Source organism: Candidatus Baltobacteraceae bacterium (assembly GCA_035502855.1).
GTDB lineage: Bacteria > Vulcanimicrobiota > Vulcanimicrobiia > Vulcanimicrobiales > Vulcanimicrobiaceae > Aquilonibacter.
Genome location: DATJTX010000032.1, coordinates 1 through 57671 on the forward strand (window position 1 = coordinate 1; position 57671 = coordinate 57671).

Annotated in this window: 52 protein-coding genes, 7 tRNA genes and 1 other RNA gene (1 of these 60 running past the window's edge); 22 read left to right on the forward strand and 38 right to left on the reverse strand. The window is 64.0% G+C overall.

Annotated elements, in window-relative coordinates; all coding sequences use genetic code 11:
- Positions 1-28 precede the first annotated feature (28 nt).
- The 10 genes from VMF11_13940 to hppD form a co-directional block, all read right to left on the reverse strand.
- Positions 29-301, reverse strand: coding sequence for a hypothetical protein (locus VMF11_13940; GenBank protein HTU71407.1), 273 nt, complete (start codon positions 299-301; stop codon positions 29-31).
- Positions 302-317: 16 nt separating this feature from the next.
- Complete coding sequence (locus tag VMF11_13945; protein HTU71408.1) at positions 318-680, reverse strand: hypothetical protein; 363 nt, start codon at positions 678-680, stop codon at positions 318-320.
- 46 nt (positions 681-726) lie between these two features.
- A complete protein-coding gene (locus VMF11_13950) occupies positions 727-2184 on the reverse strand; it encodes an NADP-dependent isocitrate dehydrogenase (protein HTU71409.1) in 1458 nt (485 codons plus the stop codon).
- A gap of 21 nt (positions 2185-2205) precedes the next feature.
- Positions 2206-3666 (reverse strand): ABC transporter substrate-binding protein, encoded by a 1461-nt coding sequence (locus VMF11_13955; protein ID HTU71410.1) that lies wholly within the window; start codon positions 3664-3666, stop codon positions 2206-2208.
- Positions 3667-3797: 131 nt separating this feature from the next.
- A complete protein-coding gene (locus VMF11_13960; GenBank protein ID HTU71411.1) occupies positions 3798-5060 on the reverse strand; it encodes an SUMF1/EgtB/PvdO family nonheme iron enzyme in 1263 nt (420 codons plus the stop codon).
- Between the two features lie 11 nt (positions 5061-5071).
- Positions 5072-7585 carry an EAL domain-containing protein gene (locus VMF11_13965; protein ID HTU71412.1) on the reverse strand — a complete coding sequence of 838 codons (2514 nt, stop codon included), beginning with the start codon at positions 7583-7585 and terminating at the stop codon, positions 5072-5074.
- Positions 7586-7598: 13 nt separating this feature from the next.
- Positions 7599-9038, reverse strand: a complete 1440-nt coding sequence (locus VMF11_13970; protein ID HTU71413.1) for an aldehyde dehydrogenase family protein — start codon at positions 9036-9038, stop codon at positions 7599-7601.
- A gap of 15 nt (positions 9039-9053) precedes the next feature.
- Positions 9054-9950, reverse strand: a complete 897-nt coding sequence (gene deoC, locus VMF11_13975) for a deoxyribose-phosphate aldolase (GenBank protein ID HTU71414.1) — start codon at positions 9948-9950, stop codon at positions 9054-9056.
- A 50-nt stretch (positions 9951-10000) separates the two neighbouring features.
- Positions 10001-10774, reverse strand: a complete 774-nt coding sequence (locus VMF11_13980; GenBank protein HTU71415.1) for a hypothetical protein — start codon at positions 10772-10774, stop codon at positions 10001-10003.
- Positions 10775-10817: 43 nt separating this feature from the next.
- Positions 10818-11933, reverse strand: a complete 1116-nt coding sequence (gene hppD, locus VMF11_13985; protein HTU71416.1) for a 4-hydroxyphenylpyruvate dioxygenase — start codon at positions 11931-11933, stop codon at positions 10818-10820.
- A gap of 52 nt (positions 11934-11985) precedes the next feature.
- Here hppD and VMF11_13990 point away from each other — a divergent pair, with 52 nt between their 5' ends.
- Positions 11986-12858 (forward strand): hypothetical protein, encoded by an 873-nt coding sequence (locus VMF11_13990; protein HTU71417.1) that lies wholly within the window; start codon positions 11986-11988, stop codon positions 12856-12858.
- Positions 12859-12867: 9 nt separating this feature from the next.
- The gene (gene fahA / locus VMF11_13995) at positions 12868-14136 is read left to right on the forward strand and encodes a fumarylacetoacetase (protein ID HTU71418.1); all 1269 of its coding nucleotides are present in this window, start codon (positions 12868-12870) and stop codon (positions 14134-14136) included.
- Here fahA and VMF11_14000 read toward each other — a convergent pair.
- The 3 genes from VMF11_14000 to VMF11_14010 are packed head-to-tail and all read right to left on the reverse strand — an operon-like array spanning position 14133 to position 16001.
- Positions 14133-15302, reverse strand: coding sequence for a homogentisate 1,2-dioxygenase (locus VMF11_14000; GenBank protein ID HTU71419.1), 1170 nt, complete (start codon positions 15300-15302; stop codon positions 14133-14135). The genes fahA and VMF11_14000 overlap by 4 nt on opposite strands.
- Positions 15303-15311: 9 nt before the next feature.
- Positions 15312-15515: a CDGSH iron-sulfur domain-containing protein gene (locus VMF11_14005; GenBank protein ID HTU71420.1), complete on the reverse strand. Its 204-nt coding sequence runs from the start codon at positions 15513-15515 to the stop codon at positions 15312-15314.
- Between the two features lie 3 nt (positions 15516-15518).
- Complete coding sequence (locus VMF11_14010) at positions 15519-16001, reverse strand: YbhB/YbcL family Raf kinase inhibitor-like protein (protein HTU71421.1); 483 nt, start codon at positions 15999-16001, stop codon at positions 15519-15521.
- Between the two features lie 63 nt (positions 16002-16064).
- Here VMF11_14010 and ffs point away from each other — a divergent pair.
- The 15 genes from ffs to VMF11_14085 all read left to right on the forward strand — a co-directional run bounded on the left by ffs (position 16065) and on the right by VMF11_14085 (position 26087).
- Positions 16065-16163, forward strand: an RNA gene (ffs, locus tag VMF11_14015) — signal recognition particle sRNA small type.
- Between the two features lie 43 nt (positions 16164-16206).
- On the forward strand, positions 16207-16644 hold the full coding sequence (locus VMF11_14020) for a DUF4446 family protein (protein ID HTU71422.1): 438 nt from the start codon (positions 16207-16209) through the stop codon (positions 16642-16644).
- Entirely contained in the window at positions 16641-17552 is a 912-nt protein-coding gene (locus VMF11_14025; GenBank protein HTU71423.1) for a M23 family metallopeptidase, read from the forward strand. Before VMF11_14020 ends, VMF11_14025 begins: the two co-directional genes overlap by 4 nt.
- A gap of 19 nt (positions 17553-17571) precedes the next feature.
- Positions 17572-17841 carry a YggT family protein gene (locus VMF11_14030; GenBank protein HTU71424.1) on the forward strand — a complete coding sequence of 90 codons (270 nt, stop codon included), beginning with the start codon at positions 17572-17574 and terminating at the stop codon, positions 17839-17841.
- A gap of 1 nt (position 17842) precedes the next feature.
- Positions 17843-19672 carry a translation elongation factor 4 gene (gene lepA / locus VMF11_14035; GenBank protein HTU71425.1) on the forward strand — a complete coding sequence of 610 codons (1830 nt, stop codon included), beginning with the start codon at positions 17843-17845 and terminating at the stop codon, positions 19670-19672.
- Positions 19673-19683: 11 nt separating this feature from the next.
- On the forward strand, positions 19684-20277 hold the full coding sequence (locus tag VMF11_14040) for a non-canonical purine NTP pyrophosphatase (protein HTU71426.1): 594 nt from the start codon (positions 19684-19686) through the stop codon (positions 20275-20277).
- Positions 20274-21131 (forward strand): GNAT family N-acetyltransferase, encoded by an 858-nt coding sequence (locus VMF11_14045; protein HTU71427.1) that lies wholly within the window; start codon positions 20274-20276, stop codon positions 21129-21131. The genes VMF11_14040 and VMF11_14045 overlap by 4 nt, the downstream gene beginning before the upstream one ends.
- A gap of 58 nt (positions 21132-21189) precedes the next feature.
- Positions 21190-21266 (forward strand) — tRNA-Pro (locus tag VMF11_14050).
- A 51-nt stretch (positions 21267-21317) separates the two neighbouring features.
- A tRNA-Arg gene (locus VMF11_14055) sits at positions 21318-21391 on the forward strand.
- Between the two features lie 23 nt (positions 21392-21414).
- Positions 21415-21491: transfer RNA gene (locus VMF11_14060), tRNA-His, on the forward strand.
- Between the two features lie 69 nt (positions 21492-21560).
- Complete coding sequence (locus VMF11_14065) at positions 21561-24353, forward strand: EAL domain-containing protein (GenBank protein HTU71428.1); 2793 nt, start codon at positions 21561-21563, stop codon at positions 24351-24353.
- A gap of 134 nt (positions 24354-24487) precedes the next feature.
- Positions 24488-24560: transfer RNA gene (locus tag VMF11_14070), tRNA-Lys, on the forward strand.
- A 6-nt stretch (positions 24561-24566) separates the two neighbouring features.
- Positions 24567-24638: transfer RNA gene (locus VMF11_14075), tRNA-Lys, on the forward strand.
- A gap of 193 nt (positions 24639-24831) precedes the next feature.
- A complete protein-coding gene (locus VMF11_14080) occupies positions 24832-25152 on the forward strand; it encodes a hypothetical protein (protein ID HTU71429.1) in 321 nt (106 codons plus the stop codon).
- 14 nt (positions 25153-25166) lie between these two features.
- Positions 25167-26087 (forward strand): hypothetical protein, encoded by a 921-nt coding sequence (locus tag VMF11_14085; protein ID HTU71430.1) that lies wholly within the window; start codon positions 25167-25169, stop codon positions 26085-26087.
- 48 nt (positions 26088-26135) lie between these two features.
- Here VMF11_14085 and VMF11_14090 read toward each other — a convergent pair whose 3' ends face one another.
- Positions 26136-27953 carry a hypothetical protein gene (locus VMF11_14090; GenBank protein ID HTU71431.1) on the reverse strand — a complete coding sequence of 606 codons (1818 nt, stop codon included), beginning with the start codon at positions 27951-27953 and terminating at the stop codon, positions 26136-26138.
- Between the two features lie 307 nt (positions 27954-28260).
- Positions 28261-29463 carry a glycosyltransferase family 4 protein gene (locus VMF11_14095; GenBank protein ID HTU71432.1) on the reverse strand — a complete coding sequence of 401 codons (1203 nt, stop codon included), beginning with the start codon at positions 29461-29463 and terminating at the stop codon, positions 28261-28263.
- 38 nt (positions 29464-29501) lie between these two features.
- Here VMF11_14095 and VMF11_14100 point away from each other — a divergent pair, with 38 nt between their 5' ends.
- Entirely contained in the window at positions 29502-30887 is a 1386-nt protein-coding gene (locus tag VMF11_14100; protein ID HTU71433.1) for a polysaccharide deacetylase family protein, read from the forward strand.
- Here VMF11_14100 and VMF11_14105 read toward each other — a convergent pair.
- Genes VMF11_14105 through fabG form a run of 6 tightly spaced genes read right to left on the reverse strand, consistent with a single transcriptional unit; the run spans position 30868 to position 37154 of the window.
- Positions 30868-31623: a PHP domain-containing protein gene (locus VMF11_14105; protein ID HTU71434.1), complete on the reverse strand. Its 756-nt coding sequence runs from the start codon at positions 31621-31623 to the stop codon at positions 30868-30870. The genes VMF11_14100 and VMF11_14105 overlap by 20 nt on opposite strands.
- Entirely contained in the window at positions 31623-32720 is a 1098-nt protein-coding gene (locus VMF11_14110; GenBank protein HTU71435.1) for an ATP-grasp domain-containing protein, read from the reverse strand. The genes VMF11_14105 and VMF11_14110 overlap by 1 nt, the downstream gene beginning before the upstream one ends.
- Before the next feature lie 9 nt (positions 32721-32729).
- On the reverse strand, positions 32730-33941 hold the full coding sequence (locus tag VMF11_14115) for a glycosyltransferase (protein HTU71436.1): 1212 nt from the start codon (positions 33939-33941) through the stop codon (positions 32730-32732).
- Positions 33938-34948 carry an acyltransferase gene (locus VMF11_14120; GenBank protein HTU71437.1) on the reverse strand — a complete coding sequence of 337 codons (1011 nt, stop codon included), beginning with the start codon at positions 34946-34948 and terminating at the stop codon, positions 33938-33940. The genes VMF11_14115 and VMF11_14120 overlap by 4 nt, the downstream gene beginning before the upstream one ends.
- The gene (locus VMF11_14125; GenBank protein ID HTU71438.1) at positions 34939-36342 is read right to left on the reverse strand and encodes a hypothetical protein; all 1404 of its coding nucleotides are present in this window, start codon (positions 36340-36342) and stop codon (positions 34939-34941) included. The genes VMF11_14120 and VMF11_14125 overlap by 10 nt, the downstream gene beginning before the upstream one ends.
- A complete protein-coding gene (gene fabG, locus VMF11_14130) occupies positions 36342-37154 on the reverse strand; it encodes a 3-oxoacyl-[acyl-carrier-protein] reductase (protein HTU71439.1) in 813 nt (270 codons plus the stop codon). The genes VMF11_14125 and fabG overlap by 1 nt, the downstream gene beginning before the upstream one ends.
- Positions 37155-37312: 158 nt before the next feature.
- On the opposite strand from fabG, the gene VMF11_14135 reads away from it, so the two are divergent.
- The 3 genes from VMF11_14135 to tig all read left to right on the forward strand — a co-directional run bounded on the left by VMF11_14135 (position 37313) and on the right by tig (position 39062).
- Positions 37313-37394, forward strand: a tRNA-Leu gene (locus tag VMF11_14135).
- Positions 37395-37579: 185 nt separating this feature from the next.
- Positions 37580-37654 (forward strand) — tRNA-Gly (locus VMF11_14140).
- Positions 37655-37757: 103 nt separating this feature from the next.
- Positions 37758-39062: a trigger factor gene (gene tig / locus VMF11_14145; GenBank protein ID HTU71440.1), complete on the forward strand. Its 1305-nt coding sequence runs from the start codon at positions 37758-37760 to the stop codon at positions 39060-39062.
- A 277-nt stretch (positions 39063-39339) separates the two neighbouring features.
- Here the strand turns inward: tig and VMF11_14150 are convergent, their stop codons facing one another.
- The 10 genes from VMF11_14150 to VMF11_14195 all read right to left on the reverse strand — a co-directional run bounded on the left by VMF11_14150 (position 39340) and on the right by VMF11_14195 (position 49629).
- Entirely contained in the window at positions 39340-39825 is a 486-nt protein-coding gene (locus VMF11_14150; protein HTU71441.1) for a TlpA disulfide reductase family protein, read from the reverse strand.
- A 7-nt stretch (positions 39826-39832) separates the two neighbouring features.
- Positions 39833-40741 (reverse strand): riboflavin biosynthesis protein RibF, encoded by a 909-nt coding sequence (gene ribF, locus VMF11_14155; GenBank protein HTU71442.1) that lies wholly within the window; start codon positions 40739-40741, stop codon positions 39833-39835.
- Positions 40738-41640 carry a tRNA pseudouridine(55) synthase TruB gene (truB, locus tag VMF11_14160; GenBank protein ID HTU71443.1) on the reverse strand — a complete coding sequence of 301 codons (903 nt, stop codon included), beginning with the start codon at positions 41638-41640 and terminating at the stop codon, positions 40738-40740. The genes ribF and truB overlap by 4 nt, the downstream gene beginning before the upstream one ends.
- Complete coding sequence (locus tag VMF11_14165) at positions 41637-42617, reverse strand: bifunctional oligoribonuclease/PAP phosphatase NrnA (protein ID HTU71444.1); 981 nt, start codon at positions 42615-42617, stop codon at positions 41637-41639. The genes truB and VMF11_14165 overlap by 4 nt, the downstream gene beginning before the upstream one ends.
- Complete coding sequence (rbfA, locus tag VMF11_14170) at positions 42614-42982, reverse strand: 30S ribosome-binding factor RbfA (GenBank protein HTU71445.1); 369 nt, start codon at positions 42980-42982, stop codon at positions 42614-42616. Before rbfA ends, VMF11_14165 begins: the two co-directional genes overlap by 4 nt.
- A 55-nt stretch (positions 42983-43037) precedes the next feature.
- Positions 43038-45713 (reverse strand): translation initiation factor IF-2, encoded by a 2676-nt coding sequence (gene infB / locus VMF11_14175; protein ID HTU71446.1) that lies wholly within the window; start codon positions 45711-45713, stop codon positions 43038-43040.
- A 206-nt stretch (positions 45714-45919) separates the two neighbouring features.
- On the reverse strand, positions 45920-46159 hold the full coding sequence (locus VMF11_14180) for a YlxR family protein (GenBank protein ID HTU71447.1): 240 nt from the start codon (positions 46157-46159) through the stop codon (positions 45920-45922).
- Positions 46160-46179: 20 nt separating this feature from the next.
- The gene (gene nusA / locus VMF11_14185) at positions 46180-47397 is read right to left on the reverse strand and encodes a transcription termination factor NusA (GenBank protein ID HTU71448.1); all 1218 of its coding nucleotides are present in this window, start codon (positions 47395-47397) and stop codon (positions 46180-46182) included.
- A complete protein-coding gene (locus tag VMF11_14190) occupies positions 47378-47872 on the reverse strand; it encodes a hypothetical protein (GenBank protein HTU71449.1) in 495 nt (164 codons plus the stop codon). Before VMF11_14190 ends, nusA begins: the two co-directional genes overlap by 20 nt.
- A gap of 461 nt (positions 47873-48333) precedes the next feature.
- The gene (locus VMF11_14195) at positions 48334-49629 is read right to left on the reverse strand and encodes a hypothetical protein (protein HTU71450.1); all 1296 of its coding nucleotides are present in this window, start codon (positions 49627-49629) and stop codon (positions 48334-48336) included.
- Positions 49630-49711: 82 nt separating this feature from the next.
- Here VMF11_14195 and pyk point away from each other — a divergent pair, with 82 nt between their 5' ends.
- Entirely contained in the window at positions 49712-51214 is a 1503-nt protein-coding gene (gene pyk / locus VMF11_14200; protein HTU71451.1) for a pyruvate kinase, read from the forward strand.
- Positions 51215-51232: 18 nt separating this feature from the next.
- Here the strand turns inward: pyk and VMF11_14205 are convergent, their stop codons facing one another.
- The 7 genes from VMF11_14205 to VMF11_14235 all read right to left on the reverse strand — a co-directional run.
- Positions 51233-52777 carry a hypothetical protein gene (locus VMF11_14205; GenBank protein ID HTU71452.1) on the reverse strand — a complete coding sequence of 515 codons (1545 nt, stop codon included), beginning with the start codon at positions 52775-52777 and terminating at the stop codon, positions 51233-51235.
- 71 nt (positions 52778-52848) lie between these two features.
- Entirely contained in the window at positions 52849-53766 is a 918-nt protein-coding gene (gene ligD, locus VMF11_14210) for a non-homologous end-joining DNA ligase (GenBank protein ID HTU71453.1), read from the reverse strand.
- The gene (gene recN, locus VMF11_14215) at positions 53763-55394 is read right to left on the reverse strand and encodes a DNA repair protein RecN (protein ID HTU71454.1); all 1632 of its coding nucleotides are present in this window, start codon (positions 55392-55394) and stop codon (positions 53763-53765) included. Before recN ends, ligD begins: the two co-directional genes overlap by 4 nt.
- A gap of 12 nt (positions 55395-55406) precedes the next feature.
- On the reverse strand, positions 55407-56282 hold the full coding sequence (locus tag VMF11_14220) for an NAD(+)/NADH kinase (GenBank protein HTU71455.1): 876 nt from the start codon (positions 56280-56282) through the stop codon (positions 55407-55409).
- Positions 56282-57064: a TlyA family RNA methyltransferase gene (locus tag VMF11_14225; GenBank protein HTU71456.1), complete on the reverse strand. Its 783-nt coding sequence runs from the start codon at positions 57062-57064 to the stop codon at positions 56282-56284. The genes VMF11_14220 and VMF11_14225 overlap by 1 nt, the downstream gene beginning before the upstream one ends.
- On the reverse strand, positions 57051-57254 hold the full coding sequence (xseB, locus tag VMF11_14230) for an exodeoxyribonuclease VII small subunit (protein HTU71457.1): 204 nt from the start codon (positions 57252-57254) through the stop codon (positions 57051-57053). The genes VMF11_14225 and xseB overlap by 14 nt, the downstream gene beginning before the upstream one ends.
- On the reverse strand, positions 57247-57671 hold part of the coding region annotated (locus VMF11_14235; GenBank protein ID HTU71458.1) for an exodeoxyribonuclease VII large subunit (this coding region is incomplete at its 5' end). The annotated region continues 456 nt past the right edge of the window; 425 of 881 annotated nt are visible. The genes VMF11_14235 and xseB, both read right to left, overlap by 8 nt.

The following is a 57671-nucleotide window of genomic DNA, read 5'->3' on the forward strand; positions in this document are numbered from 1 at the left end:
CGCTGCGGGTTTTCGACCCATGCGGACGTCAACGCGGCGCTGGAGATCCGCCGGCGAGCGCAGTTGGCGCTCTCAAGACTCCCGGATACCGGTGCGGAGCCGGTTGCAGCGTAGGATGCGTTGCAAGGCAGTCACAACGAAAGAAGAGCGCCGGGATCAGGACGAGCGGTACTCCCGCCGGATTGCCGAACCGTTCGACCCGCAGGATGCCGGCGGTGAAGGTCTCGCGCGGCGCGACCTGGCGCTGCGCGACCGCGCCCAGCAGCGGCAGCGCGAGGAGGAAGAGAGGGGCGATCTTCATACCGCCCGGTTACTCGCTACCGGCGCGCCGACCTTGCGATGCGCCGTGCGCGCGTGCAGCGCAGATCGCGCTCGGCGTGCGCGCGCCGGTACACTCGGACCAGGCGGTCGACGAACCCATGAATCCACGGGTCGTCGGGATAGTGCCGGTACCAATCCTCGATCGTGACTTCGAGGGTATCGATGCCGCGCAGATTGCGCGCGAGGTCGCGGTTGGTATCCCGTTCGAAAGCGACCAAGCGATTGCGGATCTCCAGCACGCTCTCTTTGAACGGGCCGAAATACTCGTCGGCGGGCGCAGGACCGCCCGCCTGCGCGGCGAGCGGAGCGAGCGCACAGACGAATGCGAGAATAACGGCGAAGCTGCGAAGCGGCGGCACTGTACTCCGGTTATCGGAGCGCAATGCCATGGCTTACACTTGCTTGCTACTGACCTTGCGCCAGCGAGTACCCGCGCTCGCCGTTGAAGGTGAAGAGCCCCTCGGTCTTGATCACGTCCAGACCCACGCGATCGGCTGCTGCGAGCAGTTGGATCACGTGCTCCGCCGTGAACAGATCGTCGCCGTCGGCTTCGAAACGGCATTGCCAGTGATCGCTCCAGTACGTGTCGGGATTGCCGTTCGGCCACACCTTCGTACCGCGATTGCTGATCACCGTGAGTTTGGTGCCCGCGACGTTGAACTTTTCCATCAACGCGGCGATCTGGTCCGGATTTCCGTCGCGCCGGTCGATGAAGAGATCCACCCCGACCCGAATCTTCATCGGCGGTTTGCCGGCCGGCCGGATCGCGAGGTTCATATGAACGTCCTTCGCGTATTCCGCGCGTTTGAGTTGCTGCGGCGCTTGCCCGAGTCGCGCGATGACCGCGTCGCCGAACTCCTTGGTTCCAACCTTCTCTTTCGAGACACCCGCTTTGTAGATGTCGTAGGTGTGGATCCCGTCTTCGATGGTGCGCAGCCACGCATTGTGCACGCGCTCCGCGACGTCGGCCTGAGCGATGTGCACGAGCATGAGAATCGCGCCGTGCAGCAACCCGGAGGGATTGGCGAGGTTCTGGCCGGCGCGGCGCGGCGCCGAACCGTGAATCGCTTCGAACATCGAGCCGTGATCGCCGATGTTGGCCGAACCCGCCAGACCGACCGAGCCGGTGATCTGGGCGGCGACGTCGGAGAGCACGTCACCGTAGAGATTGGGCATCACGATCACGTCGAACGCTTCGGGCGTGTCCGCCAACTTGGCCGCGCCGATGTCGACGATCCAGTGCTCGTGTTCGATCTCCGGATATTCCTTGGCGATCTCTTCGAACGTCCGGTGGAACAGCCCGTCCGTGATCTTCATGATGTTGTCTTTGGTGAAGCACGTGACTTTTTGGCGCTTGTTTGCGCGCGCGTATTCGAAGGCGTAACGGATGATGCGCTTGCTGCCGGGCCGGGAGATCAGTTTGAGGCACTGCGCGACCTGATTGGTCTGGCGATGCTCGATGCCGCCGTACACGTCCTCCTCGTTCTCGCGCACGATCACGATGTCCATGTTCGGATGTTTCGTTGCCACGAATGGGTACAGTGAGGCGCATGGCCGCACGTTGGCGTACATGCCCAGCGTCTTGCGGACGGTCACGTTGAGGCTCTTGAAACCGCCGCCTTGCGGCGTCGTGATCGGGGCCTTGAGAAAGACCTTGGTCCGCCGGAGCGACTCCCATGCCGACGGCTCGATTCCGCTGTCCAAGCCCTTTTCGTAGATCGATTCACCGATCGTGATGCGCTCGACGTCGAGTGCGGCGCCGCCCGCCTCGATGATGCGCAGCGTCGCGTCCATGATTTCGGGTCCGATGCCGTCGCCGTACGCGACGGTCACCGCAACCTTGGTTCTCGTTGTCGTGGTCACCGGAGGCTCCTTAGGAAGTGGTTATGGGGAAGATAACGTCCACTGCGAAGCGTTCCACGCCTCGCCGATGCCGTTCGGTTCGAAATTACGCAGAGCCGGCGTAAACGCATAGCGCTGCTTTTGGTAGAAGAGGAAGATCGCCGGCACGTCGTTCACGAGCAGCCGTTCGATCTGCGCGGACGCGCGCTTGCGTACCGCGACGTCGAAGGTCGAGAGCGCGAGGCGCTGCGCAGCGTCCATCTGGGGCGAGATATAGCGGTCGACGTTGTTGCCGGCCGGCGGTATCTCGGTGCTGAGCCACTGCGAGGAATCGTCGGGATCGCCGCCCGAGATCCAGGCGTAGAACCCAACGTCGAACTTCCCGCCGTAGAACACGCCGCCGTCCGCCGCGGGAGCGTAGAGCGATGCGTAGGGATAGCTCTTCGGTTGGATGTCGACGCCGACGGCGCGCCACATCTGCTGGATCTCCACGATGACGTTGCGGGCGATGTCGCTGCCCTGCGGGTACACGAAGAGCAGCGAAAGCTTCGTTCCGTTCTTGGCGCGGATGCCGCCGGGACCGGGAATCCAGCCGTCGGCCTGTAGTAGTGCCTTCGCCTTGGCGGGATCGTAGGGCTGGGCTTTCAGGTTCGGATCGTAGGCCCAATAAAAGGGAGAGAGATCGCCGACGCCGATGCTCGCCTCGCCAAACTCGTTGTCGTGCATGATCGAGGCGCGATCGGTCGCGTACGCGAGCGCGACGCGCACCGTCTTATCGTCGAGCGGCGCGTGCGCCAGGTTGAACATGAACGCGTCGTAGACCGGCGCCTCGACGGGCAGCAGTTTCACGTTGGGGTCGTTCTCGAGCGAGTGATAGGAGGGGCCCGACATCGTGATCGCGAGTTGCGACTCACCGGTTCGCATCTGTGCCGCCGTCGTGTTCGAGTCCGGGATCAGTTTGATGTCGAGTTCTCGGATCGTGGGCGCGCCGCCGAAGTAGTCGTCGTTCGCGGTGAGCACGATCCGGTCGCCGCGAACCCAGCGCGCGAACCGGTACGGTCCGTCGCTTACGCTGGGCTCGGCGTTGAACGGTGCCGTATTCAAGTTGGTGACGTGTTCGAGCACGTGCGCGGGAAGAATGTCGTACGGATCGTCGCTCTCACCGAAAAAATAATCGACGATCGGCGGAAAGACGCGTTTCATGTGGAGGACGACGGTGTAGGGATCGGGCGTATCGAGAGAGCGGATCATGTCGAAGCCGTGGCGCGAGACCACGTTGTTGTTCGGGTTCATGATCTGCTCGTAGGTGTACTTGACGTCGGCGCTGGTGACCGGCTGACCGTCGGTCCACTTCGCGTTCTTGCGGAGGCGGTAGGTGATCGTGAGGCCGTCGCGGCTGATGCCGCCGTTGGCAAGACTCGGAACGACCGCCGCCAGATCCGGAACGTGGTGTTGATGCGCGTCGAGCGTGACCAGCTTGGCGAAGAGCAGATCGTCTACCAAGCCTTCGATGTTCTCGGTCGCGAGGATCGGGTTGAGCGTGTTCGGGACGATCGGTACGGCGATGGTCAGCGAAGCGTTCGAAACGTTCGAAACGCCGGCCCGCGTGCACGCCGCGAGCAGAAGGACCGCGATTAGGCGACGCAGCGGAACTTCGCGTACATGAAGGGATAGTCGCCGTAGAACCAGTTGCGGAAGGAAGGCCGAATCAACTCTCGCGCCGTGACCGGCGAAGCGCCTTTCATGACGTAATGCCGGCCGTCGAAGAAATCGGCCGAGTACTCGGGATAGGAAGCCATCGGCACGAATCCCGGAAACGGTCCGAAAACGGTCGAAGTCCATTCCCATCCATTTCCGATCAAGTCCTCGATTTCCCACGCGCTGGCACCGGCCGGATGCGCGTCCACCGGTTCGGGGTCGAACCGTTCGAAGTCGAAATTGCCGTCCATCGAATCCGGCGGCGCGTCACCCCATGGATAGCTGCGTTCTTCACCATAGGGCGTGCCGTACGCCGCGCGATGGAACTCCGCTTCGGTCGGCAGACGCATTCCGACCCATGTCGCATAGGCCTGCGCTTGATCGTGGCTGACGTAGACCGGCCAGGAACGCGGAAGCGGTAGCTCTTCGAAAACCCCACGGAGGAAGAATTCGCCGTCGCGCTCGATCCAGAAGTGTGGAACCGGGCCGCCGTCGGCGACGAAGCGCAGCCAATCGCCGTTGGTCACCGGATAGCGCGCCATTGCAAAACGCGGAACGGCGACCTCGTGCGCCGGAAATTCGTTGTCCCAACCGAAAACGGCCGTGTCGGGATCGGCACCGAGCCGCGCGATTCCGGCGGACACGGTTTGCATCGGATTCTCGGCGCGTGCATGGTCGTGGTGCTCCTGCGCGATGCGGCCTTTGTAGCGATAGTCGAGCTGATGGATGATGTAGAGCAACGTTTCGTGGTGCATCGGCTCGTGCTCGAGGATCGTGTACGCCGCTTGGCCGCGCCGCAGCCGCGGAACCGCGGGATCGACGAGGGTGGCGTTGGCCAGCGCGTCCAGTACGCGCTCATCGCATTCACGGGCGAAGCGCTCGACCTGCGCGCGGGAGGGCCAGTCCTCCCGCTCGTGCGAACGCGCCGCGTCCGGCGATGAAGGATCGATGCCGCGCTGGAAGAGACGTTCGAGCGCCGGGTCGAGCGGTGTCTGTCCGAGTGCGCGCTCGTTGAGCGTGAGGAAACTGAACGCAGGCAAGTGTCCTTCGTAAAAGATGAAGGGATGACGCAGCGGGATCGGGCGCTGCAGGAACGCGCTTTCATCGACCAGCGCGAAGATCTGCGCCGAACGCTCGCGATTTCGGCGATACCAATCGGAGAGAGCGCGGCGGTCCAAGCCCGGTGTCGTCGAAATCATCGCTTGTTCCTTTACCCCGATACGGCGCGCGCATCGCGCCGGCGCTGAACGAACTCTTCGAACTCGGCCGCCGGGAGCGGCGGTGCGATCGCGTAGCCCTGGACTAAGTCGCAGCCGTTTTCGGTGAGGAATGCCAGTTGTCCCAGCGTTTCGACGCCTTCGGCAACGACCTCGAGGCCGAGGCTGTGCGCCATGCCGATCACCGTCTTCACGATCGTTTCATCGAAAACTTCGTGCCCGACGCCGACCACGAACGACCCATCGATCTTCAAGACGTCGAGCGAAAACCGGCGCAGGTAGGCGAGCGATGAGTAGCCGGTGCCGAAATCGTCGACCGCGAGCCTGATGCCCAGTGCCTTGAGATCGCGCACGATGCCGACGGTCTGCGCCGCGTCCGACATCGCGACGCTCTCGGTGATCTCCACCTCCAAGAATTCCGGTTCGAGATGCGCGCTCTCGATCGCGTGCAGCACCCGGCGGCGAAGATCGCGCTGATGGAACTGGCGACCGGAGAGATTGACCGCCAGCCGCAGCGGCGCTAGTTCTTCACGCCAGAGATGAACCTGTTTGGCGGCGGTTTCGAGCACCCAATCGCCGAGCGGTACGATCAATCCCGAAATCTCGGCGCTGGGAATGAAGTGCGAGGGTTCGATCAAGCCGCTCTTGGGATGGTTCCAGCGCACCAGCGCTTCGACGCTAACCACCTCGCCGGTACGCAGATCGAGCTGCGGCTGATAGTAGACGACGAATTGATCGTACTCGAGCGCGCGCCGCAAGAGTTTCTCCTGCGAGAGGCGCATGTGAATCGGCGCTTCGAGCGTGGGATTGTAAAAATAGTAGCCGTTGCGCCCGCGGTCCTTGGCGCGGTACATGGCGATGTCCGCGTTCTTGATCAAGGTCTGGTCGTCGCGACCGTCCTCGGGATAGACGGCGACGCCGATACTGGTCGAAATGTACTGTTCGTATTCGTCGAGCGAAAACGGTTCGCTGACGATCGCGATGATGCGCTCGCCGACGTCGCGCACGTGGTCCGCGTCGCGGCAATCGGTCATGAGCACGACGAACTCGTCGCCGCCCATGCGGGCGATCGTCGCATCGTCGCCGAGCTCCTTGACCAAACGTTGCGCCACCATTTGCAGTAGCCGGTCGCCGCGCGCATGTCCGAGCGTGTCGTTCACGTCTTTGAAGCGGTCCAAATCGAGGAAGAGCACGGCGACGCGGCCCAGCCGCGACTGCGCTACCTCGATCGCGTCCCGCAGTTTTTCGGCGAGAAAAACGCGGTTGGGCAACCCGGTGAGGGCGTCGAAGTACGCCATCGCGCGCAGGCGCGCCCGCTGGCGGCTGCGATCGATCGTTCCCGCGATGAGCGTTGCGATCAATCCCAGCAGGTCGGCGTCGGTCGAGGAGAACTCGCGAATCGCGCCGTGCGGATCCGCGAAGACGAGCGCGCCGTAAGGGTCACCCGCGACGTCGAGCCGCATCGCGATCCCGTTGCGGAACGGCACGGGAATCGCGGCGCCGGGAAGCGCGGCAACTTCCTGCGCCATGACGTTGATCGCATCGTCGGAGATCGTATCCGCGCCCGGTTCGCGGTAGACGGCCTCGATGCGCGGGCCGCCGCGCGCGATCTCGACGACGGCGCCGAGGGTGAGATCGCACGCATGGCAGCCCATTTCGAGCGAGGCGCGCATGCGAACGTCGGGGTAGTCGCCGCTCGCTGCAATGAAATACAAGTTCCGGATGCGCAGGCTTTGCATCTCGGCGCGGCGTTCGGCCGCCCGGCGCTCGGTGATGTCCTGCAGGACGCCGTAGATGCCGACGCGTTCACCGTCTTTGTATTGCGGGATCAGCGTGACTTCCAATTCGTAGGGCGTGCGGTCGGCACGCACCGACTCGACGGTGATCGTGACCGGCTCGCCGTCCAACGCGCGATTGAACGCCGCAGCCGCGCGATAATGCTCGCGCTCGGGAAGGAACTCGTCGAAGTGCCGGCCGATCACGGCTTCGCGCTCGAAGCCGCCGGTGCGCATCGTCGCCTCGTTGATATCGAGGATGATGCCGTCGCGGCCGACCTCGATGATGCCGGCGGGGTTGTTCTCGAAAAGCGAACGGAAGCGTTCTTCGCTTTCGGCGAGCGCGTTTTGCGCGGAGAGGGCGTCGGTGAGATCCTCCGCGTACGAAAGCGCATGGTACGTGCTGCTGTCCTGTACGGCGAACGTCGTCCAGCGGCAGGTACGAATCTCTCCGTTTGCGCGATGATTGCGGTTGACGTTGACGAGCGTGCGGATCGTATCGAGCCCGTCGAGCCGCTGCTGGACTTCCCGCACGATCGGTTTGTCGGCAGGTGCGACGAAATCGAAGTCGTCGATCGTCTTTCCGACGACCTCCGACCAACTGTAGCCGAACATGTCGGCCGCGCGTGCCGACCAGTAGGTTATGCGATAGCCGGCATCCCACGCGATGATTGCGAGCGGAGAACGCGAGAGCAGATCGTCGAGGAGCCGAAGGTCGCGTTCGCCGAGCATCGTCCCAGAGCTCTTAGTGGTGGGCCAGGTACTCGTAGAGCCCGTGGACGCCGCCTTCGCGGCCGAATCCGGATTCGCGGAACCCGCCGAAGGGCGAACTGGGATCGAATTGGTTGAAGGTGTTACACCACACCACGCCCGCACGCAGGCGCTGTGCCACCCACATGTTCTTGCTTCCCTTGTCGGTCCAGACGCCCGCCGAGAGCCCGTACGGCGTATTGTTCGCCTTCTCGACCGCCTCGTCGGGCGTGCGGAAGGTGAGAATCGAGAGCACGGGGCCGAAGATTTCCTCGCGCGCGATGCGATGCGATTGGTGCACGTTGGTGAAAAAGGAGGCCGGAAAGAAAAATCCGCGCGCCGGCAGGTCGCACTGCTGCTGGACGAGCGTCGCTCCCTGCTCGACGCCGCTGCGCACCAGTTCTTCGATCTTATCGAGCTGCGCGCGCGAGTTGATCGCACCGATATCGGTATTCTTATCGAGCGGATCGCCCAAGCGCAGCGTCTGCAGCCGCTCGGTCAACCGCACGACGATCTCGTCGTGCACCCGTTCCTCGACGAGCAGCCGCGAGCCGGCGCAGCAGACGTGACCTTGATTGAAATAGATTCCGTTGACCACGCCTTCGATCGCCTGGTCCATCGGGGCGTCGGCGAAGACGATGTGGGCCGCCTTGCCGCCGAGTTCGAGCGTGAGGCGCTTGTCGCTTCCGCTCAAGCGTCGCGCGATCGCCTTGCCGACTTCGGTGGACCCGGTGAAGGCGATTTTGTCCACGTCGGGATGTTCGACCAGCGCCGCTCCGGTCGCGCCGTCACCGGTCACGACGTTGACCACGCCGGGCGGAAGATCGGCTTCTTCGATGATCTGCGCGAGGGCGAGCGCGGTCAAGGGTGTGGTCTCGGCAGGCTTGAGCACGACGGTGTTGCCGCAGGCAAGCGCGGGCGCGAGTTTCCACGCCGCCATCAGGAGCGGAAAATTCCACGGCACGATCTGGCCGCAGACGCCGAGCGATTGCGGCTCGCGACCGGCGCGCATCACCCACTCGAGCTTGTCGGCCCAGCCCGCATAATAGAAGAAGTGCGCCGCCGAAGTCGGGACGTCGAAGTCACGCGACTCCTTGATCGGCTTGCCGCCGTCCATCGTTTCGAGGACCGCAAGTTCGCGTGAGCGCTCGGTGATCGACCGCGCGATGCGATAGATGTACTTTGCCCGGTCGGCGTTCTTGAGCTTGCGCCAGTATTTATCGTACGCCTTGCGCGCGGCGCGAACCGCACGGTCGACGTCGGCGTCATTCGCGTAGGCGACGCGAGCGAGGGTGGTCTCGCTTGCCGGATTGACGGTATCGAAATACGTCTCGCTCGCGGGCGGCGTCCAGCGTCCGTCGATGAACAGCCCGTAGTCTTCGCGAATCTGTGGCCGCACGCTTTCGGGCGCCGGCGCGTAATCGAAGATCGCCATCCTCTTGCCAGGCTCCTAGTCCTTTGGTATGTAGTCGGTTCCCGCGTAGTGACCCGTTTCTTCTTTTTCCAGTTGCATCAGCAAATCGTCGAGCAACGCGCTCGCGCCGATACGAAATCGGTCCGGTCCCAACCACGTATCGCCGAGCGTCTCTTTGACGATGACCAGATAGGTCAGAGCTTGTTTGGTCGTGCGCACGCCGCCCGCGACTTTGAGGCCGCGCCGTTCGCCCGTGCGGCGCGCGAAATCGCGAATTGCCTCGCACATCACCAGCGCCGTGGGGAAGGTCGCGTTGGTGCCGGCCTTTCCGGTCGAGGTCTTGATCACGTCTGCGCCTGCTTCCAGTGCGAGATCGCTTGCGCGGCGGGTGTTGTCGTAGGTCCCGAGTTCGCCCGTCTCAAGAATGACTTTGAGATGCGCGTCGCCGCAGAGCTGCTTGACCGCGGCGATCTCTTCGAAGACCGCGCGCTCGTCGCCGGAGAGAAATGCGCCCCGATCGATCACCATGTCGATCTCGTCCGCGCCGGCTGCGAGCGCCGCGGCGGCGTCGGCGAGCTTGACCTCGAGATTCGAGAGTCCGCTCGGAAACGCGGTTGCAACCGAAGCAACTTTGACCGAGGTGCCGCGCAGCGCGTCTTTGGCGGCGGGAACCAGATTCGGGTAAACGCAGACCGCGGCGACGCTCGGAACGTTGGGCCAGCCCGGCCGCGGGTTCACCGCTTTCGCGCAGAGCGAGCGAACGCGCCCGTTGGAATCCTTCCCTTCGAGCGTGGTGAGATCGATGCAGCGGATCGCGAGCGTGATACCCTCGAGCTTGGCGGAGGTTTTGATCGACCGTTTCGCAAGCGAGGCCGCGCGCGACTCGAGCATGACCGCGTCGACGGGAATGTTCGGGCTGAGCAGGGCCGGCATAGGACCCCGAAGCTTCGTTGACCGCAGTCCCAATCCCCGGCATGCGTCGTCTACGGCGATCTCCACGTGACCGCGCCGGTCGCGTTGTAGTTCGTAAAGCCGCTCGTACCATCGGTGTATTCGCCCGCGTAGACGCGCTCGGTTCCGTTGTTGTCGAAGAGCTTGAGCAGCGAGCCGCCGGTACCCGAGACGCCGATCACGCCGCGTTCTTTGCCGTCTGACTGGTTGAACTGGAGAAAGGGCGTGGCTTGTCCTTCGAGGCTGACCACCTGTTGCGAGGTCGTCGCGAACATTCGCAGCAGACCGTCTTCCTGATCGGTCTGTCCGAGATCCACCACCTCATGGCCGTCCTTGGCAAACATGCGCAGCAGATCACCGTTCCCGCTGCTCATGCCCAGATACAGCCGCTCGGTGTTGGATGAGTCGTAAATTTTTTCGCTCGGATAGTCGCTGGCGGCGATCTCGATGAGGTCTTTGCCGTTGGCGCCGGCCATGTCGATGTAGGGATTGTTGTGATAGCCGACCCACATGCGCTGTGCGCCGGTTTCGTCGTAAAAAGCGAGAACCGGAGTTTCCGCCGAAGAAGGACCTAGGACGAGCTGCGTGGTGCCCTTGGCGTCGAAGAGATGAAAGCCTTGGGCATCGATGCGGACGCGCACGTTGCCGGCTGCATCGGAAAAGGTGAGGTCCTTTTGCTGCGCCTGCGTGGTGGCGATCGTTGCGGCGAGTGCAAAGAGGACCACCATGAGAATCAACATGCGCCGCAGGGACGTCGTTTTGCGTTCGAGAGCGTCCAACCGTTGCTGAAATGAAAGATCGGACATGAGAGAACCTCCCAGTGCCAGAGTGTGACTGGGGTTCTCTTTCTTACAAGGTTCCGCGCTTCTCCTGTTCTTTTTCGATCGACACGAAGAGCGCCTTGAAATTGCCCTTCCCGAACGAGAGGCTGCCCTTGCGCTGGATGATCTCGAAGAACACCGTGGGCCGGTCCTGAAGCGGTTTGGTGAAGATTTGAAGCATGTACCCGAGATCGTCGCGATCGACCAGGATCCGGCGTTGGCGCAGCACGTCGAGCGATTCGTCGATCGTTCCCACGCGCTCGCCGAGAAGCTCGTAATAGCTATCGGGCGTGTCCAAGAACTCGACCCCGTTGTAGCGCAGCGCGTCGATCGTCGCCACGATGTCGTCGGTGCGGATCGCGATGTGCTGCACGCCCGAGCCTTTATAGAATTCGAGATACTCCTCGATCTGCGATTTCTTCTTGCCGTGCGCCGGTTCGTTGATCGGGAACTTCACTTGATGGCGCGGATCGGTCATCACCTTGGACTTGAGCGCGGTGTATTCGGTCGAGATATCCTTATCGTCGAACGAGACGAGCTGCGAGAAGCCGAAGACGTTGGCGTAAAAATCGCCCCAAGCGTCCATTTCTCCCCACCCGACGTTGCCGACGCAATGGTCGATGAACCGCAAACCGGGCTTCTTGCTGCCCGGGAGACTCCGGCGCGCTTCGACATAGCCCGGCATGAAGGCGCCCCGATATCCGTCGCGCTGCACGAATGTGTGCACGGTATCGCCGTAGGCGGCAATCGTCGCGCGCACGATGCGTCCGCTCGCATCCGAGGATTCGGCCGGAGCGGCGAGCGATTTCGCGCCGCCGGCGATCGCGCGAGCATACGCAGCGCGGACGTCTTCCACCAAAATCGCGACGTCCTTGACGCCGTCGCCGTGAAGCAGCACGTGTTGGGCGATCTCGCCGTCGCTGCGCAGGCTGGCCGTGATCACGAAGCGGAGCGCGTTTTGTTCGAGCACGTAGCTGCAGCGGTCTTTGATGCCGGTTTCAGGACCGGCGTACGCGACTTGATCGAAGCCGAACGCCGACATATAGTAGTGAGCGGCCTGCTTTGCGTTGCCGACGTAAAACTCGACGTAGTCCCAGTCGATTCTCGCCAGCGGATTACTGCGCGCTTCGGTGCTCGTGCTCATGATGGCAGGGCTTGGCGAAGCGTCGGGAGGGGCCCTGTCGAAAGAGAAAACGATGACTACGACCGTCCCGACCCACGCGGTTCGCGCCGCCTTCGAGCACCTCATCGACTACGCCGGGCTCTTTCCCCCGGCGCTGCTTGCGGTGGAGGAGGCCTTAGAAGAATACGACCGGGCGCGCGCCGGCGCGCAGGCGTGGATGCTCGGCCGGTTCGTGATTCCGGTCTCGCGGTTGGCGGAGATCCGCGACCTTCTCGCCGGGCGCGAACGGGTCGCACTTTCGGTGATCGCCGCGCCCGAGGCGTTCGAGCTCGTGGCGGAAGCGCGTAACGAGAACTGGGCCGAGATCGCAGCGCTCGAGGTGCCGCTGGGGGACCTGACGATCGCGGAGTGCGCGGCGCGGGCAAAGCGCGCCGGCTTGCGCGAGCTGCCGTCCTACGTCGAACTGCCGCGCGGCGCCGGCACCGAAGAACTCACGAACGCGATGGAGGCGCTAGCCGCGTGGCGCCTCGGGGCCAAACTTCGCTGCGGCGGAGTCGAACCGGAGGCCTATCCGAGTATTGCCGACGTTGCCGCGTTTCTCGTTGCGACCCAGGAGGCCGGGACCCGCTTCAAGGCGACGGCCGGCCTGCATCACCCGGTACGGCACTTCAACCGCGAGATCGGCGTGAGCATGCACGGCTTCCTCAACCTGCTCGCTGCGGCCGCCTTCGCACCGCACGTCGACCGTTCCACCCTCGAGGCAATCGTGGGCGAAGAGGACCCCGACGCATTCGAGTTGGGAAGCTCGCTGCGTTGGCGCGATCAGGAGATCGGCGCGGGCGAACTGGCGGTGATGCGCAGCACGCGTTTCGTCGGATACGGCAGTTGCAGCTTCACCGAGCCGGTCGAGGATCTGCGCGCGCTCGAAATCTTGCCGCCCGGCTAGGCTTCGAAGGTGCCGCACATCGATTCGTGGATTCCCGTTCCGCCGGGGAGCGACTTCACGATCTACAACCTGCCCTACGGCGCCTTCGAGCGCGGCGGGCGTGCCCATCTCGGTGTCGCGATCGGCACGCAGATTCTCGATCTGCACGCGCTCGCGGATTCGGGCCTGGTCGAGGGCATCTGCGAACCCGAACTGCTGACCGCGCCGCGGCTCAATCCGTTCCTCGCCGCCGGCCCGCCGGTTTGGAAGCGGCTGCGTCTGCACCTGGCGGCCTTGCTTCGCGGCGACGATCGCGGCAACGCCGCACTACGCGACCGAAATCCGGACGCATTTTTCGTCGAGCAGCGCGACGCGCGTATGCTCGTGCCGATCGAGATCGGGGATTACGTCGACTTCTACTCATCGCTGGAACACGCGACGAATTTGGGGAAGCTCTTTCGCCCGAACACGGATCCGCTGCTGCCGAATTGGCGTCATCTTCCGGTAGGCTACCATGGACGGGCGAGCACGATCGTGATCGACGATACGCCGATCGTGCGTCCGAACGGCCAGCGCAAACCTGCGGGCAGTGACGTTCCGGCGTTCGGGCCGAGCCAGCGTCTGGACATCGAACTCGAGGTCGGTTTCGTCACCGGTCCGGGAAATCGGCTGGGCGAACCGATCCCGATCGGGCGAGCGCGCGAGCACGTCTTCGGTCTGGTGCTGGTGAACGATTGGAGCGCACGCGATATTCAGGCATGGGAATATCAGCCGCTCGGACCGTTTCTCGGAAAATCGTTCGCAACGACGATCTCGCCCTGGATTGTCACGCTCGATGCGCTCGAGCCCTTTCGGACGCTCGGTCCGCCGCAAGATCCGGCACCGCTGAACTACTTGCGGGGGTCCGAGCGTTCGGCATACGACATCAAGCTCGTAATCGATCTTTCGACGGCGCAGATGCGCGCACGCGGTACCGCGCCGGTCACGCTCGCGCGTACGAACTTCAAGACGCTCTACTGGAGCATCGCACAACAGCTTGCGCACATTACGTCGAACGGAACGCAGATCCGGCCCGGCGATTTGTACGCGTCGGGAACGATCAGCGGGAGCGAGCCGGAATCCCAAGGCAGCCTGATCGAGTTGACGTGGAACGCCACCAAGCCGATCCACCTTCCGGACGGCGAGGTGCGCGGGTTCCTTCAGGACGGCGACGAGATTACGCTGCGCGGCTGGTGCGAACAAGGCGAGTTTCGCATCGGCTTCGGCAGGGCGCGGGGAATGATTCGACCGGCCCGTTAACGCGTCGGAGCGGGTTCTTCCACCCAAGAGCGGTAGTACTGCTCGTCTTCGACCTCGAGCGCCGACGGCGCGAGATGCAGCGGTTTGAAGGTGTCGACCATGACCGCGATCTCGTCGGTCGACTTGGCGCCGAGGCTCGCCTCGACGGCTCCCGGCTGCGGCCCGTGCGGCGCACCCGCGGCGTGCAGCGTGACCGATCCCGCTTCGACGCCGCGCCGGCTCATGAAGTTGCCGCTCACGTAGAAGATCACTTCGTCGCAATCGACGCTCGAGTGATTGTACGGAACGGGAATCGCCAGCGGATGATAGTCGAAGAGGCGCGGCACGAACGCGCAGAATGCGGCTCCGGGCGCCTCGAACGTCGCGTGCGCCGGCGGCGGCTGATGCAGCTTGCCGGTGATCGGCGCGAACTCTTCGAGATTGAACGCGTACGGATAGCAATAGCCGTCCCAACCGACGACGTCGCACGGGTGATTCTGCACGACGTAGATCGCGTGGCGCCCGGCGTTGCTCACGCGCACCTCGTACTCGCCGCGCGCATCGACGGGTGCCTTGAGCACCGGTGCGCGAAAGTCGCGCTCGTAATAGGGAGCGTGTTCTTCGAGCTGACCGAACTCATTGCGGTAGCGGCGTGGGATCGTCACCATGCCGCGTGACTCGTGCACGAGTATTCGCGCCGGCGATGCGGGCAGCACGCGGTAGGTGGTGCCGGTCGGAATCACCACGTAGTCGTGGGCGCGAAATGCAAGCTCGCCGAAGGGCGTCTCGATCACGCCCGCACCTTCGTGGATGAAGAGCAACTCGTCGCCGCCGGTATTCCGATACCAATACTCCATCGGGCGATCGGCCTGCGCGATCGCGATCGTGATGTCGTCGTTGCCCAAAACCGGGCGGCGCGATTCGATCGCGTCGCCGCCGGTGTGCACGCGCGCCGTCTTGAAGTGACGATTGCGGAGCGGTTCGTTCGGCACGAAGTGCGAGGCGGGGCGGTCCCACTGGCGCACTTCGAGCGTGGCGGTCGGCGGCCGCAGATGGTAGAGCAGCGAATAGACGCTTTCGAAGCCCTTGGTGGAGAAGAGCTCCTCCGCGTAGAGTCCGCCGTCGGGGCGCCGAAATTGGATGTGGCGCTTGTGAGGGAGGGAGCCGGCGCGAACGTACGAGGGCATTGATTACTCCTATTGCGGGGCGCGCTGCATGGCTTCGAAGCCGTTGGTGCGGTGCGTGCCGTCGCAGAACGGCTTGTTCGCCGATCCGCCGCAGCGGCACAAGACGAAGTTCTCTTCGACCGTGTACTCGGTGCCCTCGGCATCGGTCAACCGCACGCGGCCGGTCACCAGATACGGGCCATTTTCGCGGACTTTGATCGTGACGTCTTCCATCGGTCAGTCTCTCCTCGTTCGTTGCAGCACGGCAACCAATTCGGTTTGGGCGAGAATGTGCCCGCGCATTCGTTGCTGGAGTTCTTCCGCGTCCAACGGCTGCATGCTGCGTACCGCTACGTCGAGGGCATAGAGGGTCAGGTGGTAGTGATGGAGCTTGCCGGGCGGCGGGCAGGGGCCGAAGTAGCCGATGCTGCCGGAGTCGTTGCGGCCCGAGCGCGATGCAGGAATCGGCGCCGCGGCCGCGAGTTCGCCGCTGCGGGGCGGGAGATCGTAGACGACCCAATGATAGAAGCCGCCGGGATGCGGCGCGTCGGGATCGTGGAGAACGAGCGCAAGACTGCGCGTGCCGGATGGAACGCCGCTCCACCGAAGCTGCGGCGAGAGGTTGGACCCGCCGCAGGGCAATGCGATCATCGCTTGCGGAACGGTTGCTCCCGAAGCGAACGTTGCACTGAAAAGCACCAAGGCAAGCAGGGCGTTCACGCGTGTGACCTCCTCGGCAACGGCGGCCGAGGCCCTATGGTATCATGGCGGGGCCATGATGGGGGTTGGGCTTCACGCGGCGTAACCTTGTGAACCCCGCCAGGACCGGAAGGTAGCAACGGTAAGCGAGTCCTTACGGGTGCCGTGAAATACCTCAGCCCTCGTCGTGGTTCCTTATTGTGCTGCTCCGACTCCGTACTGTGCTATGCCGACATTGACGATCTACGCTGCGCTCGCAGCCTTCGCCGCGGCCCTGGCCGCGCTCATCATCTATCATCTGGCCGTCGTCGCGCCGGCGCTGCGCCGCGCCCATGCGCTGGCGGATACCGAAGGGACCCTGGGAGCCGAACAGGCGACCCTCAAAAGGGTCGTCCAGCAGGTAAGCGAACTCGAAGGCCTGGCTCGTACGGACCTCTCGCGGGTCGGGTTCGTCCGCTACGACGCCTTTGAGGATACCGGTTCGGAACTCTCCTACGCGCTGGCTCTGCTCAATCGTGAGGGAGACGGCGTCGTGATCTCGAGTATCTATTCGCGTACCGACACACGCACGTACGGCAAAGCCGTTCACGGATACAAACCGGCAGTCAACGCTTCGGAAGAAGAACTTCGTGCGATCGAACGGGCGCGATCAGCGCAGGCATGATAACCGATCGATATTATGTGAAAATCGTCCCCGAACGGGGCGAGACGGTTCATCGCTTTCAAATACGGCGCCGGCATGTCGCCGCGGTGTTGAGCGCGCTTGCGCTCGTGATCCTCGGATCAATCGGTTTCGCGTTTGCCGAGGTCGTGCACGCGCGCATGCAGGTTGCGCACTTGGCCGCGCAGGCCGCGGCGCAGCAGGCAACGCTCCGGCAGATCGACCGGCAGACCGAGACGTTGTGCAAAGCGCTGCAGCACGTGCAGCGGCAAAATACCGAGATCCGTCAGCTGATCGGCGCGCCGCCGTCTGCGCCGGTGCGCAGAAAAACGTCCTGGGTGAGAGGAGCCACGCTGCAGGCGGCGGCGGCGCGCATGCGTATCCTGAGCGCCGAGAGCGACGCGCTCGCCCACGAGTCCGACGCGGACCGGACGCTGGCGATGCGCGTGCTCAACATCCGCCACATCCGCGATCTGGCGCGGGCGCAGATGATCGCGGCGATTCCGTCGATCAATCCCGTCGGTGACGCACCGATCATCGGTTGCTATTGCTATCGCACCTATCCCGACGTCGAGTTCCATCCCGGCGTGGATTTAGGCGCGGATTACGGCACGACGGTTCACGCGGCGGCGGCCGGCGTCGTGGTCGCCAACGGCTACGACGGCGGATACGGCATCAAGATCGACATCGATCACGGCAACGGGTACCACACCTGGTACGCACACCTCTCGCGCGTCCTCGTTTCCGTCGGGACGCACGTGTATAAGGGCGAAGCGATCGGCCTGGTCGGCGCGACGGGCTTTGCAACCGGACCACACCTGCACTACCAGATCATGTACGATGGCTCGCCGGTCAATCCGACGCCGTATCTCCACGGCGTACCGGCAAATGTCTTAGCCAAGCTACCGTAGAAGCTGGAACATCGTGTTCATGTGCCAACTCGATCAACTGATCGTCTGGGTCTTTCGCGCCTACTCGGTGCTGCTCTTCGTCTATGCCATCTTGTCGTGGATCCCGGATCTGCGCGGACCATGGGTGCGCTACCTTGCCGCGGTGGTCGAGCCGGTGCTTGCGCCGATTCGTCGAATCATACCGCCGCTCGGCGGTCTCGACATGGCGTTTCTCGTGCTGATCGTCCTGATCAACTTTGTGATCGTGCCGATTCTCCAGCGAGCGGTGTACAGCGCTTGCTACTTCTAGGATGAGCATCAAAGCCGAAAATCCCCATCGGATCGAAATTGCGGCGAATGTCCGCAATTTTTGTATCATCGCGCACATCGATCACGGGAAAACGACGCTCTCCGATCGCCTCCTCGAATTGACCCGCACGGTCGCCGCCCGCGACATGGAAGAGCAGGCGCTCGACGCGATGGATCTGGAGCGCGAGCGCGGGATCACGATTCGCATGCATCCCGTCACGCTGAACTACAAGGCGCGCAACGGCGAGACGTATCAGCTCAACCTGATCGACACGCCGGGTCATGTGGATTTTTCGTATGAAGTCTCTCGCTCGCTGGCCGCGTGCGAGGGCGCCTTGCTGATCATCGACGCGGCCCAGGGTATCGAGGCACAGACGCTGGCGAACTATCACCTCGCGCTCGAGCATGACCTCACGATCATTCCGGTGATCAATAAAATCGATCTGCCGGCGGCGGATCCGGAGCGCGTGATGGGCGAGGTCGAGGAGCTGCTGATCATCGAGCGCAGCGAGTGCATCCTTGCCAGCGCCAAGAACGGCGTCGGCATCGACGAGATCCTCGAAGCAATCGTCAGCCGTATTCCGCCGCCCAAAGGTCATCGCGATCTTTTGCGTGGTCTCGTGTTCAACGCGCAGTTCGACACCTATCGCGGCGTCGTCTCGTACGTGCGGGTCGTCGACGGGGAGCTGAAGGCGGGAAGCCGCTTTATGTCGATGGCGCATCAAAAAGTCTACGAGTGTACCGAAGTCGGCGTCTTTAGCCCGCAGATGGTGCCGACGAAGACGCTCACGCTGGGCAGTGTCGGCTACGTGATCGCGAACATCAAGTCTCTGGGTGACATCGACGTCGGCGACACGCTCACCGAGGCGGCCAAACCGGCGCACGTGGCGCTGGCAGGCTATCGCAAAGCCGTGCCGATGGTCTACTGCGGCCTCTATCCGAACGAAGGCGCGGAGTACGGAGATCTGCGCGACGCGCTCGAAAAAATGAAACTCAACGACGCCGCGCTCTCGTACGAGCCGGAAACGTCGGTAGCCCTCGGGTTCGGTTTCCGTTGTGGCTTTTTGGGCCTCTTGCACATGGAGATCGTGCAAGAGCGCCTCGAGCGCGACTTTAGCATCGACCTGATCGCGACCTCGCCGTCAGTGGTCTTTCGCGTGACCCGGACCGACGGCACGGTAGAAATGATCGACAACCCATCCAAGCTGCCGGTGAGCAACGTGATCGAGACCATCGAGGAACCGTTCGTGAAAGCGACGATCATTACGCCGCCGGATTACGTCGGCTCGATCATGGATATCACGATCTCACGGCGCGGCTCGCTGCTCAACATGGAATACCTCCACGACGGGCGGGTGATCTTGACCTTCGAGATGCCGCTCATCGAAGTGATCGTGGACTACTTCGATCAGCTCAAATCGCGCACGAAGGGTTACGCCTCGCTCGACTACGAGGTGATCGGCTATCGCGAAGGCGATTTGGTCAAGCTCGAAATCTTGCTCAACGCCGAACCGGTCGACGCGCTCTCGTTCATCGTCGCGCGGGAGAAGGCAGCCGCCCGCGGACGTGCGCTCACCGAAAAATTGAAAGAGCTGATCCCGCGGCAGATGTTCGACGTGCCGATCCAGGCCGCGATTGGCGGCAAGATCGTCGCACGCGAGACGGTGAGCGCCCAGCGAAAGAACGTGCTCGCAAAGTGCTACGGCGGTGACATCACCCGCAAGCGCAAGCTGCTCGAGAAGCAGAAGGCCGGCAAGGAACGAATGAAGCGCGTCGGCCGCGTTGAGCTGCCGCAAGAAGCGTTCATGGCCGTCCTCAAGCTCGAGGAGTAATCACCTCGTTTGTGATCACCTACCTTGCGAGTAAGAACGAAGGAAAGCTCGCGGAGATTCGTACGATGCTGGCCGGCTCACCGCTCGTGCTCGAAACGTTCCCCGATTATCGCGATCCCGAAGAAGGCCACGAAAGCTACGTCGACAACGCGCTGCTCAAAGCACGCGCGCTGCGTTCGCAATTGCGCGCGGCGGGAATCGCCGATGCGGCGGTGCTGGCCGACGATTCGGGGATCGAACTCGACGCGCTCGGCGGGGGACCGGGCGTCGACTCGGCGATCTACGCCGGGGCACGGACGAGCTGGCCGGATCGCCTCGCGACGATGATGCGCGAGGTTGCCGTGCGTGGGGGCGCGGCGCGCGGCGCGCGGTTCGTCTGCGTGATGGCGCTCATTCTACCGGACGGCCGCGAGGTCGTCGTGCGCGGCGACGTCCGCGGTGAAATCGCTCCCGAGCTGCGCGGCACGAACGGCTTCGGATACGACCCGCTCTTCTACTATCCGCCGATCGGCAAGACGTTCGGTCAGATTCCCGAAGCGGAAAAAAATGAGCTCAGCCACCGCGGACGGGCCGCGCGCGCATTGATCCAGGCGGTCGCGACTTGAGCGAACCGCAGATCGCCGCTGCCAAAGAGGCCGACGTCCGCGCGCTCGCTGCGCGGCGCTGGCCTGACGAAAGCAGCCGCCGTCTCTATGTGAGTCTGGCCGAGAACGCGCCGCGCGGAGCATTCGTTGCGCGTGACGAGGGTACACCGATCGCGATCGCATTCGCGCACGAACTCGCGAACGAGTGGTTCGTAAGCGAGCTGTACGTCGAGCCGTCGTTTCGCGGCGCGGGCCTGGGATGGAAACTGTTGCGCTCCGCGACGGATGAATCGGGTGACGTCTCGCTTGCCGGCGTGATCGAGGCGAACGATACGGCGTCGCTTGCGTTCTTTCTGCGCCGCGGGATGGGATTGCACGTGCCGCTGCTTCGCGTCGCCGGCGAGATTCCAAAGGAAGAGGAGTTGTTGCCGATGGCGGCGGGCGACTACCGCTTCGTGACGATGCCGATCGATGCGAGCGCGCATTCGCATGTGATCGGCACGCTCGATCGCGAAACGCGTGGAACCGCGCGGCCGGAGGATCACGTCCGGTTCGCGCAGGCCGCAATGGGGACGTTGTTTCTGCTCAACGACGAGCTGGTGGGCTACGCGTACGTGTGGCCGGACGGCCGGATCGGTCCGATGGTCGCGGCGTCGGCCGCGTATCTCACCCAGTTCTTCGGCTTCGCGCTCGTGTCGCTGCGGCGCACGTATGGTGCGTCGTGGTGCACCGCGCTCGTCCCCGGAAGCAACGTGCGCGTGATGCGCGCCGCGGTGCGCATCGGGTTGGTTTTGGACGAAGTGCGCATCTTCGCGACCGATCTCCCGCTGATCGATTTCTCGCGCTACGTCGGATTTCACGCACTCGATTTCTGACGCTTCACGACCGGGAGAGGAGACTGCTTGACCTGGGCTGGTATAAATGGATGGTCGGCGGGGCGTAGCTCAGCTTGGTAGAGCGCTTCGTTTGGGACGAAGAGGCCGCGTGTTCGAATCGCGTCGCCCCGACCACTTGCGAGAGCGTGGTATCCTAGCCAGGGTACCCGCCCTCGGCCTTTTTTGGCGCCCGTGGTCTAACAGGATAAGGCACGAGTCTTCTAAACTCGAAGATGGGGGTTCGAGTCCCTCCGGGCGCGAAGCATCGGCCCCGGCAAATGCGGTGACTGTAGCTCAGTTGGTTAGAGCGCCGGTCTGTGGATCCGGAGGTCGGGGGTTCGACCCCCCTCAGTCACCCCACGTGATCGAAGAGCCCGTCCGAAGTTATTCGCAGGCGGGCTCTTGCCATTCGAGAATTCCTTTCATTCAATGACGCGCGAAGCTAGCCGGCGGCCTCGCTTCAGTGACGCGCTTGGCATCCTTATTACGGTGCTTGCAGCGCTCGTGCTCAGCTTCGTGCTCGTGCAGATTCTCAGCCTCGGCCGCGAAGCCGGGCTCGACCGTGCCAGCCTGACACGCGAACGCGTCGGCGTTGCCGAAGTCGGCCCCGTTCTCGCCACCATCGACGCACTCGACGCGTACCGCTACGCCTTGATGCTGCGTACCCCGCAGATCGCACGGGCGCGCGCGCTCGCGCAGGCCCGGATCACGGCGTTGCGCGGAGACTTCACGCGCGGACGCGCGGCGATACTGGGCCTGCGCAACGCCTGGAAGCCGATCGACCGTGAATGGGCGCGCGCACGCGCGCTCCCGGCCGGTCCGCAAGCACTCCCGAAGATGGGTTGGCTGATGAACTCGATGGGCGGTCTGCTCGACGAGCTGCAGGACAACTCGGGCCTCAGTTACGATCCGAGCGTCACCGCGCAGAATCTCGCGGACATCTTCATGCAGAGCACGCCGTTCGCGATCTCCGGGACGCGGCGGCTCCGCGCCGTCGTCGATCTCGCCGCGCAGCAGGGTGGTTTGAGCCTCTCGCAGCGTCTCGACGCGGCGGGCAACCTCATGAATTTGCGTGAGACCTATGATTTCTCGCGCGATCAAGTGCCGCATATCGCGCAGGCGATGGTTCAACTCGCGCCGCAGGGCCGCGCACAGTGGGAGCGTCTGCCGGCACTCGCTTCGCAACTCAACGCGGCCGGCAGTTCCTTCGCCAACCTCGTTGTGAACCGGGTGATGCTCACGCCCCGCCCCGCCGTCTCCGCCGGCCTCTTGCATCGCAGTGCGTACGCTACGATCGGCCTGGCCCGGCGGCTCAATGCGCTCGCGGGGCGCGCGCTCGATGCGAACCTGGTTGCGCGCGGCGCGATCCAGCGGGAGCGCAATCGCTACGTGTACCTCGCTTTCGTGATCGGCGCGCTCGGTATCGTGGGCATTATGATCGCAATCGTCCAGGTGGTCGCTCGCCGCGGACGGCAGCTCTTGCGCGAAGCGCTGCGCGAAGCGGACCGCTTGCAGGCCGAGCTCGCCCGCACCGAGGCCGAGGAAGCACTCCGTCTTACCGAGGCGCAGTTCCGCGCGGTCTTCGACGGCGCTGCGATCGGAATCGCGGTCGTCGACCGAATGGGAAGCGTGCTCGATTCGAACGACGTCTATCGGTCGATGTTCGGCGAGACGATCGAGACGGCGATCGAAGGGCACCGTGAGGAATTCGACTCGCTCTGGTCGGACGGTTCGGAAACCTTCGAATTCGAGCAGCACGTGCGCGCGCCTGACGGCCGAGAAATCTGGGCCGATGCGACGGTTTCGATCGTGACCGACCTCGAAAAGAGCGCGCGCTTTGCGATCGTGATGTTCCGCGACAAGACGGCGCTCAAACACAGCGAGCGGCGTATCCAGCACAGCCGGACGCACGACGATTTGACCGGTCTGCCGAACCGCGCGCTCTTCGACGAGCATCTGCGCCGGCGGTTCGAGGAAGCCGGTGCGCTCTTGGACTCGTTCTTTGCGGTGTTGTTCGTCGATCTCGAGCACTTCCGCGAGATCAACGAGTCGCTGGGGCATGGCGCCGGTGACCTCGTGCTCACGCAGATCGCAGGCCGATTGCGCTCGTCGGTCGATGCGCGTGATGTGGTCGCGCGCCTTGGCGGCGACGAGTTTGCCGTGCTGCTGCAGTCGCTCGGCGACATTTTGCACGTCGAATCGATCGCGCGACGCATCCTCAACACGCTCTCGAAGACGATCACGGTCGGCTCGCGCTCGGTGTTTTTGGGAGCCAGCGTCGGGATCGCGATCGGATCTTCGAACTACGAGCGGGCGGAAGACGTGGTGCGCGACGCGGAGACGGCGATGCAGCATGCCAAAGCCGGCGGCGGCGCGCGCTACGCACTCTTCGATTCGACGATGCACGACCGCGCGCAGAAGCGGCTGCTGCTGATCAGCGACCTGCGTCTGGCGATCGAACGGCACGAGTTCCGGATGGTCTATCAGCCGATCGTTTCGCTTTCCGACGGGGCGCCGATCGGTTCCGAGGCGCTCATTCGCTGGGATCATCCGACCGAGGGCATCATCGGTCCGAGCGAATTCATCCCGCTGGCCGAGCAGACGGGCCTGGCGCAGGCGCTCGGGCGGTTCGCCGTGGCGACGGCCTGCGAACAGCTCGCGGTATGGCGCCGTAACCGGGGCGGGACGCTCGACTTCAACATGAACGTGAACGTCTCGGCGACCGAGCTGAGCGACCCGGATTTCGAACGCACGCTAGTGCAGACGGTCGAGCATCATGGTCTGCGCCCGGCGGATTTCACGCTCGAGATCACCGAGAGCGTGGTCTTGGACGCGGGGACACGTGCGAACACGACGATCGAGCGCGTACGCAATCGCGGGTTCAATATTTGCATCGATGACTTCGGGACGGGCTACTCCTCGCTGCGTTACCTGCAGCAATTCCAAGTCGACTCGATCAAGATCGACCGTTCGTTCGTCTCGGGCACCGATGGGCAGCTCGCAAGTGAGCCGATCGTCCGCACGCTGATTACGCTGGCGGAAGCGTATAACGTCCGCGTCGTGGCCGAGGGTGTGGAAACCAGCGAGCAGTGTGAGATGTTGCGCAACGCGGGATGTCGCCTCGCGCAAGGCTTTCTTTTCGCGCACCCGCTCGCACCGGCGGAACTCGCGGAGCGGTATCCCAGGGTTCTCGGCCGCATCGCGCGCCCCGCCTCGGCGTAAGGGCTTGCCAACCTCCACTGCGAAGGCTACAATACGTCGAGCCCGAACCGAGCGGCCGAGCGGGTTCCCGCAGGATGCGAGAACAGTTTGGAGCACAGGATGTGCGATCGAGCGCGAAGCGCGAGACCAAACACGCGCCTTTAGCTCAGTCGGTAGAGCAGCGGACTTTTAATCCGTTGGTCCCGGGTTCGAGTCCCGGAGGGCGCAAAACACGCACCGCTAGCTCAATGGTAGAGCAGTTGACTCTTAATCAATTGGTTCGGGGTTCGAGTCCCTGGCGGTGCACGAGCTTCAAGACCCGGGCAGCGATGCCCGGGTCTTGCACGTTCTTCCCGCGTGGGAACGAACGAGGGATTCGGCGCGTTTGGTTCGTCAGGAGGTCAACCATGATGCTTCGCTTGGTGTGCGCGGCGTTGATCGCGCCGTTCGAGATCTGGTACGATCGCAACGCAAAGTCTTGTAAGATGCAGGTGTTCTGATGATCTACCGAATGATATGCGCGGCGCTCATCGCGCCCTTGCTGATCGGCGTCGCAAGTGCGGCCGCAACACGCACGGTGCGCGTGCAGAACGAGACGCCGGCGCTGATCGACGTCGGCTGGCTCCAGCCGCCAAGCTCCACCACGCTTTCGAGGTACGGCACATTGCTCGCGAACACCGCGCAACCGTTCAAGCTCGACGAGGGTGAGGCCAAGGTCGTCGTGAAGTCGAGTGCATGCCACGGGTCCTCCTCCATGCTGGTGCCGCAGCGGGCCACCACCGTCATCGTCGAGAGTGGGTGCAACCTCCTCGTCAGATGAGGAGTGCCGCGCTCGTGCTCTGCGCCGTCGCCGCAGCGCTCTCGTTCGCGCCGGCTCGCGCCGCGGCACCCGATCCGTACGCGATCTTCGCCGACGCGCGGGCGTATTGGCTGCAGCAAGTCTATCCACAGCGGCTCGAGTACGACGTCGCGATCGACGTCACTCAAGGCGGCAGAGAAAAAGTCGAGCGTTACCTGGCGGATTACGACGCGGTGCGCGACGTCATCGCGGTCGATCCGATCAGCGACTACCAGCTCGCTCATCCGACGATTCCGAAGGGGGTGGACCTCAGTATTCTCGGCTTGCGCTTGAACAAGCCGCTGCCGCCGATCGATTTTCTCGGTGTTCCCCGTCTGGCGCCGACCTATTCGTTCGGCATGGCGCCGTTCGTGCCGGCGCCCACGCCGACGCCCTTCAACTCGGCCGCGCTCGTGGCCCAGATCCGCCAAGAGTTTCACGATCCGAATCCGCGCGAGCGCGCAAGCGCCTCGCCATCGCCCGGCAGCAGCCTGCAAGAGATTGCGACGGTAGTCGCGCGCAACCGCGACTACACGATCGCTCTTCTCGGCACCGACACGATCGACGGACATCCGTGCTATCATCTCGGGCTCACGCCGACGCGCGATCCGGGACGCTTTCGTATCCGGCAGGCATGGATCGACGAGCACACCTTCGCACCCTGGCAATTGCAGGATGCGTTGAACTTCGTGAGCGGGCCGGGGACGAACGTCGCCTGGATGATCCATTTCGCCGAAATCGGCGGCGCGCATTACGTCAGCGAAGAGGACGCGCAAGCGCCAATGGCGACCGGCGGCGAAATCTACACTAAGACCGCGATTCGTTTCGAAAACATTCACGCGGTCGCGGATTCGTCGCTACCTCAAGCGCTGGTTGATAGCGTTGGGACGGCCCTGGAAGAACCATCCTGGCCGTAAACGGGAGAGCCGGCTATTAGCCGGCTCCCCAGACTCATGTGCCCTTGCTCAGGGGAACATTACGACACCCGTGTCGGAGGGCAGGGACGCCGGCGCGGGCGTTCCCGCGGTGCTGACCACAGGAGCGTACGATCCGGTATCCGTCACACCGCCGCCGCTGAGCGAAAGCGTGTGCGTGTAGTCACCAGCCAATGTGTTCGTCACTGTCGACGCAGTGGGGTTCACGGCGACGGCGCACGGTCCGACGTAATTCCCTGCATAATAGCAGCGCGCGAACTGCCGCTCGTAAGCATCACCACTAGCCGGTTGGAACCCGCCGACCCCTGTCGGCTCGGGCGACGGCGAGACTGCGTCTTGCACCACCAACTGCGATTCCGGCATGACTTCGAGCCCCGAGCTGGTCAAGAACTCTTCCCAGAGTGCGCTCGTCGACGGCGAGTTCGTCGTATCGTAGGTGAGCAAGAAAGAGGCGGTCACATATAATCGGTCCTGGATCGCCGTCCATGCGTCCATGCCACTTTCCAAGTCCGTCGACGCCACGCATACGAACATCGGATGAATCCCGTTCCCATTTCTAATCGTTGCCGCATAGAGCTCGGCATCTGCCGGGAACAACCAATTATCCGACGCATTGTCGGTTACCATGCCGTCTTCGTCGTGGTAGCAGTCGTCGAATCGGCCACCCACGTCTGCCGTATTTCCGCCGAAGAGCCCAAATGCCGGCGATATGGGTGAGGTGTCCGTCACCCCCTGCGACAGGCCGTTAAAAATCGTGGGAACGGAGTCATTGCTGTTTAAGTATTCTTCCATCGCAACCTCGCGAGGAATCCAGGTCGACTCCGAATATGAGGATCCGTTGTAACAAGGCAGGCCCGGCTGATAATTGCTGAGCCCGTAATCATCAAGCGGTCCCGCGTCGTCCTCCATGACGGCACTCCAATTCGACGTCATCTCCGAGCCCTTATTGTGTTGGACCCACCCCACGTACTCGCTCTGCAACGTAGAAGAACCTGGATCGATCTGATACTCCGTGGTTCCGTCGTAGTCGAACTCTACCTGAGTCGACGAATTCTGCTCAGTGCAAGAGTCATATGAAAAGGCGCTAGGATAATTTTCGAGCCAGTCCGTGTAAAGGTCACCGGAAACGCGATTGATGTCGACATACAGAGCGACATCCATAGGGGGTTCCGCATTCAGAAAACTCTGCTGATAGCTTCCGGTTCCGGCGCCCGAGGTCTGAACCCAACTGACGTATGGCGCTGCTGAGCTCGCACTTCCGGCGTAATAACCCGGCGCCGAAGTAGATGCCGCCAGAGCTTCGATCCAGGTCGTGACGTGGTTTGCGTCCGCCGGCAACGGTGTCGGAGTCGCAGCGACGTTGATGCTGGTCGCGTGAATATCGCGACCGAGGCTGCCATACCCCGCCAGGGATACCGCGGCTTCCAGCGGCGGAACCGTCGTCCCATCGTCTTCGGAGTTCAGGACGACCGTGCTTTGCGTCGAACCGGTGAGGAGCGTGAAGGTATAACCGCTCGACCCCTGGGCAATGACGTAACCCGAAGCGGTCACTTGCGGTACAGGCGACGAATACGTGCTAACGTAAGCCGTGCTCGCAACGGATTGCGGACAGCCTCCAGACACCGTTCCCGTTCCGGTGACCTGAATGTATTGACCGCTAGTGGGTAGCGGCGATGGGTCAAACGTTGTTGAGTTTGAGTAATATGCGTTGATGTATCCGCAGGGGTTGCCGGACTCGAAGTTGATGACCTCCGAGCTCGTATTAATTCCGTAGACTTGGCCTCCGATGGTAAACGAACCACTTGGAACATCCATCATCACGCGCACGCGTTGGCCGGGACCGTTCACAACCGATGTCGTTTTTGGAATCGATCCGGAATCGCCACCATTACATGCAACAAGAACGCCGGCTGCTAAGCCGACAATGAGAAAAGCAAATCGCGCACGCATCGCCCACACCTCCTGCATCATAGGTAGCGCGTCGACCGTAATCGCAAAAAGGGCCGAAAGTCCCTGACATAAGGCCCATTAGGGGTCTTGACTCGAGGGTTGTCGTAGCCGCCGCCGCCGGACGGTAAGCGCATGCTCAGAATTGACATCACCACGCTAGCCGTAAAGAGAAATCGCGACCCGCGGTTACGGATTCGTTGCTGCCTCAGGCGCTGGTTGAGAGCGCGGGGAGCGCGCTGGAAGAGCCGTCGTTGCCGTAGCGGCCGGCGACGATGTCGCGGTAGATTTCATCATATGCGCGCGCGTTGACGCGCCAGGTCAGGTGTTCGCGGGCAAAGGTGTATGCCGCGCGTTCGAATCGTTCGCGAATCGGTTGCCCGGCCAGTACGCGGCGCAGGCGATCGGTGAGCGCGTCCGCGTCGCGAGGCGGAATGAGGTACCCGGTCTCACCGTCCCGAACGATTTCCGGAATGCCGCCCACGTTGGTCGCGACCACCGCGCGTCCCGAACACATCGCCTCGCAAACCAATAGCGGTAACCCCTCGGCATAGCTTGGAAGCGTAACGACATCCGCCGCCGCGTACAATGTGGCAAGTTTCTCGTGTCCCACCACGCCCGGAAAGAGCGCATCGATCTTTGCCGCCCGCAACGTACGCTCGATTTCCGGCTGCATCGCGTTCCCGCCGGCGAAGATGAATTGCGGCTGCATCTCACGCAGCGCGAGCGCAGCCGCTTGCAACTCGGCCATGCCTTTTTGCGCGAGCATGTGACCGGCGTACATCACCGTGGGCCGATTCGGATGGAGCCCGAGCTCGAGACGCGCCGCCACGCGATCACGCGGGAAGAAGATATCTTCGTCCGCCCCATTGAAGATCACCCGCGGATCGCGCGCGCCGAGCATGCGAAGCTTCCCCGCGACGAAGTCCGAGACGCCGACACAGAAGGCCGCGCGAGTGACGATCTCGTGAGAGAGTGCTCGCAGCGAATCGCGCAGGAACGGTGTCTTGTATGTCTCGGTGCCGTGCCCGGTCAAGACGTACGGTACCGGCGAGTCGAGCGCCATGACACCGGCCGGAATCAACCCGTGAACCTGCACGACGTCAGGAGTAAACGCGGCGATCTCTCGCGCGATCGCCCCTTGCCGCTGCCGGCGGATGCTCCCGATCGCCAGGTTCGCCGGTCCGATCAGCACGCGCAACGTCCTGACCCGAAAGCCGTCATACTCGTACGCGTCCGGGATGCTACGATAGCGCTTCCATTGCTTGCGCAACGGCGGCGCCCACGGCGCCCAACGCAGGACGCAAATCTCATGTCCAAGCTCACGCAGTGCGCGGAGATGCAACAGGTTGAAGGTGCCGTCGATGCTTTGTGGCCAGGGAAAGTTGTTGACCATCACCAGGATACGCACGCGATAATCTCCTGGCTATCTGGGAACAGTCGTAAGCGATGCTCACGCAGGTGCGAGTTACCAGTGTCAACGCGCTGCTTTACGCGCTGCGGGAGCTCGGCCGTCGGGCCGGTGCCGGCGCGCGGGAGGTGCGACGCTGGCGCGTTGCGGTCGAAGCCGATCGCACGGTGCTCTTCCCCGACCCGAACTCGCAGCGGCGCATCGTCTTTCCGGTCGATCGCTCCAAGCCCGAGCGCATTGGCGCTTTGTGCGCGCACGAGCCCTCGCGCTACGAACCGGACATCGTGGTGCCGTTCGAAGAGCGAACCGCCGGAGGGCCGCTCTTTGTGGCCTGCGCTCCCGACGAGATCGAGTGCCGAGGCGACATTCTCACGGCGACGTTGTGGACGCTTGCGCGGGTTGAGGAGCGCGGTGCCGGCACGCTCGATGAACACGGCCGATTTCGCGCCGCCGCCTCGATAGCCGCGCGCTGTGAATGCCTCGAGCGTCCGATCGTCGACGAATACGGCCTTGCATTTGGGCAGGCATTGACCGCGCTCATGCCCGGTTGGAAGCCGGCGCCGCGGTGCTTGCGGGTCAAGCTCAGCCACGACATCGACCGCATCGGTTATCCCCGCCGGCTGCGTTCGACCGGAGCCCTGCTGTTGCGTTATCGTAACCTGCCGGCGTTCGTCCGCGAACTGATCTCGTTTACCGGAGCGGCTCGCCCGGCGTACCTCGAAGCGGTCTTGCAAACCGCAGCGATCTCGGCGCAGCGTCGCTTGGATTCGGCCTTTTATTTCAAGGCGGCCTTGCGGACGACGCAGTGGGATACCGGCTACGACCTCCTCCAGCCGCCGATCCGTCGCGTGATCGAGCATCTCGTCGAAGGCGGTTGCGAAATCGGACTGCACCCCGGTTACGACACCTTTCATTCGCAGACGATGCTCGATGCCGAGGTCTCGCATCTGCGTGGTCTCGTCGGCGGTGTGCCGATCGGCGGGCGTCAGCATTATCTGCGTTGGGATTGCTCGACTTGGCTCGCATGGGAACGCGCCGGTCTGGCATACGACAGTACGCTGGGATATGCAGAGGCGATGGGGTTCCGTGCCGGCACGTCGATCCCGTACCATCCCTGGTCGATCGAAGAGGACCGGGAACTCGCGCTCTTGGAGGTCCCGCTGATCGTGATGGACTGTACGCCGATCGACTACATGCGCCTCGAGCCCGAGCGAGCGCTGGCGCGTATCTCTGCGATCGTGGAGCGCACGGCGGCGGTCGGCGGCGTGTTCACCTTGCTCTGGCACAACGCGAGCGTGATCGAACCGCCGTACGCGAAGTTGTATCCACGCATCCTCGACTTGCTCGGCGCGGCGCAAAACTATGACTGGAGGAGCGAAGGTGAACTCCCGCCGCTCCCGCTCCTCACGCACGGAGCATCATAATCCGGCGCAGCGTCTTCCACGGAAGAGAAAGCAACAGCGGAGCGAGTTTGCGGTATTGCCGGCGCTTGGCGGCCTTGATGACGGCTCCCATGCGCAGTCCCGTGCGGCGCGGAAGCTCGCCGCGCACGCTGGCGTACAACATGGCCTCGCGGCTTTGCGCGAGCAGTGAGGCGGGGTTGCGTGGAAGTTCCGGAAAGACCGCGCGGAACAGTCCGATTTCCCAAGGGAAGTGGGCGTCGCTGCCACAGAGCGCGCGTTCGATCCCGAGCCGGGCAAATGACGCCTCGGCCTGCACAAATTCGCCTTCGTCATAGCGGCCGTTATACAGCTCGCAGAAATCGATCCCAGGGTTATCGGCGAAGATCGCGGGGAAGCGCGCTGTGCCGAACGTGCGGATCGGGTGCGGTAAATAGGCGATTCCGCCTTGTTCGTGAATCTCGGCGATGACGTCGGCGAAGGCGCGGCTGCGAATTTCTCGCGTCACGTAGAGACCAATGATATCGCCCAGGTCGCTCTTGACCTCAATACCGGGAATCACGAGGAAGTCGCGGTATCGATTCGCTTCCATCGTGATCAGCGCGCCGCGGACCGTGTCATGATCGGTCACGGCAATACCGGAGAGGCCGCGGCGGCGAGCGATCTCAATGGCGAGCTTGGGCGGCGTGAGCGAATCGAACGACGCGGCGGTGTGCACGTGGAAATCGATAGCGTGCCCGCGCGTGCCGTTGCTGGACATTATTTCGTGAGGCTTCCGGCCATCGCCAACAATCCCGCGGCCGTCGGCAACGGATCGAACAAACTTAGATCGGTGCGCACGTCACGCGAGAAGACGTTTCGTACGAACCGCACGCGGAATTCGGGATAGCGGACGAAGCTTTTCAGCCCGACGGGAATCACCCATTGATACGTGAGGCCTTCCCGGTAGCCGCTGTCGAGGGGCGCCTGCGCGCCCATCAGGCGCTGCGCAATCCACACCGGAAAATTGCACCCGGCTTGGATCGCCAAATCGAGCGATCCCCACAGTTTCGGGTTGACCTCGATCAGGTAGTATTCGCCGTCGCGATCGCTGCGCTTGAACTCCACCATCGCGACACCATGCCAACGCATCGACTCGAGCAGCGAGCGCCCCAGTTCGCGCAGGTGGGGATCGCGAATCGATCGAGCGATTACGCTGGGACCGCCTTCCTTCGGATATTGCACTAAGCGCTCGTGCATGAAGTAGCCGACTTCCCGCCCCTCGTCGAACAATGCAAAATAACCAAAGCCGTTTTCGCCCGGTACGAATTCCTGCGCGAGATAATCTCGGATCGACTCGCCCAGGCCGAGCGCATAGGACGAGGCTTCGCGCGCGTTGCGGGCCACGTGGGCGCCGGCGCGCGGATGTTTGAATACGAGGGGTGGTTCGATCTCTCGCCAATCCTGCGCCGCGAGGGTCTTTGGGATCGGAATTCGCGCATGCGCAGCGTGTTCGAAGGTACGCCGCTTGTCTGCCGCGATTGCGAAGCTTTCGGCGGACGGCAACAGGAGCGGCGCGTTGAATTGCAGGCGATTGCGCACGAACAGCTCGACCATGTCGAGTCCAACCGGAATAACCGCATCGTAGCGTAGTTCGTTGAAGTGCGCGCGCAGCGCAGCGACGGTCGACTCGACCGATATGTTGGGATCCGGATAGCGGAATGTTTGCGCGCAGTGCCGCGACCAGAACCCCCCCACCGTCGAGGGCGGTATCGAGCCCCGCTCGCCGACTGTCACGCGAAAGCCCGCGCTGCCCAGCGCACGAACGGCCGCGAGGGCATTTCGATAGGACCCGTCAGTGACGAACACGCGGTGCATGGCGCTATCCTAGGCCGATGACGAAGAACGCCGTAGGGGCCCCGGGGTGCGCGCCGTTGGGAACGTTGGCCTAGCGCTGTCCGTGATGTGTTCGTAGAGTGCCGTAAGGCGTGTGAGCTCGCCATGGAAGCTGTAGCGCGCACCCGCAGCGGCGCAGTTTGCCGCGAACGACGCGCGCAACCCCTCGTCCCTCGCAAGACGCAAGAGTGCTTCGCCGTGTGCGTTCGCGTCCTCCGGGGGTACCACGATGCCTGCTCCCGACGCTTTGATGATCGCGGCGATGTTGCCGAGATCCATGCCGACGAGCGGCAGGCCGAACATGAGATTTTCGAAGAGCTTGTTCGGCATGCCGCGCGCGTTGTTCTCGACGTCGATCAGCGGCATGTACCCGATCGCTGCGTGCGCGACATACGACCAGGCCGTTTCCTGCGTTACCAGACCCACGTTTCGCACGTCGGCGCGCTGTGCGCGATCGAGGAGATCCGCGGTCCCTTCGCCGTAGGGCGATAGGTCGATCGGGCCAAGGTTGACGATCGGCCAGGAGCAACCGCGGGCCCGCAGGTATTCGGCCGCCGCGACCATCGTATGAAATGCGCGCAGCCGCGAGGCGCCGCCGGTGTGGAGAATATACGGCGTTCCGCCGAGCGGATGCGCGCTCGCTCGAATGGCGGCCATCTCGGCCGGTGAGATATAAGGAAAGTTGCGCACGAGCGCCACGCGATCGTCGCCGACGAGTTCGCGGTAGCGCTCTCGCATGGCTTCGGCGACGATGACCACGCCCGCGAACCGCCGTAAGGCGAGGCGTTCCAGAACATCATAGACCCGCGAGAGCGCGCGGCGCAGAGGCCGGGGGATCCATTCCGAGTCGGCGATGCGTTCGAGATAGAATTCGTGGACGTCGTAGACCAGCGTGCGCCCGAGGTAGGCGGGCACCAAGGCTGCGAGCAGCAATTCGGGATCGTGGATGTGAAGAATGCTGTTCGGATGCGCGAGCATGACCAGCATCGCCCGCAGATCGCGGCCCAGACGTTTCCAGCGCGGTCCGCCGCGATTGCCGAGCGGGAGGATTCGCACGCCGTCGTGCTCCCCAATCGTCGCCTGGGTTCCCGCAATTCCGACGTGAAAGCCCGCATCGTGCAGGCTGCGAACTTCCTTGTAATAGATTCGCCCGTCCAGTGGACCGTGGACCGTCGAAATATGCAGGATCTGCGGCTCGCTCATCCAGCCCTCTGCGAGGTCAGTTGCGAACGCAGCGGCTTGCGGCGCGCGTTGGGTTGAAAGTCCTCGCGTGCGACGCGAATACCGTAGCGTCGCAGGAAGCTGCGGAAATCGGCGAGATAGGGCCGGTCCTCGACCACGATCAGACGGCCGCTCGGGTGATCGAGAATGTTCACACCGCGTTCGAGCAATGCGTCGCGCTCTTCGAGTTCGAGTGGCCGGTTGACGACCATCAGCAGGTTCCCGCGGCCCAACTCGCGCCCGTCGTCGACCTTGATCTGTGCGCGGGCGCCGGGCATCCCGCGCTCGCCGTAGGCAGCCAGCATGCGCTCCGCGCGGTGCAGGCGTTCGGTCTCGCCCACCGCCGGCATCGCCGGCTCGCTCACCGTCTTGGCCGGCATTCCCGCTGCGAAGACGTTGGGCGGGACGTTCTTCGTGATCACCGCGCCAACCGCGATGATCGAATCGTGACCGATCGTCACGTTGGCCTGCACGGTCACGCGCCAGGCAATCCACACGCGGTCCTCGATGACGACCGGGCCGTAGTTCCACGGGCTCCCGCAGAGGTAATCGGACCACGAGCCATGCGTGAAGATGAACGTGTGCCCGCCGATGCCGACCTGGTCTCCGACGGTAATCCCTTCGCCGGGTTCGATCCAGCAAAAATTTGCGATCGACGAGTGATTACCGATCGCAAAACGCGACGACTCGATCAGCTCGCCGTAGATGACCGCGAACGAAGCGACGCGCGTGTAGGAGCCGATCCGAATCGCGTTCGCTTTCATGATCGTCAGCGGATTGACGTTGCTGTGCGCCCCGATCTCGAGCGTGCGGGCATGAACCACGGCCGCGGGTCCGATACGCGATCCCTCGCCCATCCGCAGATCGCGTACGGCAAGCACCGTGCCGAACCGAATGCGCGCGCCGCGCCCGATTCGCGCGCCCATCAGCCGGCGCACCGCCACGTGCAGCGGTGATGGGAGCAGGGAGAGGAGCACGGCTAGGAACATACTGCGGGTTCTCCTTCGAAGGCTTGCTCGAGCGAGTGTCGGCGCGCGTTGACGGCGGCGATCGCGGTCGTCCAGCGCTGCGCGGGCCGCGGCAATTCCCAGTAGAGCGCACCGACTCGACCCGGGAGCTGCGCGCCCTCGAAAACCGTGTTGTGCCACAGCACGCTTGCTGCGCCGCCGGGAAACGCATCGATCATGTCCAACACCCGGCTGCACAGCATACGCGGATGGACTCGCGCCGCGCGCGCGTGCGTGCGCAGCGCACCGTCCATAATTGCCAGCGGCAACTCGTAAAACGAGTATGGGCGCTCACTCGCGAATCGATACGGCCGATAAACGAACGACGCGCCCGAACGGAAGCCGACGCGTTCGGCGAAGCACACGGTGGTGTCGTACTTCACGTCGCCGACCTGTTCGATCGCCTCGAAGAGATTGCCGCCGGCGTAACGGATCCAGTGCGCGCGAACGCCCTCCACGCGAAAGCCGCTCGCCCGAAGCGCGCGTACTTCATCGCCAAGGGTGCCGTCCGGAAGACTCATATAACTCACGTGGACGCCGAGCTCGCCGCCCGAACCCTGCAGCTGCTGCAGCGTGCGCTGGATTCGCGGGTCGCTAAGGGTGTAGTTCGCATCGCGCGCGCAGCCATTGCGGCAGATGACGTATGACGTTGAAGCGATCTCGCGCCGTGCTTCCCTGACGAGCATCGTAGGAATGCAATCCAGCGGCGAACGCCCGCGCAGCATGCCGCGAAGTCCGGCCAGGACGATCTGCGCCGCAAGCGCGGGATCGCGATCGACGAGCATCGCGATCGCGACGTTTTTGAGCAAGCGGCGCGCGTTCCCAAGCGCGCTCGTCGGTAGGTAGTCCAGATCGTGCGACGCCGCGATCAGGCTCGGCCCCGAAGGCAGCTCGAGTCCCAGCGAACGTGCCAGCTCGAGCATGGCGATGCTTGCGTACGGAATCGTCGGATCGAGGCCGTAGCGGCCGTGCAGCGACGCCGCGAACGGAACCCGCCCGACATCGTCGCGTTCGGTCACGCTGTACTCGTCGGCGTGCGAGATCCATTCGAAGATTTCACCGAGCCAGTCGACGCTGCGCGCATCAGCGTGGAAGACCGGTGTGGCCCGCAGGCCGAGGCGATCGTAGATCGCGTGCGCGGCGAGCGCCACCGTCTTCGGAGGGGGCGCCGGTTCCGACGGCGGGCGCGCAACGTAGAGCGCGGGCAACACGACTTCGCCCTCGCGCCGCTCTCCTTGGCCGCCGTAGTACAAGCGCAGCGTGGGGCGCAATCCGTAGATCGCGCAGAACGTTCGGAACGCGTAGTCGATGCGCGCGCGAGTCGTAGGTGAAACATCGCGGCCGAACCGCAGCGACGCCGGACCGGGTTCGCCCATCAGGCCATGGCCAGGCCGCCGTTCACGTGGAGAACGGCGCCGGTGATATAGGCGGAATCGTCTTCGCACAGGAAGCGGACGACCCGTGCGATCTCCTCGGGCCGGCCCAGGCGTTTGACCGGAATCTTCTCGACCACCTTCGCGAGCGCAGCTTCAGGCATCGCTTCGATCATCTCGGTTGCGATGAACCCCGGAGCGACGGCGTTGACCGTAATACCCTTGCCGGCCAACTCGAGTGCAAGCGACTTGGTGAATCCGAAGAGTCCCGCTTTCGACGCCGCGTAGTTGGCTTGCCCCACGTTGCCGGTCGAGCCGATCACGGAGCTGATGTTCACGATCCGTCCGGATCCGCGCTCGATCATGTGCTCGAGCACGGCTTTGGTCATGTTGAACGCACCGGAGAGGTTGACCTGAACGACGTTCTGCCAATCCTCGTCCGACATCTTGCGCACGGTCCGATCGAGCGTGATGCCGGCGTTGTTCACGAGAAAGTCGATGCGTCCGTGTTCTTCGAGCACCTCGCCGACGATGCGCCGGCAATCGCCGGCATGATCGACGCGTCCCCGATGCGTCGATATCGAGTGCCCGCCGGCGTGATGCGTCGCGGCGCAGCGCTCGGCCGCGTCGGCACGCATGCAGTAACCGGCGGCGACACGCGCACCCTCGCTCGCCAGGGCCTGCGTGATCGCAAGACCGATGCCGCGCGTTCCCCCGGTGACGAGCGCGACGCGTCCGGTGAACATGCGCGCCGCGCCCCTCGCCTTCGGTAGCGCGGCGAACCCGTTCCGAGTGATCGTTCCCGTGACCGCCATTTCGGACCAATCGTACAACCGCGGCCGGGTGACGGCAGGGCGCAACCCACCCACGATGTTAGGGCCATGTGGGGAATCACCGTTCGCGCGGAAGGGGGAGGAAAAGGTCCGGCCGCGTTCTATACTAAGCGGTCGCCGCAAGGCGGCCTGGCAAGCCGGGGCAAGTGGCGGAACTGGCAGACGCGCTGGATTTAGGATCCAGTGGGGCAACCCGTCAGAGTTCGAGTCTCTGCTTGCCCAAGGAACTCGCTTCGCTCGTTCCTTGGGAATAGGCAATTAGCGAGCGGTGCGATTCGTCTGGTGAGGGGCGTCTGCGCGAGGCCCGAAGCCAGGAGGGCGAAAGGGCCGAGGCAGAGAGCAGGAGCAGCGCACGATGGGCTGCGACGAGCGTCCCCGAACCAGACGAATCACAGCGCGAACGGAACGCGGAAGTAGCTCAGTGGTAGAGCATCGCCTTGCCAAGGCGAGGGTCGCGAGTTCGAATCTCGTCTTCCGCTCCATCTCGCTTCTTGACCAAACCAACTTTATGAGGGGCGTGGGCGGCGGCAGCGCCGAAGCGCCCCTTTCTATTCGTGGACCAGCGATACAAAGGAACTCTTTCCCGTGAGCAGCTCGACCTTGAATCGCCTTGCGCCGACGCAGGTGGAATTGGAAATCCCGATCACTCCCGAAGAGATGGCCGCGGCACAAGAGCGCGCGTTCCGGCGCCTGGCCAAGAACGTCAAGCTGCCGGGGTTCCGGGCGGGTAAGGTGCCGCGTAAGGTGTTCGAGCAGACGTACGGTTCCGAAACGATTGCGAGCGAAGCGCTCGAGGACGTCGTACCCGAGGTCTACGCGCGCGCGGTGCGCGAGCACGAATTGGTCCCGGTCGATCGTCCGAAGATGGAGTTGCTGCCTGCCGAGGAGGGCAAGCCCTCGCGCCTGAAGGCGACCGTCGCGGTACGCCCCGCGATCGAGCTGCACGAGTACAAGGGGATCGTGATCGAGCGCGAGGAGCCCAAAATCGGCGACGATGACGTGGAACGCAGTATTTCCGCGCTGGCCAAAGAACGCGCGACCCTCGTTCCGGTCGAACGTCCGGCGCAGCTCGGTGACGTCGTCACCGTGGATTACGAGGGCAAGATCGACGGGGTCGCATTCGAGGGCGGCAGCGCGACGGGATCGATGACCGAGCTCGACGAGAACCGCTTCATCCCGGGCTTCGCATCCGGCATCGCCGGAATGCGTGCCGGCGAAACCAAAGACGTGGAAGCGACCTTTCCGCCAGACTACGCAAACGCAGATCTTGCCGGGAAGACCGCGGTCTTTACGGTCACCGTTCACGACGTCAAGGCGCTCGAGCTTCCCGCCCTCGACGATGAATTCGCGAAGGCGATTTCCGAAAACGAGACGCTCGATGCACTGCGCAGCGACGTGCGCAAACGGCTGGAAGCGATCGCGCAATCGCGCGCACGCCGCGCCGTCGGCAACGCGCTGATGGAAAAACTGATCGGAGCGCACGATTTTCCGCTTCCCGAAGTGCTCGTCGAACGCGAGATCGATAACATGATCAACGATCTTGCCGCTCAAGTGGCGCAGAGCGGCGCGAATTTCGATGAGTATCTCAAGGAGCAGGGGAAGAGCGCCGAAGACTTGCGGGAGACCTTTCGCACCGATGCCGAGCAGCGGGTGAAGGGAACGCTCGTGATCGAGGAGATCGCCCGCGCCGAGGGGATCAATGCGACACCGGCCGACGTGGCCGAGGAACTCGGTGCCCTCTCACGGCAATACGGTCAGCCCGTCGAGCGGATTCGCAAAGCGCTGGGGAATAACGTGATCTCGCTGATGGAGGGGATCGTCCGCAACAAGACGCTCGAGTTCCTCGTCGACAACGCCAAGGTCGTGGGAACCGCGGGCGCAAATCCCTAGGGAAGCTCTGAAGAAGTCGCTGTACCGATCGCAAGGAGCATTTTCGGTGCGAATCGAGGCGCATCCGAGGGAGCATAGCAACGCGCTCTGTGACCGAGGATGCAACGAAGACCCGCACCGGAAAATGCCCTTGCCCGAAGGGTTATAGCCGCGATGGCGCATCTCCATCGTCGTCGGCTCGGTCACAGAACACCCTAGCTATGCTCCCTCGCCGACTCCTCGGATCTGCGGCCATCGGGGCCATAACGATCGGTGCATGGACTTCTTCAGAGCTTCCCTAGAGAATCGACTTGATGTCGGCGTCGAGCTGGTCTTTCGAGAGCTGGCCGACTTCGACTTTGCGCACGACGCCGCTCTTGTCGATGAAGACGCCGACCGGCATGCCGTTGACCTGATACTGATCGCTCAACGTTCCCGAATCGACGACGGCGGGATACGCGAGCTGGTGCTGCGCGACGAACTGCTTGGCTTTGGCCGCGTTCTCTTGCACGTCGACGCCGACGACTTGCAGGCCTTGCGAGCGGAATTGCTCGTAGGCGGCATTGATCTCCGGCGCCTCGTCATTGCACGGCGGGCACCAGGTCGCAAAGAAGTCCATGAATACGGGCTTGCCGCGCAGCTGCGCCATCGTCATCGTGCCGCCGCTGACCAGCGGGTCGCTCCAATCGGGCGCAGCTTGGCCGACGTGAGCCGTGGCGCTCGCGCCGCCGCCGCTTCCGCCGCCGCAAGCCGCCAGCAGCAACACCGTCGCTGCCGCAACCATCGATCGCTTATCCATAACTAGGAAACGCCACCGCCTCCAGGTCGGTTCGCATCTGCGCCACGAGTTCGTCGACCGAGGCGAAGAGCCGCTGCTCGCGCAGGTAGCGCAGATCGCGCAGCGCCACTTCGTGCCCATAGATCGTCTCCTGAAAGTCGCGCAGCCATGCTTCGATCGTTCGCTTCTTGCCCTCGAACTGGGGATTGGTTCCGATCGAGACGAGCGCCGCGTGGTCGCGACCGTCATGCCGGGCGATGGCCGCATAGACGCCGTCCTTCGGTAGGAGCTTCTCGGGCACGGCCAGGTTGGCGGTGGGGAAATCGAGATCGTGGCCGCGCCCGAACCCTACTTCGACGACGCCGCGCAACTCGTAGCTGTGACCGAGCAGGTGGTCGGCGAGCTCGAGGTTTCCATCGGCAACCAGGGTACGAATCCGCGTGCTGGAGATCCGCTCGCCGTCGTGTGAGACGTTTTCGAGCGCGACGAACGGCCGGTCGCGTTCGGCGAAATAGGTTGCCATCATCGCGGCATCGCCGGCGCGCTTGTGCCCGAAGCGAAAGGTCGCCCCGACCGCCACGCCCTGCACGCTCATCGCGCCGAGGCGTTCGAGAAACTGGAGCGGCGTCAGCTGCGCGATCTGGTCGTCGAACGTGATGAGAAAGCACTCTTCGAAGCCGGCTCGAGCGAAGAGATCGACCCGCTCCGCCGTCGTCGTCAAGAGCGGCGGCTCCGTCCCCGGCCGCAAGAACGCTGCCGGGTGATTCGCAAAACTCAACACGCCGACACGGTACCCCGGCTTGCGCATCCGCCTCGCCGCCTTCGCAATCTCGAGATGCCCACGATGCATCCCGTCAAAAAAACCGATCGCGAGAACGAGTGGGCGATCGTTCTCTCGAAAAAGCTCGTGGTAGATCTTCACACGAAGACTTTTCGCGGCGCGAGCAGCGCTCCATGCGCTTCACCCACGCCCACGAGCGTCCGCGAGTGATCGCGCACGAAGACGCGCGGCGCGGGCGCGCCGTCGGGCAGCGGCACGACGCGTCCGGCGCGAAAGTCCGCCGAGCCGCGCAGGTCGAGGACGATCGTCGGAAACGGAATGATGTTTTCGGGCGGTGTCACCGAGCCTTGTGGATCGTCGGCAATCTCCTCGAGCATGCGGGACTCGTAAAGCACGAACGGTCCCGACGCTTCTCGCACGAGCGCACCCATGTGCGCGGGTACGCCGATCGCCGCGCCGAGATCCTCGCAAAGCGTGCGTACGTACGTCCCTTCGCTGCACGCCACGCGAATGCGCGCGCATCCGCTGCCGCTCGAAACGGGCGCCTCGGTCCCGAGCAGCGTCAGGCCGTAAATGGTGATCGTGCGCGCTTTACGTTCTACCGTTTTGCCGTCGCGAGCGAGTTCGTAGAGGCGCTTTCCGTCGTGATGGAGCGCCGAGAACATCGGCGGGATCTGCGTGATCTTGCCGATGAACCGCGGCAACGCGTCCTCGAGTTTGCGCTCCCAATGGGCAGGCAGTTCGCCGCGCGCGACCGTTTCCCCGAGCGCGTCCTGCGTGGTCGTCGAGCGTCCGAGCACGAGCAGCGCGGTGTAGGCCTTGCGCTGGTCCTCGAGCAGCGGAATGAGGCGCGTCGCTTTGCCGATGGCGACCGGAAGAACGCCCGCGGCTTGCGGATCGAGCGTACCCAGGTGACCTGCGGCGATCTTGCGATCGCGGCCATAGACGCCGTAGATGCGCTTGATGCGCGCTACGATTTGAGCCGAACTATATCCCGCGGGTTTGAAAACGTTGACAAAACCGATCTCGAGCGCGCTCAAAGTCCTTCGGCCGAGAGTGCCGCCTCGACCGCGGCGTACGCTTGGTCTCGCGAGCCATGAAGCGTCAATCCCGACGCGCGGAAATGGCCGCCGCCGCCCAGGCGCGCCGCCGCCGCCTGCACGTTGATCTTTCCGCTCGAGCGCAGACTCACCCGGATCTCGCCCTCAAACGCCTTGAAGAGCGCCGCCACCTCGACACCTTCCTGCGCGCGCAATACGTTGACCATGTCTTCGACGTCTTCGCCGTCGGCGCCGGTCTGCGCCAGCATCGCATCGTCGACGAACGAATAACAGTACCGTCCGTCGTGCGCGAAACGCATTTCGTCGATGATCCGTCCCAACAGACGCGTCGCCGCGATCCGTTTGTTGCCGAAGATCTCTTCGGTGATCAACTCTTTGTCGGCGCCGGCACGCATCAATTCCGCCGCGAGTTCGAGCGATTCGGACGACGTGTTGGAGTGCATGAAGCCGCCGGTGTCGGTCATGATCGTGGTGAGAATGCACGTCGCGATGTCGGCGTCGATCGGCGTGCCCATCTCACGCAGAATCCGCATCACCGCCGTGCCGGTCGAGCATTCGCTCGGGATCACGAAGTTCAGCGCGCCAAAGTGCTTGTTGCCGAGATGATGATCGATGTCGAGCATGTTCGCCCGGTCGATCTTCGGCAAGAACTCTCCCGCACGCGCCGGATCGCTCATGTCGCCGAAAACGTACAGTGTGTCGGGCGGGAAATCGGCCGGAATCCGGCGCGACACGAATTCGGTTTCCGGCAAGAAGCGCAGATTGCGCGGCACGGCGTCTTGCTGGAAGTACGCGACCCGTTTGCCGATCCGCTTGAGCGCGATCCCAAGCGCCAAACCCGCTCCGAGCGTGTCGCCGTCGGGCTTCACGTGGCTTACCATCACGAACGCCGGCCGGCGCCGAAGCTCTGCAACGATCTCGGCTTCGGTCGACGACTGCAGTGAATCTTCGATCATGAGTACCCTTCTTCGGGAGCGTGGCGCGCTGCGTCCTCGCGCAGCGTCTTGGCAAGCGCGATGGCCCGTTCGGTCGAGCGGTCTTCGACGAAAACCAGCTCGGGCGTGTGACGCAGGTCGATCCGGTGGCCGAGCTCGCCACGCAAGAAGCGCGCCGCCGAGTGGAGCGCTTCGAGCGATTGGTGCGCCTGATGGCGATCGCCGATCACCGAGACGAAAACCTTGCACGAGCGTAGATCGTCGCTTACTTCGGTCCGCGTTACCGTGACGAAACCCAGACGCGGATCCTTCAGCTCTTGGCTGATCAACATCCCGAGAACGCGCTGTACCTCGTGATCGATCCGCGCTAGCCTCTGCGCCTTCACTCGCCGCCTCCCCTCTGCTCTCCCTCGACGTGTGCCGTTTCCCGGGGAAACGCCGTCATGCGGTGACGAGCTCCGCTGCGACGTGTTCGGTCGTGTAGGCTTCGATGACGTCACCGATTTTGAGGTCCTGGAACTTTGCGACTTGGATGCCGCACTCAAAGCCTTCCGCGACCTCGCGTACGTCGTCCTTGAAGCGGCGCAGGCTCTCGAGTTCGCCGGTGAAGACGACCGCCGAGTCGCGCAAGACGCGCACCTTGGAGTTGCGCACGATCTTGCCGTCTTTGACATAGCAGCCGACGATCGTTCCGACCTTGCTGACCTTGAAGACCTCGCGCACTTCGGCGCGTCCCAGCGTCACCTCGCGTTCGACCGGCGCGAGCATGCCGGTCATGGCCTTGCGCAGGTCGTCTTCGACTTCGTAGATCACTTGGTAGAAGCGCAGATCGACGCCTTCGTTATCGGCCAGACGCTTCGCCGTCTCGTCGGGGCGGATGTTGAAGCCGATGAGCACGGCATTCGATGCGCTGGCGAGGTTGACGTCGTTGGGCGTGATCGCACCGACGCCGCCGTGAATGACGCGAACGTCGACGTCGCTCGTCGAGAGCGACTCCATCCGCGCGCGCAACGCTTCCAGCGAACCCTGCCCGTCGGCTTTGATGATGAGGTTGAGCGTTTTCTTGCCTTCGGCCGGCATCGACATGAAGGTTTCGAGCGAGACGCGCTGCGAGCCGGTCCCGGCGATGCGCACGTCGCGGCGGCGCACCGCACGCTTCTCGGCGGTTTCGCGTGCGACGCGTTCGTCGGAGACGACCATCAGCGTGTCGCCGGCGGCGGGAACGTCTTGCAGACCCATCACCTCGACCGGAATCGACGGGCCGGCCTTCTTCACTTGTTTGCCCTTGTCGTCGATGAGCGCACGCACCTTACCGAACGTGCCGCCGACCACCACGATGTCGCCGACCCGCAAGGTGCCGTTCTGGACCAATACCGTCGCCACCGCGCCACGCCCGCGCGAGAGTTGCGATTCGATGACCACGCCGGTCGCGCGCCGGTTCTTGTTCGCTTTGAGTTCTTTGATATCGGCTTCCAGCAACACCGTCTCGAGCAGTTGGTCGATGCCCGTGCCGGCCTTTGCGGAAACCGGCACCATCTCGATGTTGCCGCCCCAGTCGACCGGCTGCAAACCTTCTTCGACGAGCTGTTGCTTCACGCGATCGGGCTGCGCGTCGGCCTTGTCCATTTTGTTGACCGCAACCACGATCGGCACGCCCGCAGCTTTCGCATGCGCGATCGCTTCCTTCGTCTGCGGCATGACGCCGTCGTCGGCAGCGACGACGAGAACCGCCACGTCGGTGACCTTCGCGCCGCGGGCACGCATCGCCGTGAACGCTTCGTGACCCGGCGTGTCGATGAAGGTGATCTTGCGATCGTTCTTCTCGACGGTGTACGCGCCGATCTTCTGCGTGATGCCGCCCGCCTCGCCTGCGGCGACGTTGGCGCTACGGATCTTGTCGAGCAACGACGTCTTGCCGTGGTCGACGTGACCGAGCACGGTGACCACCGGCGGACGCGCCGTCATCATCTCCGGTTTGTCTTCTTCTTGCTCGACGGTGACTTCTTCACCGGCCTCTTTGACGACCGCGTTGAAGCCGAACTTCTTGGCGACGGCGATGGCGATGTCGCTCGAGATGTTTTGATTGATCGTCGCCATGGTGCCGGTCTTGATGAGCTCGGTGATGACGTCTTTGACCGGCACGATCATCGAGGTCGCGAGCTCTTGCACGGTGAGCAAGTCGGGAATCTCGATTGCTTCCAGCGCGCGCGGCGGCGCAGCGGCTGCCGCTTCGACGCCCTTCTTCTTGCGCTGGCGGTCCTTTTCGAGCAGCAGCTCTTTCTCGCGATCTTTTTTCGCGGCGGCCTTGTCCTCGTGGCTGCGCGTGCGCTCGCCCGGGCGGCCACCGGCCGAGGGCGCCGGGGCCTCGGTTGAGGGTGTGGCCGGGCGTGGCCCGACGGGTCGTGCTCCCGGCGCGAGCGGACGGAACGGACCGTTGCCCGCGGGGCGGCGTTGCGGCGGCGTCAGCGGCCCGTTGCCGCGAGGTGCCGGCGTGACCGGGCCCTTCCCGCCCTGGCCCGGCAAGGCTTGACCCGGACGCGGTGCAACGCCGGGACGCCCGGGGACCCCCGTCGAGGGACCCGGAGAAGCGGAAGCGGTCGTCGTCGGCGCGGGCGGACGCCGGGCAATGGAATTCTGTCCCTGCGGTACGGGCTGCAGACGCGGAATCGGCGCCTCCGGTGGGCGGGGGCGTGCGGGGCGCGGGGCCGCCGGCGCCGGCGGCGGCGCGGCGGCCACCGGTGCGGCGGGTTCGATCTCGGGTTTGGCGGCGGGTGCCTTCGGCGCGCGCGGAGCCGAGCTGGGCGCAACCGGACGCAGACGAGGAACGGGCGCGGCCTCGACCGGGGGCGCGGCCGGCTTGGGCGCAGCCGCCTTCGGCGGGGCTTTGCGGGCGGGCGGGGCAGCAGCTTCTTTGGCGGGGGCTTTGGCCGCCGGCGCCGGTTTGAGCACGCTGCGAACCAGATCCGCGATATTGTCGGGAACGACGCTAAGCTGATTCTTGGCCTCGAAAACGCCGCCAAGACGCTCGTTGAAGAGCGCGATCAGCTCTTTGGACGTGAGCCCCACTTCTTTGGCGAGCTCGAAAATACGTACTTTACTACCGGTTGCTGCTGCCATGTATCCCCTTGTGAGCGCAACCCACACGGGGCGCCCACGGCGCTAGGTCGTCAATTGACCGCCCTCGACAGTTCGGCCGCCCATCGGGGCGGACGCGCATCCCGCGCTCCGAACCTTCAGCCACGTCGTGTCGCTGCCAGTTCGGCCCGCCCATCGGGACGGACGAACCTTCAGCCACGTCGTGTGGCTAGATGAGAGCATTGTATCTATCGATCATTGCGAATCTGGTTGTTCATCGAACTACTTATTAAACCATATTTTGCGGCCGCCGATGCAAGCCCCGGGTAGCGCCGGTTCTTCGCGGCCCGCTGCGCGCACTCCGCAGAGCAGAGGTAGGCGCCCCGGCCGGCCCGGCGCTTGCCGCCGGGCGGATCGGCGCTCCAGCCGTCCGGCACGCGAACGAACCGGGTCAAGGCCGGCTGCGCCATGCGCTTGCGGCACCCCACGCAGGTTCGGAGTGGAGTCGCTATTGCTCGCCTCCGAGGCGCTCGCGGCGGAACTCTTCCAGCTTGCGGACCAGCTCCTCGTCGACGCCTGCAGCCGCCGCCGGCGCTTGCACTTCCTCGACCTCGCCGGCTTCCTCGACGACCTCTTCGCCGCCGGCGCGTTCCGCGCGCTCCGCCAGATAGCGCTCGCGCGCCTCGTCGGCCTCGCTCTCGCTTGCGATGTCCAACCGCCAGCCCGTCAATCGCGCGGCCAAGCGCACGTTCTGACCGTCGCGGCCGATGGCGAGCGAGAGTTGATAGTCGGGCACGACGACGAGTGCGACGCCGTCGTCGTCGAAGAGTTCGACGCTGATGACTTTCGCCGGGGCGAGCGCGTTCATGATGAACGCTTGCGGGTCGGCGTCGTAGCGGATCACGTCGATCTTCTCGCCGCGTAGATTGTCGGAGACGTTGGCGATGCGGCTCGATTTCGGCCCCAGGCATGCGCCGATGGGATCCACCTCGGCGCGCAGACTGCGCACGGCGACTTTCGAACGGCTGCCGGCTTCGCGCGCGATCGCCATGATCTCGACGATGCCGTCGGCAATCTCCGGCACTTCGAGCTCGAGCAGTCGCTGCACGAGCCCTTCAGCGGCGCGCGAGAGCACGACCTGCGGGCCTTTCGGCGACTTTCGCACGTCCACCACGTAGCCGCGAATGAAGTCGTTGATACGGAACGTTTCACCCGGCACTTGCTCGGAGAGCGGCAGAATCGCCTCGTCGCGGCCTTCGAGCAGCACGTACATGTTGCGTTGCTCGTAGCGCTGCACCGTGCCCGTTACGAGGTCGTTGAGCTTGCGCGCGTACTTGTTGTAAACGGTGTCGCGTTCGGCCTCACGGATACGCTGCACGATGACTTGCTTTGCCGTCTGGGCGGCGATGCGGCCGAACTCCTTCGGCGTCACCTCTTCATCGTAAAAGTCGCCCGGCTGATACGGGGAGCCCGCCTGTTTGACCGAGATTTCGAGCTTGGGATCTTCGACGCTCTCGACCACCGTGCGGCGATGGTAGACGCGGTACTCGCCGGTGCCGCGGTCGACCATCACGATTGCGTTTGCTTCGCTGCCGTAGTGCCGCTTGTATGCGGTGAGTAACGCTGCTTCGAGCGCCTCGAGCAACATCTCGAACGGGATGTTGCGTTCCTTCGAGATGAACTGTAAGACGTCGATGAGTTTTTCTTCAGCTGCCGATTCTGCCATGTGCCTTCCGTTCACGTTTGTCGCGTTGTAGATCGGCGCGTGGATCGTACTCCAAGTTCGCCGATTTGATGGTTGCGAGCGGGAGCGGCAACTCGCCGTTCTCGGTCGCAAGGATGACCGTCTCGCCGCGCAGGCCCGCCAGCGTCCCGCGATGCGTCTTTCCCCCGGCGATCGAGAGCGATGTCACGATGCGCACGCGCTTGCCGGAGAAGCGTTCGTAGTCGCCGGGCCGCAAGAGCGGCCGTTCGAGCCCCGCGGACTCGACCTCGAGCGAGTAGGGCGCATCGATCGCCTCGAGCGCGCGGTTGATGCGCGCCGCGATTCGTTCGCAGGCGGCCAAATCGACGCCGCCGTCTTTGTCGATGGTCACGCTCAGCGCCGTCATGCCGCGCCGCGCGTGCGCGCTATGCGCCACGATTTCGACGCCTGACGAACGCCCCTCGTGCGCGATCGCGTCGATCTCACGCTCGAACATATCCGTCAAAGTGCTTCGCACTTCGGGAACCCCCGAAGTTCCAACAGGCGCATCGCCCTTCGATTCGCTCGAGGCTGCGCGCCCCCCAAACGCCGAGCGTTTGGGTCCCCCGGACTTCATCTCTTTGCTCCTGACAACAACGAAGCGCGGGACCTGCCCACGCTTACTCGATCAAACCACCCACCATACTACCCTAGAATGACGACGGGCCGCAAGCCCACGTGGCTTGAACGGCCCCCCGTACGAAACGTCCTATGCGAACTTTGCGCTGATAGCCGGCAACGTCCAGCTTGCGTGGCGCGTTTGCGCCTTTACGAGTGCGCGTGTTCGCCGGCCATATGGCCCGGTGGACTTTGCAGCTCCAAGAGCCGCCCTCCCTTTGAGGTCAAGCTTGCGCATCGAGATGATGCACCTTCATTCTAGTCCCGGAAAAGTCGCTCAACAAGCGGGAATACGCCCAGCTACGGCGACGGTGAGGACGCCGCAAACGGGACCAGAGCGCGCGCGGTACATTCCACTTCCGCCCGTTGCTCGACGATCGGCGCAAGCACGCCGCCGGCAGCGCTCCCGCCCACGTTCGTGCTGATCTCGATGCCGCCCGAGACCGGATGCGTCATCGTCCCTTCCCGAAACGCGGGTTGCGAGGCTTGCGGATAGCGTACCAGCCAGCCGCTGCACATCAGCGCCGGACCGACACGTCGCGTGCCGGTCACCCACATCTTGATCCGCGCGTCACTCCCTGAACCGCGCTCTTCGTAGAGGAACTTCGTTCGCGCGAGCACCGACGGCGGCGGCGTCGGATCCATCGACTGATTGACCGCTACGTCGTAGGCATGTTCGGTTTGCGAGTAGGTGACGGCGTTGTGCGGCAAGAGCCCGCGCAGCTTGGCGTTGATGTCGGCGCCGGGGCCCGCGCTCCCGGCGCCGGCGATCTGTGCCGGCTGCGGTTTGGGCGTCGGTGGGACGCGCACCGGCGCGGGTGCACCCTTGACGCTGCCGCCTGCGCCCGGCTTCGGGCCGGGCGATTGTTCGCTCTTGGGTCCCGGTGAGGGCGCAGCGCCCGCCGTCGTGGCGAGCTTCGCCCCTTGCGTCGGGCTCGGGCTCGGCACGCCGGGATTCGCCGCCGGAGCGTTGCTCGGGCGGCCGGCCGGCTTGGGTGATGCGCTCGGCACGGTGCTGGCGTTTGCGACGACCGTCGCCGTCGTCGGCAAGGCCGTCGGTCTGACGCTGGGGAGCGGCTTCGGCGTCGCGGGCTTCGCGGTCGGCGCGGCAGTCGGCGCCGGCGGACGCGGCGTCGGCTTTGCCGTCGGCGCGACCGACGGCACCGGCGTCGGCGCCGCGGTGGGTGGCGGCCGGATTGCAACCTGTTCGAGCGGCGCAGAGGGGACCGACGTCGGAACCGTCGGCAGCCCCGTCGAGGGATTGACTTCGTAGACCGGCGTCGTCGGTTGCACGTTGGGCTGCAGGGAGGCTTGCGGGAGCGGCGTCGGGTTCGGCGGCGCACTGGGCGCGAAGGTCGAGAGCTCTTGATGCTGCGGCGGAATCGGTCGCGTCTTCGCTTCGACGAGCGGCGCGTGATGAACGACGGGAGCGACGTGCGGAACGTGCGGGATCGGCGCCGCTTGTTGCGCGGGCACCGCTGCGACCGCGACGACCGGCGCGCGTTGCTCGAGCGTCACGACCGTTCCGCCGGCGACCGATTCGCTCGCGCCTTCCTGAGAAGAACTCGTTGCAAGCGTAAAGACCAACGCAGCCATGATCGCATGCAGAATCAGGGATAAGAGGTAGCTCCCCGTGAGTCGCTCGCGTCGTCGAGGGTCGAGCGGATCGCGCTTGAGCATGCGCCGACAATATGCGCTTAACCAAGCGCAGGAGCCTGCAAGCGGCGGCGCGCATGTCGTCGCTTTCATGGAACAACTCTTGCAAAAGCGCACCAAAATCGTGGCGACCATCGGACCGGCGTCGCGCGAGCGGAACGTGATGCGTTCGCTCTTCGCTTCGGGTACCAACGTCGCACGATTGAACTTCTCTCACGGAACACCACAAGATCACGCCGAGGTCATCGCGATCGTGCGCGATATCGCAAAGGAACTCGATATCCACATCGCGATTTTGCAGGATCTCCCAGGACCAAAGGTGCGCACTGGAAAGCTGCGCGACGACCTTGCAAGCGTGCGGTTGGAAAGCGGGTCGCCGTTCGTATTGACGACCGACGACGTGCCGGGCGATTCGGCGCGCATCAGCGTGCAGTACAAGGATCTGCCCAATGACGTCGCGGTCGGAAACCGCATCTATCTGCAAGACGGCCAGATCACGCTACGCATCACGGGCAAGACCGCGACCGAAATCGAGACCACGGTCGAGTACGGCGGAGATCTCCGCTCGACGCAAGGAATCAACTATCCCGACGGTTCGCTCAACATCCCGTCGGTCACCGACCGCGACTTCGAGTTCCTCGCCTTCGGGCTCGAACAGCAGGTGGACTACGTTGCGGTCTCGTTCGTTCGGTCAGCCGACGACATCGTTCGCGTGAAGTCGTTCATGGCCGAACGCGGGCACGACATCCCGGTAATCGCAAAGATCGAAAAACACGAAGCGCTCGAGGATCTCGACAATATCGTCGACACCGCCGACGGCGTCATGGTCGCGCGCGGCGACCTCGGCATCGAGATTCCACTCGAACAGGTTCCGCTCGTGCAAAAGGCGATCATCGCCAAGTGCAACCGGGCGAGCAAACCCGTGATCACGGCGACACAAATGCTCGAATCGATGACGTTCAGCTCGAAGCCTACTCGTGCCGAAGTCGCCGACGTAGCAAATGCGATACTCGACGGGACCGACGCGGTGATGCTTTCCGGCGAGACCGCGCGCGGTCAGTATCCGACCGAGGCGGTGAGGACGATGGCCGAGATCGCACGCGAAGTCGAGAAAAGCTATCCGCATGCGATGCTGCGCGAACGCCGGCTCGCAGGCATGAGCCCAACGGTTGCGACCTCGATTGCCGAAGCGGCGACGCGCGCGGCCGACGAGCTCTACGTCCAATTCATCGCAACCGGCACGACTACGGGCAACACGGCGCATCACATTGCCGCCTTCCGCCCGCGCGCGCGCATCATCGCGCTGACGCCCTCGCCCGAAGTCGCGCGTCGCCTCGCGCTGCTATGGGGAACCGAAGCGCTGCTGATCGAGCGCTACAATTCGTTCGACGTGTTGCTCTTCATGACCGAGCAGCGGATGCTCCAAGCGGGCATCGTGCGCTCGAAAGACCTCATCGCCTTCACCACCGGCATGCCGGTCGGCTCCGGTGGCACCAATCTCTTGAAGATCCACGAGATCCCCTGATCTCTTCGCAGGCCCGCGCTACGTGCAGCCGTTTCCGCCCGGCGTCGTCAGGACCCATGCGTCGTTAGACGCAACCGGAAGCGGGTTGGTTACCGCACGCCCTTCGAGATCGGTGTAGGTGTGGTCCGACGGCAGCGTCGCGTTTTCGGTTCCGTCGCCCCCTGAGTTCACCACGACCATGCCGTTCTGAAAGCGCCGGTAGTAGATTTGCTGGTTGACGCTGTCCTCGTACATCGCGCTGCACGGCGGCCCGAGCGCCGTCGCGTACTCTTGATGATAGTTCTCGACGCCGTATCCGTAGGTCGAGCCGTTGTTCGCCGCGGCGAAGAGGTCGGCGTTGCCTTCGTTCCCCATCATATAGGTCCCGATCGCGTACTCGAGCTGATCGCTCGTGACGCTGGTCTGCCCGTTGAGCGTGAAGCGATCGATGTCGATGAAGGCGACGCCCTGCGCCTCGACCCACTCCATGTACTTGTATGTGCTCATGAAGAATGAGGCGAGCGACGAGGACTGATAGTTGCCGTAGTCCGAGAAGCCGTCTTCATCGACTTCGCCGTCGACGTTGCTTATCAGCGCCTGTTCGTTTTGGCTGCTCGTGCTGCCGATCGGATGATTCGCGATCACGGCAAGACCCGCGGACGACGCTGCTTGCTTGGCGTCCGCGACCCAATTCAAGATGTCTTGCGTCCATGTCGGGTCGCTCGGCCCCGAGTAGACGGTGTTGAACGTTCCGTCGTCATTCCACGTCCCGCACGCATACTCGCCCGTGTTCTCGGTTTGGCCTAACTCCGGATTCCCCCCGACCATGAAGTCATCGAAGATTACTTCGTCGAGCGCGAGCGCATTGTAATCGTTGGCCTGCGCATACGAGATCAGGCTTTGAACCTGATACTGCACGACGTCGGGGTCGTGAAAATTCAGCGGAACGTCGGCATATGAGTCGCTCGGCACGTAGGCGTAATCGTGGGTTGGCGTCCCGTTCGACGAGCAGGCGTAGAGGATCCAATCGGGATGATTTTGCTGCCACCATTGCAAGTTGTGGCCGGAGACCATGATGTTGTCTTCTTCGATGATGTAATAGCGGGAAATCAGCGCCTGCGGATTGGCCGATTGCCATGCCTGCGGCGAGAAGGACGCCCACACCAGATCGTAGCGGCTTGCGTCCGAGGCAATCTGCGAGCTGCTCATCTCTGCGCCGGTGCTCGGAAAGTAGTCGAAGATCTGCGCGAGACCGACGCGCCCGTAGGTGCTGCGTATCTTGGACGATTTATCGGGCGGCTCGTAGTCGGTGTACGGCGTAGGCGTCGCGGTCGGATTCGCCGTCGGCGACGTAGATGGATGCACCGTCGGCGAGGCCGTCGGGTGTGACGTCGGCGAGCCCACCGGCGTCGGTGATCCTGCCGGAGTGGACGATGGCTTCCCGCTCGGCCGCGCGGAAGCGGGGGCGCTCGGCACGATCGTTGGAATTGCACCGCCGCCGCCGCCCGAGCCGCCGCCGCCTCCGCCGCACGCGACCGAGGAAAGTGTGACCAGCAAAAACGCCGCGAGTCGCGCCGGCTTCATGGAATGTCAGCGTAGCAATTTCGCGCGCGCCGGAATTCCGCCGATCAGGGTAACGGACGAGGAGAAAAGTCCTAATCCACGAGCGGAGTCAAATCGAAGCGGCCGCGTTTCGCCGCCAGCGGCTTCCACAAATCGCCGACCTTTGCGATGCGCGCCGGCATGTTACCGATGTGAAAGTCGGCGATGTCGATCCCCGCCTCGACTTCGTCCCACGAGACCGGAGCGGAAACGGTCGCGCGCGGCGTCGGCCGAACCGAATAAACGCTCGCCAGCGTCGCGCCCCAACGGTTTTGATTGTAGTCGATCAAAACTCGGTCTTTCGGGCGTCTATCCTTGTGATAGGCGACCGTCGTGAGCTCCGGCGTGTGGTGCGAGAGCGCCACGGCGAACGCTTTGGCAAAGGTCCATACCTGCTTTTGCGTCGGCCCGCGCACGATCGGGACGTACACGTGCATGCCCTTCGAGCCCGTTGTCTTCGCATAGGCCGGCATACCGAGAGCCTGCAATCCGTCGCGGACGAGCAACGCCACCTCGCGCACCATCGCAAAACTCGATTCGCCCGGATCCAGATCGAAATGCGCGTAGTCGGGCCGATCGACGTCGTCGCAGCGCGCGTACCAAGGATTGAGGTCGATACAGCCGAGGTTGACCATCCAGAGCAGAGCCGCCGGATCGTCGATCACCGGAAAGTCGATGACGCTGCCCGATCCGTGTTCGATCGGGCAGGTCCTCAGCCACGGAGGATGCGGTTGCGGCACGCGCTTCATGAAGAAAAACTCGCCGGCCGCGCCGTTGGGGTAGCGCTTCATGACCATGGCACGGCCGGCAATGTGCGGCAGCAAAACGCCGGCGACGTCGGCGTAATATTGCAGCAGCCGGCCCTTCGTGGCGCCGATCTCCGGAAAGAAGACTTTCCCCAGGTTGGTAAGCGCGACGCGTTTGCGCCCGACGGCGACCGTGGCGTCGTCCCGGTCGCGTGGAATCGTCATCGCGCGCGCAGCAACATGCGTGCGTGCTCGAGCGCAACCTCGTGCGATTCACCTGAAAGCATGCGCGCCAGCTCGGCCGCGCGTTCTTCCTCGTCCGAGATCTCGCGTACGGCGATCGTCGTGCCACCCGGTTTTTCTTGTTTCTCGAGCACGTAGTGGCGATCGGACCACGTCGCGAGTTGCGCGAGGTGCGTGACGCAGATCACCTGCCCCTCTTGCGCGAGCCGGCCGATGCGCACGCCCACGGCCGTCGCCGTCTGGCCGCCGATGCCGGTATCGATTTCGTCGAAGATCAGCGCGGTGCGCTCGCGCGCGCCTGCGAGCACGACGACCAGGGCCAGCAAGACGCGCGAGAGCTCACCGCCGGAGGCAAGGCGCGCGAGCGGGCGAAGCGGCTCGCCTTTGTTTGCCGCAAACGCGAACTCGATCGGATCGAACGAAACCTCGAACCGTCCCGAGCCGAGCGCAAGCGCGGAAAACTCTTTGGTGACGGCGCTTTTCAGGCGCGCGGCCGCCTCCTCGCGAACCGTACGCAGACGCGCCTCGCCCGCGGCCAGTTCCGCTTCTGCCTCGCGCGACGCAGCCGTGAGGTGCGCGAGGCGTTCGTCGCGAGAATCAAACGTCTCGACCACGGCGCGCGACGCCGCCGCCGTTGCGCAGACCGCTTCGATCGTTCCCCCGTACTTGCGTTTGAGGCGGTCGAGCACGTCGAGCCTCGCGTTGATCGTTTCGAGCTCTGAGGGATCGAACTCCGTCGCCTCGAGCGCGCGCGCGAGACGCGTCGCGAGCTCACTCGTTTCGCTTTGAAGGGCGGCCGCGGCGTCGGCCATTGCCTGCAAATCACTCGAGATGTCGGCGATGCCGGCAAGCGCGCTGCTCGCCATGCCGAGCGCATCGGCCGCGCTGCCGTCGTCACCGCCGAGCGCTTCATGAGCCGTGCGCAAGGCGTGTGCGATGCGCTCGACGTTCTCCAGATACCGTCGGCGGACGCTCAATCGCTCGTCCTCGCCGGCTTGGGGCGCTAGGCCTTCGATCTCTTCCAGCGCAAAACGCGCGTCTTCGTACCGTTCCTGCGCCCGGCGCTCGTCACCGTGCAACGCCCGGAGCTCCTGCGCGCACGCCTCGGCGCGTCTTCGCGCCGCTTCCACGGCATCGCGCGCGGCAATCGCCTTGGCGCCTCCAAAACGATCGAGCAGCTCCAGTTGATACGCCGGCGCAAGCAAGTGCTGGGCTTCGTGCTGTCCCACCATCTCGGCAATGTGAGCGCGAATCTCGCGGACGTAGCTTGCGGTCGCGATACGCCCGCCGATGCGCACGCTCGACTTTCCGGCGTCGCTCATCTCGCGCACGATCGTTGCGTCCTCACCGGGGTCGAGTGGATAGCCGTCGTCGGTCAGGCGCGCGCGCAGCTGACTGCCGGGCTCGAACGTCAGCGTTACCGTGGCGCGTCCGGCACCACGGCGCACGACGTCGGAGCTCGCACGCTCGCCGAGCACGAAGTCGAGGGCGCCCAGGATCATCGTTTTGCCCGATCCCGTCTCGCCGGTGAAGATCGTCGCACCGGAACTGAACTCGATCGCGCCGCGGGCGATCAAGCCGTAGTTCTCGATCTCCAGCCGCGTTAGCATGTCAGGCTGACCTTACCGCGTTACGGCCTTGATGGAAACACCCCAGCGCATCTTGTCGGTCAGACGTTCGAAGAACCGCAACGGTGAGAGACGTGCGAAGCGGACGACCTTCGGGTAGCGGCGCACGTGGACGATCGAGTTGGGCTCGACGTCCGCCAGCACGTCACCATCGCATTCGAGATGCGCATGGGCGGCCTCGGAGTCGCTGCCGACGCCGATCTCCGAGCTTGCCGGCACGATGAGCGGACGCGAGAAGAGCGTATGCGGCAGTAGCGGTACGATGCCGAAGGCATCGACGCGCGGTGAGATGATCGACCCGCCGGCGGAAAGGAAGTACGCCGTCGAGCCGGTCGCGGTCGCAATGCAAATGCCGTCGGCGGGAATCTCCGCGATATGCTCGTTGTCGAGCGTCAAATCGAACGGGACGATACGCGAAACCTCGCCCTTGACGACGACGACGTCGTTGAGGGCGAAGTACTTGCGATTCGCGTACTCCGCCTCGAGCGCAGCCCGCTCGTCGATCAAAAGCCCCTCGTCGACGAGCTGCGGCAGCTGCGCGATGCGCGGATCGCCGTCGTCCAGCTCGGTGAGAAAGCCCAGCCGCCCGGTGTTGACGCCCAGCAACGGCACGCTGCCGATCTCGGTCGCAAGCCGCGCGGCGCGAAGGAGCGTTCCATCGCCGCCCACGGTGATGAAGAGCGCTGCGTCCTCTGCGCGCACACCGTTACTCGCCAGATCCGCGACGGCTTGCTGACCCTTCCAGGTCGCAACCTGATAGCCGCGCGAGCGAAAGCCGGCGGCAATTCGAGCGGCGAGCGCACGCGCCGAATCACGCGCGACGTCCACGTAGAGCGCAATGATTCGCTGGCCGATCGCAAGCTTGTTCATCACCGGTCACTCTGGCCTTCGCCGACGACCTGGTCGATCCGCTCGTCGCCGATCGCGACGGCGTCGCGTCGCAGCTCGACGAGGAACTCGCGATTCCCGGCGGGTCCGCGTAGCGGCGACGCAACCAGTGCCGCAACGGGGACGCCGAGCGCCCCGGCCGCATCGCATACCTCGCGAAGCACGGCCCCGTGCACGGCCGGATCGCGGACCACGCCACCGCTCCCCAGGCGTGCCCGCCCGGCCTCGAACTGGGGTTTGACCAGCGCAACGATCCGTCCGCCCGGCGCGAGATAGCCGATGCAGCGGATGAGTATCGTTCGCAGCGAGATGAACGACGCATCGACCGTGATGACGTCGAACGGCGCATCGAATGCGTCATCGGGAAGATGCCGGAAGTTGGTGCGTTCGAGCACGTTGACACGCGGATCGTTGCGCAGCCGCCAGTCGAGTTGCCCGTAGCCGACGTCGACCGCCGTTACGCCCAACGCCCCGCGTTGCAACAAGCAGTCCGTGAAACCGCCGGTCGAGGCGCCGACGTCGAGCGCGCGCAGCCCGCGAACGTCGATGCCGAACGCGTCGAGCGCCGCTTCGAGCTTCTCGCCGCCCCGGCTGACGAAACGCCGCGGCGCCTCCACCGTGATCTGCGCGCGTTCGTCCACCCGTTGGCCCGCTTTCGCCGCAGGCTCGCCACCCACGCGCACGCGCCCTTCCATGATGAGACTACGGGCCTGCGAGCGCGAGATGCCCGCATGCTCGGCTACGGCCTCGTCAAGTCTTCGCATCACCCATCGCGGCGTCGATCTGCTCTTGCGCGTTCTTGAGCAGCCCCTCGCATTCCGCGGCGAGCAGCTTCCCTTCCTTGAACAACTTCACCGCGTCGTCGAGCGATGGTTCGCCGCTTTCGAGCTGCTTGACGATCTCCTCGAGACGCGCGAGTCTGGCCTCAAAGTTGTCGGGCTGCTTATCACTCATCGAGATGACCTTCTACACGCGCGAGCAACCCTCCGCGCTGCACTTTTGCTTCGATGAGCGCACCGGCGGGAACGCCGGCCGCGTCGCGAACCAACTTGCCGTCCAGCGTGATCATCGCGAAGCCTTGTGCCAGTGCGAGCTCGGGATTGCGCCCGTTCAGGTTGGCGACGGCGAGTTGCAACCGGTGGGAAGCCGCCGCGAGCACGCGTGATGCCGCTGCCGGCAGACGCGTGCGCCCCTCGGTAAGCCGTCGAGCCAGCGTGCTCAGGCGCGCGAACGGCGACTGCGCGCCCAGACGCCGCTCCCGGTTCGCGAGACGATCGCGCTGTTTCGCAATCGGGTGCGAGAGCGCGTTGATCAGTCGCTGCGCCGCTAAATCCCGCCGCTGCACGGCGCGCAAGAGATGGCGCCGGATGC

What these genes read in the sequence shown, in the direction of transcription:
- VMF11_14105 (HTU71434.1), bottom strand. Translation starts at nt 31,623, where the DNA reads ATGTCCAGCAACGGCACGCGCGGGCACGCTATCGATTTCCACGTGCAC.
- lepA (HTU71425.1), top strand. Translation starts at nt 17,843, where the DNA reads ATGAGCATCAAAGCCGAAAATCCCCATCGGATCGAAATTGCGGCGAAT.
- VMF11_14150 (HTU71441.1), bottom strand. Translation starts at nt 39,825, where the DNA reads ATGGTTGCGGCAGCGACGGTGTTGCTGCTGGCGGCTTGCGGCGGCGGA.
- VMF11_14020 (HTU71422.1), top strand. Translation starts at nt 16,207, where the DNA reads ATGCCGACATTGACGATCTACGCTGCGCTCGCAGCCTTCGCCGCGGCC.
- VMF11_13940 (HTU71407.1), bottom strand. Translation starts at nt 301, where the DNA reads ATGAAGATCGCCCCTCTCTTCCTCCTCGCGCTGCCGCTGCTGGGCGCG.
- VMF11_14220 (HTU71455.1), bottom strand. Translation starts at nt 56,282, where the DNA reads ATGAACAAGCTTGCGATCGGCCAGCGAATCATTGCGCTCTACGTGGAC.
- VMF11_14110 (HTU71435.1), bottom strand. Translation starts at nt 32,720, where the DNA reads ATGCACCGCGTGTTCGTCACTGACGGGTCCTATCGAAATGCCCTCGCG.
- fabG (HTU71439.1), bottom strand. Translation starts at nt 37,154, where the DNA reads ATGGCGGTCACGGGAACGATCACTCGGAACGGGTTCGCCGCGCTACCG.
- VMF11_14025 (HTU71423.1), top strand. Translation starts at nt 16,641, where the DNA reads ATGATAACCGATCGATATTATGTGAAAATCGTCCCCGAACGGGGCGAG.
- VMF11_13960 (HTU71411.1), bottom strand. Translation starts at nt 5,060, where the DNA reads ATGATTTCGACGACACCGGGCTTGGACCGCCGCGCTCTCTCCGATTGG.
- VMF11_14000 (HTU71419.1), bottom strand. Translation starts at nt 15,302, where the DNA reads ATGCCCTCGTACGTTCGCGCCGGCTCCCTCCCTCACAAGCGCCACATC.
- VMF11_14165 (HTU71444.1), bottom strand. Translation starts at nt 42,617, where the DNA reads ATGATCGAAGATTCACTGCAGTCGTCGACCGAAGCCGAGATCGTTGCA.
- pyk (HTU71451.1), top strand. Translation starts at nt 49,712, where the DNA reads ATGCGCCGACAATATGCGCTTAACCAAGCGCAGGAGCCTGCAAGCGGC.
- xseB (HTU71457.1), bottom strand. Translation starts at nt 57,254, where the DNA reads ATGAGTGATAAGCAGCCCGACAACTTTGAGGCCAGACTCGCGCGTCTC.
- VMF11_14005 (HTU71420.1), bottom strand. Translation starts at nt 15,515, where the DNA reads ATGGAAGACGTCACGATCAAAGTCCGCGAAAATGGCCCGTATCTGGTG.
- VMF11_13965 (HTU71412.1), bottom strand. Translation starts at nt 7,585, where the DNA reads ATGCTCGGCGAACGCGACCTTCGGCTCCTCGACGATCTGCTCTCGCGT.
- VMF11_14225 (HTU71456.1), bottom strand. Translation starts at nt 57,064, where the DNA reads ATGCGAAGACTTGACGAGGCCGTAGCCGAGCATGCGGGCATCTCGCGC.
- VMF11_14065 (HTU71428.1), top strand. Translation starts at nt 21,561, where the DNA reads ATGACGCGCGAAGCTAGCCGGCGGCCTCGCTTCAGTGACGCGCTTGGC.
- VMF11_14100 (HTU71433.1), top strand. Translation starts at nt 29,502, where the DNA reads ATGCTCACGCAGGTGCGAGTTACCAGTGTCAACGCGCTGCTTTACGCG.
- hppD (HTU71416.1), bottom strand. Translation starts at nt 11,933, where the DNA reads ATGAGCACGAGCACCGAAGCGCGCAGTAATCCGCTGGCGAGAATCGAC.
- VMF11_13990 (HTU71417.1), top strand. Translation starts at nt 11,986, where the DNA reads ATGACTACGACCGTCCCGACCCACGCGGTTCGCGCCGCCTTCGAGCAC.
- ligD (HTU71453.1), bottom strand. Translation starts at nt 53,766, where the DNA reads ATGACGATTCCACGCGACCGGGACGACGCCACGGTCGCCGTCGGGCGC.
- VMF11_14030 (HTU71424.1), top strand. Translation starts at nt 17,572, where the DNA reads ATGTGCCAACTCGATCAACTGATCGTCTGGGTCTTTCGCGCCTACTCG.
- VMF11_14125 (HTU71438.1), bottom strand. Translation starts at nt 36,342, where the DNA reads ATGGGCGAACCCGGTCCGGCGTCGCTGCGGTTCGGCCGCGATGTTTCA.
- VMF11_14190 (HTU71449.1), bottom strand. Translation starts at nt 47,872, where the DNA reads ATGTTCGAGCGTGAGATCGACGCGATCGCGCACGAGGGGCGTTCGTCA.
- VMF11_14120 (HTU71437.1), bottom strand. Translation starts at nt 34,948, where the DNA reads ATGTTCCTAGCCGTGCTCCTCTCCCTGCTCCCATCACCGCTGCACGTG.
- VMF11_13980 (HTU71415.1), bottom strand. Translation starts at nt 10,774, where the DNA reads ATGTCCGATCTTTCATTTCAGCAACGGTTGGACGCTCTCGAACGCAAA.
- VMF11_14115 (HTU71436.1), bottom strand. Translation starts at nt 33,941, where the DNA reads ATGAGCGAGCCGCAGATCCTGCATATTTCGACGGTCCACGGTCCACTG.
- VMF11_13970 (HTU71413.1), bottom strand. Translation starts at nt 9,038, where the DNA reads ATGGCGATCTTCGATTACGCGCCGGCGCCCGAAAGCGTGCGGCCACAG.
- infB (HTU71446.1), bottom strand. Translation starts at nt 45,713, where the DNA reads ATGGCAGCAGCAACCGGTAGTAAAGTACGTATTTTCGAGCTCGCCAAA.
- recN (HTU71454.1), bottom strand. Translation starts at nt 55,394, where the DNA reads ATGCTAACGCGGCTGGAGATCGAGAACTACGGCTTGATCGCCCGCGGC.
- deoC (HTU71414.1), bottom strand. Translation starts at nt 9,950, where the DNA reads ATGCCGGCCCTGCTCAGCCCGAACATTCCCGTCGACGCGGTCATGCTC.
- VMF11_14080 (HTU71429.1), top strand. Translation starts at nt 24,832, where the DNA reads ATGATCTACCGAATGATATGCGCGGCGCTCATCGCGCCCTTGCTGATC.
- VMF11_14205 (HTU71452.1), bottom strand. Translation starts at nt 52,777, where the DNA reads ATGAAGCCGGCGCGACTCGCGGCGTTTTTGCTGGTCACACTTTCCTCG.
- nusA (HTU71448.1), bottom strand. Translation starts at nt 47,397, where the DNA reads ATGGCAGAATCGGCAGCTGAAGAAAAACTCATCGACGTCTTACAGTTC.
- VMF11_14195 (HTU71450.1), bottom strand. Translation starts at nt 49,629, where the DNA reads ATGGCTGCGTTGGTCTTTACGCTTGCAACGAGTTCTTCTCAGGAAGGC.